This window comes from Dactylosporangium sp. NPDC049742, from assembly GCF_040674675.1.
GTDB lineage: Bacteria > Actinomycetota > Actinomycetes > Mycobacteriales > Micromonosporaceae > Dactylosporangium > Dactylosporangium maewongense.
The window spans coordinates 109,962-167,632 of the sequence record NZ_JBFANF010000018.1; the positions used below are offsets into that span (position 1 = coordinate 109,962).

General features: G+C 71.8%; 32 protein-coding genes and 3 pseudogenes (2 of these 35 cut by a window edge). 25 read left to right on the forward strand and 10 right to left on the reverse strand.

Annotated elements, in window-relative coordinates:
* Positions 1-314 carry the 5' end (the start) of an SDR family oxidoreductase gene (locus AB0J72_RS23245; RefSeq protein ID WP_363401900.1) on the reverse strand. 502 nt of this gene lie to the left of the window's left edge, so the window shows 314 of its 816 coding nt (coding positions 1-314); its start codon is at positions 312-314; its stop codon lies off the left edge, out of view.
* A 200-nt stretch (positions 315-514) separates the two neighbouring features.
* Here AB0J72_RS23245 and AB0J72_RS23250 point away from each other — a divergent pair, with 200 nt between their 5' ends.
* Positions 515-2,131, forward strand: a complete 1,617-nt coding sequence (locus AB0J72_RS23250; protein ID WP_363401901.1) for an AMP-binding protein — start codon at positions 515-517, stop codon at positions 2,129-2,131.
* Positions 2,132-2,183: 52 nt separating this feature from the next.
* On the opposite strand, the gene AB0J72_RS23255 is transcribed toward AB0J72_RS23250, so the two are convergent.
* The gene (locus AB0J72_RS23255) at positions 2,184-3,260 is read right to left on the reverse strand and encodes a phosphotransferase family protein (protein WP_363401903.1); all 1,077 of its coding nucleotides are present in this window, start codon (positions 3,258-3,260) and stop codon (positions 2,184-2,186) included.
* 116 nt (positions 3,261-3,376) lie between these two features.
* Here AB0J72_RS23255 and AB0J72_RS23260 point away from each other — a divergent pair, with 116 nt between their 5' ends.
* Positions 3,377-4,192 carry a sugar phosphate isomerase/epimerase family protein gene (locus tag AB0J72_RS23260; RefSeq protein WP_363401905.1) on the forward strand — a complete coding sequence of 272 codons (816 nt, stop codon included), beginning with the start codon at positions 3,377-3,379 and terminating at the stop codon, positions 4,190-4,192.
* Between the two features lie 4 nt (positions 4,193-4,196).
* Here the strand turns inward: AB0J72_RS23260 and AB0J72_RS23265 are convergent, their stop codons facing one another.
* Positions 4,197-4,958, reverse strand: coding sequence for an enoyl-CoA hydratase-related protein (locus AB0J72_RS23265; protein ID WP_363401907.1), 762 nt, complete (start codon positions 4,956-4,958; stop codon positions 4,197-4,199).
* Between the two features lie 174 nt (positions 4,959-5,132).
* On the opposite strand from AB0J72_RS23265, the gene AB0J72_RS23270 reads away from it, so the two are divergent.
* The 14 genes and pseudogenes from AB0J72_RS23270 (at position 5,133) to AB0J72_RS23335 (ending at position 16,406) form a co-directional block, all read left to right on the forward strand.
* Positions 5,133-5,993, forward strand: a complete 861-nt coding sequence (locus tag AB0J72_RS23270) for a CoA-transferase (protein ID WP_360565132.1) — start codon at positions 5,133-5,135, stop codon at positions 5,991-5,993.
* On the forward strand, positions 5,990-6,817 hold the full coding sequence (locus AB0J72_RS23275; RefSeq protein ID WP_344510826.1) for a CoA-transferase: 828 nt from the start codon (positions 5,990-5,992) through the stop codon (positions 6,815-6,817). The genes AB0J72_RS23270 and AB0J72_RS23275 overlap by 4 nt, the downstream gene beginning before the upstream one ends.
* Positions 6,814-7,923, forward strand: coding sequence for a nitronate monooxygenase (locus tag AB0J72_RS23280; RefSeq protein ID WP_363401910.1), 1,110 nt, complete (start codon positions 6,814-6,816; stop codon positions 7,921-7,923). The genes AB0J72_RS23275 and AB0J72_RS23280 overlap by 4 nt, the downstream gene beginning before the upstream one ends.
* Before the next feature lie 2 nt (positions 7,924-7,925).
* The gene (locus tag AB0J72_RS23285) at positions 7,926-8,801 is read left to right on the forward strand and encodes an SDR family NAD(P)-dependent oxidoreductase (protein WP_363401912.1); all 876 of its coding nucleotides are present in this window, start codon (positions 7,926-7,928) and stop codon (positions 8,799-8,801) included.
* A complete protein-coding gene (locus AB0J72_RS23290) occupies positions 8,794-9,588 on the forward strand; it encodes an SDR family oxidoreductase (RefSeq protein WP_344510820.1) in 795 nt (264 codons plus the stop codon). Before AB0J72_RS23285 ends, AB0J72_RS23290 begins: the two co-directional genes overlap by 8 nt.
* Positions 9,589-9,648: 60 nt before the next feature.
* On the forward strand, positions 9,649-10,122 hold the full coding sequence (locus AB0J72_RS23295) for a MaoC family dehydratase N-terminal domain-containing protein (RefSeq protein WP_344510818.1): 474 nt from the start codon (positions 9,649-9,651) through the stop codon (positions 10,120-10,122).
* The gene (locus AB0J72_RS23300; RefSeq protein ID WP_344510816.1) at positions 10,119-10,574 is read left to right on the forward strand and encodes a MaoC/PaaZ C-terminal domain-containing protein; all 456 of its coding nucleotides are present in this window, start codon (positions 10,119-10,121) and stop codon (positions 10,572-10,574) included. The genes AB0J72_RS23295 and AB0J72_RS23300 overlap by 4 nt, the downstream gene beginning before the upstream one ends.
* Positions 10,575-10,705: 131 nt before the next feature.
* Complete coding sequence (locus AB0J72_RS23305; RefSeq protein ID WP_363401914.1) at positions 10,706-11,494, forward strand: enoyl-CoA hydratase family protein; 789 nt, start codon at positions 10,706-10,708, stop codon at positions 11,492-11,494.
* Between the two features lie 12 nt (positions 11,495-11,506).
* A complete protein-coding gene (locus AB0J72_RS23310) occupies positions 11,507-12,481 on the forward strand; it encodes an NADPH:quinone oxidoreductase family protein (protein WP_344510812.1) in 975 nt (324 codons plus the stop codon).
* Positions 12,482-12,510: 29 nt separating this feature from the next.
* On the forward strand, positions 12,511-13,761 hold the full coding sequence (locus tag AB0J72_RS23315) for an acyl-CoA dehydrogenase family protein (protein WP_363401981.1): 1,251 nt from the start codon (positions 12,511-12,513) through the stop codon (positions 13,759-13,761).
* A 1-nt stretch (position 13,762) separates the two neighbouring features.
* Positions 13,763-14,901, forward strand: a pseudogene (locus AB0J72_RS23320) (acyl-CoA dehydrogenase family protein).
* A 6-nt stretch (positions 14,902-14,907) separates the two neighbouring features.
* Positions 14,908-15,924 carry an acyl-CoA dehydrogenase gene (locus AB0J72_RS23325; protein ID WP_363401916.1) on the forward strand — a complete coding sequence of 339 codons (1,017 nt, stop codon included), beginning with the start codon at positions 14,908-14,910 and terminating at the stop codon, positions 15,922-15,924.
* A 79-nt stretch (positions 15,925-16,003) separates the two neighbouring features.
* Positions 16,004-16,231, forward strand: a pseudogene (locus AB0J72_RS23330) (enoyl-CoA hydratase-related protein); the annotation flags it as partial.
* On the forward strand, positions 16,215-16,406 hold the full coding sequence (locus AB0J72_RS23335) for a hypothetical protein (RefSeq protein ID WP_363401918.1): 192 nt from the start codon (positions 16,215-16,217) through the stop codon (positions 16,404-16,406). The pseudogene AB0J72_RS23330 and the gene AB0J72_RS23335, both read left to right, overlap by 17 nt.
* Here AB0J72_RS23335 and AB0J72_RS23340 read toward each other — a convergent pair.
* The 4 genes from AB0J72_RS23340 to AB0J72_RS23355 form a co-directional block, all read right to left on the reverse strand.
* Positions 16,403-21,361 (reverse strand): carbohydrate-binding protein, encoded by a 4,959-nt coding sequence (locus tag AB0J72_RS23340; protein WP_363401920.1) that lies wholly within the window; start codon positions 21,359-21,361, stop codon positions 16,403-16,405. The two genes, AB0J72_RS23335 and AB0J72_RS23340, sit on opposite strands and share 4 nt — an antisense overlap.
* 10 nt (positions 21,362-21,371) lie before the next feature.
* Positions 21,372-22,136, reverse strand: coding sequence for a sulfite exporter TauE/SafE family protein (locus tag AB0J72_RS23345; RefSeq protein WP_363401922.1), 765 nt, complete (start codon positions 22,134-22,136; stop codon positions 21,372-21,374).
* A gap of 82 nt (positions 22,137-22,218) precedes the next feature.
* Positions 22,219-22,872 (reverse strand): hypothetical protein, encoded by a 654-nt coding sequence (locus tag AB0J72_RS23350; protein WP_354902291.1) that lies wholly within the window; start codon positions 22,870-22,872, stop codon positions 22,219-22,221.
* Positions 22,873-23,029: 157 nt separating this feature from the next.
* Complete coding sequence (locus AB0J72_RS23355) at positions 23,030-23,212, reverse strand: hypothetical protein (protein ID WP_363401924.1); 183 nt, start codon at positions 23,210-23,212, stop codon at positions 23,030-23,032.
* Between the two features lie 551 nt (positions 23,213-23,763).
* On the opposite strand from AB0J72_RS23355, the gene AB0J72_RS23360 reads away from it, so the two are divergent.
* From AB0J72_RS23360 to AB0J72_RS23370, 3 genes are all read left to right on the forward strand, one after another.
* Positions 23,764-26,742: a BTAD domain-containing putative transcriptional regulator gene (locus tag AB0J72_RS23360; RefSeq protein WP_363401926.1), complete on the forward strand. Its 2,979-nt coding sequence runs from the start codon at positions 23,764-23,766 to the stop codon at positions 26,740-26,742.
* A 195-nt stretch (positions 26,743-26,937) separates the two neighbouring features.
* A complete protein-coding gene (locus AB0J72_RS23365) occupies positions 26,938-27,099 on the forward strand; it encodes a hypothetical protein (RefSeq protein WP_363401928.1) in 162 nt (53 codons plus the stop codon).
* Positions 27,100-27,225: 126 nt separating this feature from the next.
* Positions 27,226-27,957, forward strand: a complete 732-nt coding sequence (locus AB0J72_RS23370) for an integrase core domain-containing protein (protein WP_363401930.1) — start codon at positions 27,226-27,228, stop codon at positions 27,955-27,957.
* A gap of 120 nt (positions 27,958-28,077) precedes the next feature.
* Here AB0J72_RS23370 and AB0J72_RS23375 read toward each other — a convergent pair whose 3' ends face one another.
* Both AB0J72_RS23375 and AB0J72_RS23380 read right to left on the reverse strand, forming a co-directional pair.
* Complete coding sequence (locus AB0J72_RS23375; protein ID WP_363401932.1) at positions 28,078-28,692, reverse strand: alpha/beta hydrolase; 615 nt, start codon at positions 28,690-28,692, stop codon at positions 28,078-28,080.
* Positions 28,693-29,020: 328 nt separating this feature from the next.
* Positions 29,021-29,173: a hypothetical protein gene (locus AB0J72_RS23380; protein ID WP_363401934.1), complete on the reverse strand. Its 153-nt coding sequence runs from the start codon at positions 29,171-29,173 to the stop codon at positions 29,021-29,023.
* 99 nt (positions 29,174-29,272) lie between these two features.
* Here AB0J72_RS23380 and AB0J72_RS23385 point away from each other — a divergent pair.
* Positions 29,273-29,447, forward strand: a pseudogene (locus AB0J72_RS23385) (aminotransferase class III-fold pyridoxal phosphate-dependent enzyme); the annotation flags it as partial.
* A 251-nt stretch (positions 29,448-29,698) separates the two neighbouring features.
* On the opposite strand, the gene AB0J72_RS23390 reads toward AB0J72_RS23385, so the two are convergent.
* The gene (locus AB0J72_RS23390; RefSeq protein WP_363401936.1) at positions 29,699-30,862 is read right to left on the reverse strand and encodes a DUF6544 family protein; all 1,164 of its coding nucleotides are present in this window, start codon (positions 30,860-30,862) and stop codon (positions 29,699-29,701) included.
* 896 nt (positions 30,863-31,758) lie between these two features.
* Between AB0J72_RS23390 and AB0J72_RS23395 the strand changes: the two genes are divergently transcribed.
* The 5 genes from AB0J72_RS23395 to AB0J72_RS23415 form a co-directional block, all read left to right on the forward strand.
* Positions 31,759-34,011, forward strand: a complete 2,253-nt coding sequence (locus AB0J72_RS23395) for an MMPL family transporter (protein ID WP_363401938.1) — start codon at positions 31,759-31,761, stop codon at positions 34,009-34,011.
* A 531-nt stretch (positions 34,012-34,542) separates the two neighbouring features.
* Positions 34,543-39,678, forward strand: a complete 5,136-nt coding sequence (locus tag AB0J72_RS23400) for a beta-ketoacyl synthase N-terminal-like domain-containing protein (protein WP_363401940.1) — start codon at positions 34,543-34,545, stop codon at positions 39,676-39,678.
* Positions 39,671-43,045 (forward strand): amino acid adenylation domain-containing protein, encoded by a 3,375-nt coding sequence (locus AB0J72_RS23405; RefSeq protein ID WP_363401942.1) that lies wholly within the window; start codon positions 39,671-39,673, stop codon positions 43,043-43,045. The genes AB0J72_RS23400 and AB0J72_RS23405 overlap by 8 nt, the downstream gene beginning before the upstream one ends.
* Before the next feature lie 8 nt (positions 43,046-43,053).
* Positions 43,054-48,645 carry an SDR family NAD(P)-dependent oxidoreductase gene (locus tag AB0J72_RS23410; RefSeq protein WP_363401943.1) on the forward strand — a complete coding sequence of 1,864 codons (5,592 nt, stop codon included), beginning with the start codon at positions 43,054-43,056 and terminating at the stop codon, positions 48,643-48,645.
* Positions 48,642-57,671, forward strand: the 5' portion of a protein-coding gene (locus tag AB0J72_RS23415) for an amino acid adenylation domain-containing protein (RefSeq protein WP_363401945.1). The gene runs 1,503 nt beyond the window's last position; only the first 9,030 of its 10,533 coding nucleotides appear in the window; it begins with the start codon at positions 48,642-48,644; the stop codon falls past the right edge of the window. Before AB0J72_RS23410 ends, AB0J72_RS23415 begins: the two co-directional genes overlap by 4 nt.

Below are 57,671 nucleotides of genomic sequence, written 5' to 3' on the forward strand. Positions count from 1 at the left end.
TCGGCGCTCGGCGCGCCACCGGCGTTGTTGACCAGGATGTCCAGCCGGCCGAACCGGTCCACCGCCGCGGCGACGAGGGCCTTGGCCTGCTCCGGGTCCCGCACGTCGGACTGGACGAAGACGGGCGTGCGTCCGTCGGCCTCGGGCAGGTGCTCGGGCTCGCTGCGGCCGCACACGAGCACCTGCGCCCCTGCCTTGAGGAAGGCGCGGGTGATCTCGGCACCGATGCCACGGGTGCCTCCGGTGACGATGGCGACCTGGCCGGTCAGGTCGACGCCCCCGTGCGTCGCGGGCATGGTGGGGGACTGGGTCATCGGAGCCTCTCAATGATCGTGACGTTGGCCTGGCCGCCACCCTCACATCGTCTGCGGGCAGGAGCCGGACGTCGGATCGGTCGGGTCTGGGCGCCTTGCCGGCGGCGTGGCCGGCATTGCCGCGATGAGTCTAGCAAGCGCTTGGTTGGTCGGCTACGATCCGTTCCTGACGAGTGCCGGCTCAGCGTGAGGAGATGTGCGTGAGTGGCGTGTTGACCACGATCCCCGTCCTGCTGCGGCAGGCCGCGCAGGACGCCGCGGAGGTCGAGGCCCTTGTCGACGGTGCCGTGCGCATGACGTTCGCCGAGCTCGACGCGGCCGTCACCCGGTTCGCCAGGGCCGCGGTCGCGCACGGTCTCGAGCCCGGGGACCGCATCGTCATCTGGGCCCCGAACAGCGCCGACTGGGTCATCAGCGCCCTCGGCGTACTGGCCGCCGGGGGCGTGCTCTGCCCCGTCAACACCCGCTTCCGCGGGGAGGAGGCGCGGCACGCCATCGCCAAGGTCCGGGCCACGATGGTCATCCTCGACGACACCTTCCTGGACGCCAACTACCTGGCCACGCTGCGTGGCGACGGGCCACCACCGGCCGCCGGGCACCCCGTGCCGTCGCTGCCCTCGGTGCGCACCGTTGTCGACCTGTCCGCCGCCGCCGGCCGCGAGCAGGCCGGTGACGGCGTGTTGTCCCTGGCCGACTTCACCGCGCCGGCCGACCGGATCGACCCCGGCGTCATCGACGGACGGATCGCCGCCATCGACCCCGAGGGCGTGGCCGACATCCTGTTCACCTCAGGCACCACCGGCTACCCCAAGGGTGCGATGGTCTCGCACGCCTCGAACCTGCGCGTCGACCTGCAGTGGGCCCGGCTGGTCGGGCTGCGGCGCGGCGACCGCTATCTCATGGTCAACCCGTTCTTCCACAGCTTCGGATACCGGGCCGGCATCCTCGCCTGCCTCCTGATGCGCGCGACGATCTTCCCGGTCGCCGTGTTCGACGTCGAGACCGTGCTGCGCCTCATCGAGCAGGAACGCGTCACCGTCTTCCCCGGCGCGCCCACCATCTACACCACCCTGCTCGAACACCCGGAGTTCGGCGCCTACGACACCAGCTCGGTGCGGCTGGCCGTCACCGGGGCGACGGTCGTGCCGGTGCCGCTGCTGCACCGGATGCGCGAGGAGCTCGGCTTCCGCGACGTCATCACCGCCTATGGCCTGACCGAGACGTGCGGCACCGCGACCGTGTGCCCGCCCGACGCCGACCTCGAGCGGATCTCGACCAGCTGCGGACGGGCGATCCCGGGCACCGAGCTGCGGATCGCCGGTGCCGACGGGCGGACGCTGCCGGCCGGTGAGGCCGGCGAGGTCCTCGTGCGTGGCTACAACGTGATGCTGGGCTACTTCGAGGACCCGGTCGCCACCGCGGAGGTCATCGACGAGGACGGCTGGCTGCACACCGGTGACGTCGGCTGGGTCGACGAGGACGGTTACCTGCGCATCACCGACCGGATCAAGGACGTCTACATGAACGGGGGCTTCAACGTCTACCCCGCCGAGGTCGAGCGCGTGCTGCGCGAGCACCCCGCGGTCTTCGACGTCGCCGTCGTCGGGGTCCCCGACGCGCGGATGGGCGAGGTCGGCAGGGCCTTCGTGCAGACCGTGACCGACTGGAGCGGGGACGAGTCGGTGCTCGTCGACGAGCTCGGGCAGTGGTGCCGGGACCGGCTGGCCAACTTCAAGCGCCCCCGCAGCTTCAGCATCCTGCCGGCCCTGCCACGAACCCCGAGCGGGAAGATCCAGAAGTTCAAGCTGGTCGGGTGAGCCCTGCGCCCACCCGGACAGGTGCCCGGTCACGAACGCGACCGGGCGAGGGTCAGCGCCGGCGCAGCGCTGCCGCGAGGGTCGCGGCCCGGCCGGCGAGGGCGGCCGCCTGCTCGGCGAACGATGCCGCGGTGCGGTCACCACCGCTCATCGCGCCCTGCGCGACCCTGGTGTGCACGCCCTCGACGATGCACGCGGTCTTCCACCAGTTGTAGGCGACGAAGTAGTCGATCCGGGCCGCGTCGGTGCCGGTGGCGAGGCAGTACCGGGCGAGCAGCTCGTCGCGGGTCGAGAAGCCGGGCAGGACGGTGGCCGGGTCGTGCAGCGCACGCGCCGCGTCGCCGGCCTGCGCCCAGTAGACGAGCAGCTGGCCGACGTCGGCCAAGGGGTCCCCGACCGTGGTCAGCTCCCAGTCGAGCACGCCCTGCACCCGCCACCGGCGGTCGAGCATGCAGTTGTCGAGGCGGAAGTCCCCGTGCACGATCCCCGAGCGGGACTGCTCGGGAGCCGTGGCCACGAGGTGCTCGTGCGCGGTCTGCAGATCGGGCAGGTCGCGGATCCTGGTCCGGTGCCAGTTCTCGTGCCAGCGCCCGAGCTGGCGGGTGACGTAGTCACGGCGATGGGCCAGACCCCCGAGTCCGATGACGTCCGGATCGAGTCCGTGCAGGGCCACGAGGGCGTCGACCAGCGTCGGGCCGATGCGCGCGCGGTCGGCCTCGGTGGTGTGCCGCTCGACGTCAGCGGGGCTGCGCAGGACCGTGCCGTCGAGGTGCTCGAGCACGACGAGAGGGGCGCCGGCCACCTCGCCCGTCTCCTCGACGGCGAGCACGCGCGGCACCGGGAGGTGGCCGTGCAGGCCCCGCAGGATCCGCGCCTCGCGCAGCACGTCGTGCGCGGTGGCCGGGTGGTCCCCGAGCGGCGGGCGTCGCAGCACGACGACGTGGCCGGCCGCGTCGGTGGTCCGGTAGGTGAGGTTGGAGCGTCCCCCGGCGATGAGCTCGTGCCGCAGGTTCCCTTGCAGCTCGGGCACGGCGCGGCTGAGCCAGGCGTCGACCCCCGCCGGGAGCCTGGCGGGCCGGGTGGTGCCGCTCGGGGCCGGACCTGTCTGCGCCTGGCCTGCTGCTGTCATGGGAGCGCCTCCTCGTTGTCGAACGAGCGTAGCAAGCGCTTGGTTGGTTTGGGAGTACCGTGCACCTCGACAGACCCGACACCTGAACGCCTGACACCCGAACCGGTAGGAGCCCGATGTCCACCACGATCAACCCGACCTGTGTCAGCGGCATGGCCGCGATGTCCTGGGCACTGCCCGAGGAGATCGCGATGTACCGGCGCACCGGCACCGACCTCGTCGGCCTGCAGTGCGGCAAGGTCGCCGCCTTCGGCGTGACGGCCCTCGGGGACCTGCTCGCCGAGCACGACGTACGGCTCGGCTACCTCGTTCACGGCTTCACCGCCCACCCGGACGACGAGCCGGGCTGGGCGCGGCAGGTCGCGGCGCTGCAGGCCGGCGTCGTCAACGCCCGGACGCTCGGGGCCGACCTCGTCTACCTCACGTCGGGGCCGTCGGCGCACCTGACCTGGGAGGAGGCGGCCGACCGGTTCGCCGAGCGGATCGCCCCGGTCGTGGCCACCGCCCGCGAGCACGGAGTGCGCCTCGGCGTGGAGAACACCCTGCCGGTCAAAGGTGACCTCAGCTTCACCCACACCGCGCGGGACGCCTTCGCCCTGGCCGACCTCTGCGGCATCGGCATCTGCCTCGACCTCTACTGCTGCTGGCAGGAGCGGGGCCTGACCGACCTGATCCGCGAGCGGGTCGCGCAGATCGAGATCCTGCAGGTGTCCGACTTCCGGGTCGGCACCTCGATCTTCCCGAACCGGTGGGTGCCCGGGGACGCTGACCTGCCGATGGCGAACCTGCTGGGGACCGTCCTGCGGGCCGGCTACCTCGGCATCGTCGACGTCGAGCTGCTCGGCCCGGCCATCGAGGCCGAGGGCGCCGAGCCGGCGGTGACCCGCTCGATCACGTGGATGCGCGAGCAGATCGCGGCGGCGCGTCGCTGAACGTTCAGGGCACGTCCGCCCACCGCGGCGGGCGCTTGGCAACGAACGCGGCCGCGCCTTCGGCGGCGTCCGGGCCGGCGAGCAGCTCGAGGGTCGCGATCCGGTTGGCCGCGGCGAGGTCGTGTTCGCGGGTGTCCAGGCTCAGGTGCATGAGCCGCTTGGTCGCCAGCACCGCCGCTGGGGAGTGGGTCGCGATCCGGGCGCCGAGCGTGAGCGCGCGCGGGAGGACCTCGCCGGCGGGGACCACGGCGTTGACCAGGCCGAGTTCATAGGCCCGGGCCGCCGGAAGCGGCTCGGCCGTCAGCCCGATCTCAAGGGCGACGGCGAGCGGCAGGCGACGCGGCAGGTCGGTGCCGCCCTCGGAGGCGGCGATGCCGCGCCCCACCTCGGGTAGTGCGAAGTAGGCGTGCTCGGCCGCGACGACGAGGTCGCAGGCGAGGGCGAGTTCGAAACCACCGCCGACGGCGGGCCCGTTCACCGCGGCGATGACCGGCTTGCGGTAACCGCCGCGCAGCAGCGTCAGCGGGGAGCGGGCCACGTCGACCAGGCGCCCCTCGGCTGCGGCGCGCAGGTCCATCCCGGCGCTGAAGGACAGCTCGCCGGTGCCGGTCAGCACGACCGTGCGCACGCCCGGGTCCGCGTCGTACCCGAGCAGGGCGTCGGTCATCGCCAGGAGGGTATCGGGGTCGAGGGCGTTGCGCACCCGTGGCCGGTTGATCCTGATGACACCCACCGCGTCGACGCGCTCGCACACGACCGTGTCCATCGTTGCATCCTCCTTCGTCTCAGGGCCTTGACCCTTTCCTGCCGGCTGTTAACCTACCAACCAAGCGCTTGCTTCGCCGGTATCGACTGCGGATGTCCGGCACGTGACTCACCTCTCGCACCGCTCGCCACCGCGCTGGAGCAGTGCCCCGACAGACGGAACGACGAGGGACATATGGCCGACAAGACTCTGACCACCCGCGATGTCGTCTCGCGGCTCGAATCCGGGATGACCGTCGGCATCGGGGGGTGGGGCTCGCGGCGCAAGCCCATGGCCCTCGTCCGCGAGATCTTGCGCTCCGACCTCAAGGATCTGACCGTCGTCAGCTACGGCGGGCCGGACGTCGGCCTGCTCTGCGCCGCAGGCAAGGTCAAGAAGGTCGTCTTCGGCTTCGTCTCGCTCGACAGCATCGCCCTCGACCCGCACTTCCGCGCCGCGCGGCAGCAGGGCGCCGTCGAGGTCGCCGAGTACGACGAGGGCATGCTCCAGTGGGGGCTGTACGCCGCCGGTATCCGCCTGCCCTTCCTGCCGACCCGCGCCGGGCTCGGGTCGGACGTGATGAAGCAGAACCCGACCCTCAAGCTCGTCCAGGACCCCTACGGCACCGAGCAGCTCGTGGCCATGCCGTCGCTGCGCCTCGACGTGGCACTCGTCCACATGAACCGCGCCGACGCCCAGGGCAACGGCCAGTTCCTCGGGCCCGACCCGTACTTCGACGACCTCTACTGCCTCGCCGCCGAACAGGCCTTCATGTCCTGTGAGCGGATCGTGCCCACGGCCGAGCTCAGCGCCACCGTGCACCCGGCGACCATCAAGATCAACCGTCAGCTCGTCACCGGCGTCGTCGAGACCCCCAACGGCGCGCACTTCACCTCCTGCGCCCCCGACTACGAGCGCGACGAGGCCTTCCAGCGTGAGTACGTCAAGGCCGCCGGCGACCGGCAGGCCTGGGCCGCCTTCGAGAAGCGGTACCTGTCCGGTACCGAGGATGACTACCAGGCGGCCGTGACCGCCCGAGCCGAGGAGGCCGCATGAGCAGCACCGTGACCGAATCCGCAGACCAGCCCGCGAGCAGCGCCGCCGCTGCCGGCGCGCCGGTGACTCGCGCCGAGTACTGCGCGGTCGCCGTGGCGGAGGCGTTCGCCGGCGACGGTGAGTTCATCGCCAGTGCCTTCGGCACGATCCCGGCCATCGGCGTCCGCCTCGCCCGGCTCACCGTCGCCCCCGACCTGCTGCTCACCGACGGTGAGGCCCGCTTCGTCTCCGGCAGCTGGCAGATCGGCGCGGACCCGCACGCCACCGAGGGTGTCGTCGTCGAGGGCTGGAGCCCGTTCCGCACGATCTTCGACCTCGTCTGGCACGGCAAGCGGCATGTCATGATGATCCCGAGCCAGATCGACGGGCACGGCAACACCAACATCTCGGCCATCGGCGACTACGCCAAGCCCAAGGCCCAGCTGATCGGCGTGCGCGGCGCCCCTGGCAACAGCGTCTACCACCCGACCAGCTACTGGGTGCCCAACCACTCCACGCGCGTCTTCGTCCCGACCGTCGACATGGTCTCCGGCGTCGGCACCGACAACGCCCGCGCCGCCGGCCCGGCCGCGAGCACGTACCACGACCTGCGCCGTGTCGTCACCAACCTCGCGGTCCTCGACTTCGGCGGCCCAGACGGCGCGATGCGCCTGCTCAGCCTGCACCCCGGTGTCACGCTCGAGGAGTTCCGTGCGGCGACCGGCTGTGACGTGCACGTCGAGGACGAGGTCCCGGCCACCCGCGAGCCGAGCGCCGAGGAGCTGCGCCTCATCCGCGAGGTCATCGACCCCCGCTCGCTGCGCGACCGCGAGATCCGCACATGAGCCAGGGATCGCATCCGACGTTGCGCACCCGGGCGACCGACCTGTTCGGGGTGCGGTATCCGATCGTCCAGACCGGCATGGGCTACGTCTCCGACGTACGCCTGACCACCGCGACGGCCAACGCCGGCGGGCTGGGCATCCTTGCGGCGGGCCTGCTGTCCTACGACGAGCTCGTCGTGGCCGTCAGCCAGATCCAGGCCGGCACGGATGCGCCGTTCGGCGTCAACATCCGCGCCGACCAGCCCGACGTCGTCAAGCGCATCGACCTGCTCATCTCGGCCGGAGTCAAGGTTGCCTCCTTCGCGCTCGCCCCCAAGCAGGAGCTCATCGCCAAGTGCAAGGACGCCGGCCTCGTCGTCGTCCCGTCGATCGGCGCGCGCCGCCACGCCGAGAAGGTCGCCGCGTGGGGCGCCGACGCCGTCATCGTGCAGGGCGGTGAGGGTGGTGGCCACACCGGCGGCGTGCCCACCAGCCTGCTGCTGCCCCAGGTCGTCGACGCCGTCGACATCCCGGTCATCGGCGCTGGTGGCTTCTTCGACGGCCGCGGCCTCGTCGCCGCGCTCGCGTACGGCGCCGAGGGCATCGCCATGGGCACCCGCTTCCTGCTCACCAGCGACTCGCCGGTCCAGCCGTCGGTCAAGGACGTCTACCTGTCCAAGACGGTCAATGACACCGTCCTGACCCTGCAGGTCGACGGCGTGCCGCAGCGCGTGCTGCGGGCCGGCACGGTCGAGGCGCTGGAGCGCACCTCCGCTCCCGGCCGGCTGCTGCGGGCGGTGCGCAACGCCTTCGCCTTCCGGAAGCTGTCCGGCGCGCCGTGGGGCGACATGGTCCGGGAGGGCCTGGCCATGCGCAAGGCCCACGACCTGACGTGGAGCCAGGTCGTCATGGCGGCCAACGCTCCGATGCTCTACCGGTCGGCCCTGCTCGAGGGCAGGACCGACGTCGGTGTCATGGCCACCGGCCAGGTCGTCGGGCTCATCGACGACGTCCCGAGCGTCGCCGAGCTCATCGACCGCATCATCGGCGAGGCCACCCAGATCCTTGACCGGCTCGGCGCGCCCGCGCCGGTCGCGTCGATCCCGGCCGCACACGAGGAGGACTAGTCATGGGAGCACTGCAGGGACGGGTCGTCGTCATCACCGGCGCCGGCCGGGGCCTCGGCCGTGAGCACGCGCTGCTCGCCGCCGCCGAGGGTGCCTCGGTCGTCGTCGCCGACACCGGCGCCGCCGCCGACGGCACCGGCAGCGACCCCTCGGTCGTCGAGGCCGTCGCCGCCGAGATCACGGCCGCCGGCGGGCAGGTGCTGGCCAGCACCGCGGACGTCTCCACCACCGAGGGCGCCCGCGAGCTGCTCGCGCTCGCCCGCGACACCTACGGGCGCGTCGACGGCCTCGTCAACAACGCCGGCATCCTGCGGGACCGGATGTTCGTCAACATGAGCGAGGACGACTGGGACGCCGTGATCCGTGGGCAACTACGCTCGACGTTCGCGCCGTGCCGGGTGTTCGCCGACCACTGGCGCACCGAGTCCAAGGCCGGCAACCAGCCGGTCGCCTCGATCGTCAACGTCTCCTCGACCTCAGGACTCATCGGCGCCGTCGGGCAGACGAACTACGGCGCGGGCAAGGCCGCCATCGCTGCCCTCACCGTCATCCTCGCCCAGGAGATCGGCCGCTACGGCGTACGCGTCAACGCGATCGTCCCGGTCGCGCGCACCCGGATGACCCAGGACCTGCCCGGCATCGGGGAAATGGTCGCCGCCCCGGCCGACGCGGGCGCGTTCGACGTCTACCACCCGGGCAACGTCTCCCCGCTCGTCGCCTGGCTGCTCACCGCCGCCGCGCCGGTGACCGGCGAGGTGTACTACGCCAAGGGTGGCGAGATCCGCCGTTTCGCGCCATGGAGCTACGACTGGACCGTCGACAAGGGCGCCCGCTGGAGCGTCGAGGAGATCGCAAAGGAGATGGCCACCCGTGGCTGACACCGGTCACACCACCGCCGACTGGGCCGGCCCCGCCCACAGGCTGCTCTCCGGGCGCTCGGTGCTCGTCACCGCCGCGGCTGGCACCGGCATCGGCTTCTCGACGGCCCGCCGCGCCGCCGAGGAAGGCGCGCGGGTCGCCGTCAGCGACCGTCACGAGCGCCGCCTCACCGAGTCGGCCGACGAGATCGAGCGTCTCACCGGGCACCGGCCGCTCGCGGTGCCCTGCGACGTCACCGACCAGGCCCAGCTCGACCACCTCATGGACACCGTCGCCGCCGAGTTCGGCGGCATCGACGTGCTGGTCAACAACGCCGGCCTCGGCGGCACCGCGGCCGTGCAGGACATGACCGACGAGCAGTGGGACTCCGTCCTGTCGGTGACCCTGACCTCGACGTTCAAGGCGACCCGGTCGGTGCTGCGGCACATGATCCCGGCGGGCAAGGGGGTCATCGTCAACAACGCATCCGTCATCGGCTGGCGCGCGCAGAAGGGGCAGGCGCACTATGCCGCGGCGAAGGCCGGCGTCATGGCGCTGACCCGGTGCTCGGCCCTCGACGTCGCCGAGCACGGCATCCGGGTCAACGCGGTGTCCCCGAGTATCGCGATGCACGCCCACCTGGCCAAGGTGACCAGTGACGAGCTGCTCGCCCAGCTCTCGGCCCAGGAGGCCTTCGGCCGGGCGGCGACGCCGTGGGAGATCGCCAACGTCATCGTCTTCCTCGCCAGTGACTACTCGTCGTACATGACCGGCGAGGTCGTGTCCGTCTCGAGCCAGCACCCGTGACGACCCGGCGCGCGCCGGCGGTGCCGCCAGCGCGCACCTGACCAACGAAAGGAGCTCGTCGTGGCCAATCCCGACGCGCAGGGCGTCACCGGCGCCCCCTTCCGGCTCGACGTCGAGCGCGGCAAGATCCGCGAATTCGCGCTTGCCACCGGGGCGGCCGACGCGGCCTACCTGCAGGAGGAGCACCCGGTCGTGCAGCCGACGTTCCTCACGACGACCTTCTTCTGGCAGGACGAGGACTCCAACCCGTGGTCCGCGGTTGACCTCGACCAGCAGCGCGGCCTGCACGCCGAGCAGCAGTACACCTTCTTCGGCGAGCCGCCTCGCGCCGGGACCAGGCTCACCTGCCAGTCGCGCATCGGCGAGATCTACACCAAGGTGGGTCGCCGCGGCGGTGAGATGACCTTCGCCGTGATGTACACCGACTTCCGCGACGAGACCGGGCGTCTCGTCGCCCAGGCCAAGCTCACCGGTGTCGAGACGGCCCGCCCGCCGGACACCGAGGGCACGACACAGGACGGAGCCTCCGCGTGAGCGACACGACCTCCACCGCCCGGCCCGGCCCGCCCGAGGCCGGCCTGCCCGTCCCGGCGACCCCTCCGGCGCGCACCTACGGCCCGGTGACCCGCACCGACTTCGTCCGCTACCAGGGCGCCTCGGGCGACATGAACCCGATCCACCACGACGAGGTCTTCGCCACGGCCGCCGGGTTCCCGAGCCCCTTCTCGGTGGGCATGTGGCAGGCGAGCCTGCTCGGCACCTTCGCCACCGACTGGCTCGGCGGCCCCAACGTGCGGGACTTCCGCATCCGGTTCCTGGCCCAGGTGTGGCCGGGCGACACCCTCACGCTCGAGGGTGCTCCACTGCGCACCTACGTGCTCGACGGCGAGGACGGTCGTGAGGGCCGCGTCGACGTCGAGCTGACCTGCCGGCGTCAGACCGGCGACACGGCCGTCACCGTATGGGCGACGTTCGTGCTGCCCTAGGACCTTTTCCATCAGGGATGGCCGGCTGCGGCGGCCCCCTTGTGCAACAGGCCGCCCTAGGCATTGACGCCACCCTTCGCGGGCGCGACACCCGAGACCAGCGAGCAGCCCGGGACTACCGAGGAGCAGGGATGACCCCCACCACCCACCCGTCCGTGACGACGACCATCCACACCGACGGCATCGCCGAGATCGTCGTGGACAACCCACCGGTGAACGCGCTGCCCGTGGCCGGCTGGTTCGCACTCGCCTCCGCCCTCGACGCCGCCGGCGCCGACGAGTCGGTGCGGGTCGTCGTGCTGCGCGCCGAGGGCCGCGGCTTCAACGCCGGCGTCGACATCAAGGAGATGCAGCACACCGACGGATTCACCGCGCTGCTCGGCGCCAACCGCGGCTGTTACGCCGCGTTCAAGGCCGTCTACGAGTGCCCCGTCCCGGTCGTCACCGCCGTCAACGGCTTCTGCCTCGGGGGCGGCATCGGGCTGGTCGGCAACTCCGATGTCATCGTCGCCTCCGACGACGCCACCTTCGGCCTGCCCGAGGTCGACCGCGGCGCCCTCGGTGCCGCGACCCACCTGTCCCGGATAGTGCCGCAACACCGGATGCGCGCCATGGTCTACACCTCGGCCACGGCCACCGCCCAGGAGTTGCACGCGTACGGCACGGTCCACAGCATCGTACCCCGCGAGCAGTTGCGCGAGGCGGCGCTCGCGGTCGCGACCCAGATCGCCGCGAAGAACCCCACCGTCATCCGGGCCGCGAAGGCCTCGCTCAACGGCATCGACCTGTGGGACGTCAACCGCAGCTACCGCTTCGAGCAGGGCTTCACGTTCGAGCTGAACCTCACCGGGGTCGCCGACCGGATCCGCGACGAGTTCGCCGGCACCGACAAGGCGGCGCGCTCGGGCAGCGAGGGCTGAGCCGTGCGTTCGATGGTGGTCCGTAAGCTCGGGGATCCCGAGGTGCTCACGGTGACGGACGGGCCGCAGCCGCAGCCCGGCCCCGGGCAGGTGCTCGTCGACGTCGTCGGCGCCGGGGTGAACTTTCCCGACGGCCTTATCGTCGCCGGCACCTACCAGACCAAGCCGGAGCTGCCGTTCGTGCCCGGCTGTGAGGTCGCCGGCACGGTCGCGGCGCTCGGCGACGGGGTGACCGGCCCGCCCGTCGGCACCCGCGTCATCGGCTTCTGTGGCATCGGCGGCTACGCCGCGCAGGCGCTCGTCGACGCCCGTATGGTCCACCGGTTGCCCGAGGGCATCGACCTCGTCGAGGCAAGCACGATCCCCGTCGTCTACGGCACGTCCTATCACGGGCTCGTCGACCGGGCCGGCCTCGCAACCGGCGAGACACTGCTTGTGCTCGGCGCCTCCGGCGGCGTCGGCCTCACCGCCGTGCAGATCGGCAAGGCCCTCGGCGCGACCGTGATCGCGGCCGCCTCGAGCGAGGACAAGCGTGAGCTGTGCCTGGCGCACGGGGCCGACCACGCCATCGGCTACGACGACATGACGGCGATGGTGCGCGAGCTGACCAGCGGCGCCGGTGCCGACGTCGTCTACGACCCCGTCGGTGGCGACGCCGCCACCGCGGCGCTGCGTACCCTCTCGTGGGCTGGGAGGTTCCTCACCGTCGGCTACGCGGCGGGCGAGATCCCGCAGGTCAAGTTCAACCGGCTGTTGCTCACCGAGGGTGCGGTGCTGGGGGTCCTTTGGGGCGCCTGGGCCAAGCGCAACCCGGAGGCGAACGCCGCGAACATGACGACGCTGCTCGAGTGGGTCGCCGCTGGCCGGCTGAGGCCACACGTCAGCGAAGTCTTCCCGCTCGAGGAGGCTGCCCGCGCGCTCGCCACGGTGATGAACCGTGGCGCTCGCGGCAAGATCGCCCTCCGTGTGAACTCAGGCAAGGAGTGACGGTGGCTGACGCGACCGACCTGACCCAGATGGACCTCGGCCCCGGCCCGCGCTCGAGCGAGTTGCTCGCGACGTTGCGCACGTTCATGGCCGAGCATGTCTACCCAGCCGAGAAGGTGTACGCCGCCGAGCTCGGTGCCGCGGCCCGCGTGAACGGGGGCGTGTCCCACGTCCTGCCGCCGGTCGTCGAAGCGCTGAAGGACACGGCGCGCAGGCTAGGTCTGTGGAACCTCTTCCTGCCTGATCTGTCGGGCCTCACGAACGTCGAGTACGCATACCTCGCCGAGGAGACCGGACGCTCGCCCTACCTCGCCCCCGAGGCGCTCAACTGTGCCGCGCCGGACACGGGCAATATGGAGCTGTTGCACATGTTCGGCACGCCCGAGCAGAAGCAGCAGTGGCTCACACCGCTGCTCGAGGGCACGATGCGCTCCGGCTTTGCGATGACCGAGCCGGACGTGGCCTCCTCCGACGCACGGAACATCTCCACCTCGATCGTGCGCGACGGAGACGAGTACGTCATCAACGGACGCAAGTGGTGGACGACCGGCGCGGCGGACCCGCGCTGCGACATCCTCGTGCTGATGGGCAAGACGGACCCGGAGACGGCCGTCTACCGGCAGCAGTCCATGGTGCTCGTGCCGGTCGCCACCCCCGGGGTGACGATCGTGCGTTCGCTGCCGATCTTCGGCTACCACGACCAGCACGGTCACTGCGAGATCCGGTTCGACGACGTGCGGGTGCCGGTGACGAGCCTGCTCGGCGCTGAGGGCGACGGTTTCGCGATCGCCCAGGCCCGCCTCGGCCCGGGCCGCATCCACCACGCGATGCGCTGCCTCGGCATGGCCGAGCGGGGCCTCGAGCTCATGGTGCGCCGGACGATGGCCCGCGAGGCGTTCGGCGGCCCGCTCTCCGAGCAGGGCGTGATCCGCAATTGGATCGCCGAGTCCCGCATGGAGATCGAGCAGGCCCGCCTGCTCGTGCTGAAGACGGCGTGGCTCATTGATCGGGGCGGGGCCAAGGACGCCGCGACCGAGATCGCCGCGATCAAGGTCGTCGCGCCGCGGGTCGCCCGCAACGTGCTGGACCGTTCGATCCAGGCACATGGCGGCGGCGGGGTCACCGACGACTTCCCGATCGCCCGGATGTGGGCCAGCGCCCGGATCCTCGGCATCGCCGACGGCCCGGATGAGGTGCACCTGCGCACGGTGGCCCGCACGCAACTACGCTACTACCGTGACACGGCGCCAGCGGGCGCCGCCGAGACGGGGCAGGGCTGAGATGGACCTGACCTGGTCGGCGCAGGACGAGCAGTTCCGGGCGGAGGCCCGGAACTGGCTGGCGGCGAACGTGCCGCGGCAGCCGCTGCCCTCGGGGGACACCGCGGAGGGCTTCGCCGCGCACCTGGCGTGGGAGCGGGCGCTGCACGCGGACCGGTGGTCGGTCGTGTCGTGGCCCAAGGAGTACGGCGGCCGCGAGGCGTCGATATGGCAGTGGCTCATCTTCGAGGAGGAGTACTACCGGGCCGGTGCGCCGCAGCGGGTGACGCAGAACGGCATCTTCCTGCTGGCCCCGACGATCTTCGAGTTCGGCACCAAGCAGTAGCAGGACGAGCTGCTGCCGCGGATGGCGGCGGCGCAGGACCTGTGGGCCCAGGGCTGGTCGGAGCCAGGCGCGGGCAGCGACCTGGCGGGGATCCGATCCCGGGCGGTGCGCGACGAGCAGGCCGGCGGGTGGCGCCTGAGCGGGCAGAAACCTGGTCGACCCGGGGCGCGTTCTGCACCCACCTGTTCGGGTTGTTCCGCACCGACCCGCAGGCCGAGCGGCATCGGGGGCTGACGTACTTCCTTGTGCCGCTGGATGCCCCGGGGGTGACGGTGCGCGGGTTCGACCGGCTCGACGGTGATGAGGGCTTCGCCGACGTGTTCTTCGAGGACGCGTTCGTACCGGACTCGGCACTTCTTGGCGGCGTCCACCAGGGCTGGTCGGTCGCGATGGCGACGACCGGGTCGGAGCGGGGCCTGACGCTGCGCTCACCGGGGCGTTTCCTCAAGGCGGCCGACGCGCTCGTGGCGCTCGCGGGCGAGCGGGCCGGGGCGGCGACCGATCTGCTCCGCGACCGTGTGGCACGCTCGTGGATGCAGGCGCACGCCCACCAGCAGTTCACGCTCGCGCAGGTCACCGACATCGTCGAGGGTCGCCAGGTCGGTGCGCGTTCGAGCCTCAACAAGGTCTTCTGGTCCGAGCTGGACATCGCGTTGCACGAGACGGCGCTGGAACTGCTCGGTCCAGACGCGCTCATCGACGGATCCTGGACCCGCGGCTACCAGTTCTCGCTGTCGGGCCCGATCTATGCGGGCACCAACGAGATCCAGCGCAACATCATCGCCGAGCGCCTGCTCGGTCTGCCGAGGAGGTGACCAGGCTTGCGTTTCGCGCCGAGTGACGAGCAGCGTGAGCTCGAGGCGGTCGTCCGTGAGGTGCTCACCGACCAGTGCCCGCCGGAGACAGTGCGCGCCGGAGCCGGGTCGGCGCAGGTGGTCTCGCTCGCCGAGGGCCTGGCCGGCCTCGGTGTGGCGGGGCTGCTCGTGTCCGAGGACGACGGCGGGCTGGGCCTGGACGAGAACTATCTCGTGTCGGTCTTCGAGCAGATCGGGTATGCCGTTGCCCCGCTGCCGCTCCAGGCGGCCCTGGCGGTCGCTCCGGCGGTGCTCGCCGCGGGCGCCCCGGACCTGCTGGCGAGGCTTGTTGAGGGGTCCCTTGAGGTCGGTGCCGACCCTGCGGTGACCGGGCGGGTCGCGTTCGGTTCCGGTGTCGACCTCGTGCTGAGCGGCGGCTTCGGCGGTACCGGACGCATCGAGGTCTTCGACCTGTCCGAGGCGACGGCCTCGGCGGTGCCATCGGTGGACTTCGAGCTGGACCTGACCGAGCACGCGGACGCGCGGCTCGTGGCGACCGTGGACGACCCGCAGGTTGTGAGGCTGGCATGGGAGCGGGGAGTGCTGGCGGCCTCGGCCAAGCTCATCGGGCTGTCTCGACGGATGCTCGCCCTTTCGGTCGAGCACCTGCGCACCAGAGAGCAATTCGGGGTGCCGATCGGCAGTTTCCAAGCGGTCAAGCACCAGCTTGCTACGGCGCTGCTGCAGATGGAGTTCGCCGCGCCGGTGGTGGCGAGGGCGGGGTACGAGCTGGCCGCGGGCGTCCCGGGCCAGCTGCGCTCACTGGCGACGGCCAAGGCGTTGGCGTCTGAGGCGGCGCACGTCGTGGGCCGGGCCGCTTTGCAGTGTCACGGCGCAATCGGGTACACGACCGAGTACGACCTGCAGCTGTTCCTCAAGCGGTCGTGGGCTCTGGAGTCGTCGTGGGGCAGCTCCGCCTGGCATCGGGCGGCTCTGCCGGAGGACCTCGGTGTCGGACTGACAGGCGTGCGCCCCGCGTCCTGACCATTTGCCCCGCAGGCACTCGACAGTGCCTCACCGGCGGCCCATGACCCTCACGATGTACACCCGACCCCGGGGCGAGATGGAGATCCAGACGAGCGAGACCAACGGCGTGGCCCCGCACGACGAAGCCGTGGAGGTCGTCCGATACGAGACGCGGGGGCCGGTGGCCGTCGTGACGATGAACCGGCCGGAGTACCGCAACGCGCAGAACTCGGCGATGACCTATGCCCTCGACGACGCGTTCTACCGTGCAGCCGCCGACGACGAGGTGAAGGTCATCGTCCTGGCAGGTGCGGGGACGCACTTTCCGCCTCAACGACATCACCCTGCCCGCCGGTCCGAAGAGCCAGTCCGCGACGTGGCACAAGGCGGCCTTCAACAACGTCACGTTCGACACCACGCAGCCGAATACAACGGGTCCTGCTGCTGGTGCGCCCGGCATCAGGGACGGCACCAGCAGCAGGACTGCCTGGCTGATCTAGCTGACCAGCTTCCAGGGGCCGTTCTTGTCGCCCGGCTTCTGGTTGCGGGTGTACCACTTCGCCTCGTACACGTGGTTCTGGTACGTCACCCGGTCACCGGCGTTGTAGACCCGCGTCGGTGCCCACGCCGCCGGGCCGCCACCCGGCGGCGGCGGGGCGATCTCCTCCCACGGGCCGTTCGGGTCGCCCGGTGCCTGGTTGCGGGTCCACCACATGGCACGCCACTGCTTGCCCTGGTACGTGGCGTACTCGCCGTTGTTGAAGATCCGCGACGCCGTCCACAGCGCGGCGCCGTCCTCGGCCATGGCGATCTCCTGCCACGGGCCGTTCGGGTCGCCGGGCTTCTGGTTCTGCGTCGCCCAGGCCGCCTGGTACACCTTGCCCTGGTAGGTGACCCGGGCGTTGAACTTGTACTGCGTGGTCGCGACCCAGGCCGGCGGCAGGTTCACCGTCACCGCGACGCCGGCCTCGGCCGGCTCGTAGCCGTCGGTGCCGAGGTAGGCCGCGGTCAGGTTGTGGACGCCGCCGGGCAGGCCGGCCGGCAGGGTGAAGCTCGCCTTGCCCGCGGCGAGTTCCGCGGTACCGCGCGGCGTCGTGCCCTCGCGCAGCTCGACCTTGCCGGTGACCGGCAGGCCGCCGGCGGCCACGGTGACGTCCACCTTCGCCGCGGTGCCCCAGTCGACCGGCGCGGCCGTCGCCGTCACCTGCGGCTTGGCCTTGACCGTGCGGAAGACCGCCGGCTGGGCCACCGCCGCGCCGCCGTCGGCGCTCGTCGCCGAGACGATCCAGCCGTACGACGTGGCCGGCGCGAGCCCGGACCAGGCGACCGTCGCGGTCCCGTTCGCCGTGACCTCCTGCTGCGCGATCGTGCCGCCCGGCACGTACAGCGCGAGGGAGTCGGTGGCGAACGACGTCTTGCGGGTGGTGAGGTCGACCGGCAGGGTCAGGTTGTCCTCGGCCCCGTTGTACCGCGGCTTCGTCTGGCTGCCGTCGGCCCGGATGTCGTACTCGGTCGCCCCGAAGTTGTTCAGGAACGGCGAGTACGTGTCGATGTGCACCTCGGCCCGGTCGACGTCGAACTGCAGCAGGCGCAGGAAGCTCGCGCCGAACTGGAGGCGGTCGGTGGCCTTGTGGTCCACCGTGCCGTCGCCGTTGACGTCGATGTTGCCGTTCGCGTCGACCCGTCCGGGCCACAGGTCACCGGCGGACACCGTGTAGAACTGGTAGTCCGCCAGCAGCTCCACGACGTCGTGGGTGACCGTGACGCCGACCTTCGACTTCACGTTGGTGCCGACGCCGTGCTCGTGGCCGGCCAGCACCAGGAAGACGTTCGGGTTGGCCTCGACGACCTGCTTGTAGAGCGGCGAGCCGTCCGGCGCCGAGAAGTCCGCGCCGCGGCCGTCCGGGTTGACCGACGGCTTCAGGTAGTCGTGCGACAGCAGGATGCCGTTGCGGTCCTTGTACCGCTTGAACACCGAGTCGGCCCACCTGGCCTCCTGCGGCGTCACGCCGTAGGACAGGCCGACCGCGACGAAGTCCAGGCCGCCGGCGGAGAACAGCACGTAGTTGTTCTGGTTGTCCTTGCCGGGGATGACGCTGCCGTCGGCCGCGACCTGCTCGTCCCAGGCGTGGTACTCGGTGCCCGCCGGCCAGCTCTTGGCGACACCGTAGTAGCGCCCGGCGCTGAACGTCTTGCTGAACCGCGAGTCCGGACCGGTCTCGGCGCCCAGCTGGTCGTCGTGGTTGCCGGCGATGACCTGGTTGACCACGCCGTTGTCGTCGAGCACCTTCTGGTACTCCGACGCCGCCGCGAGCTCCCGCTCGACCTGCTCGTTGAGGCCGGGCCGCAGCAGCGTGCCGTCCGGGTTCTTGGCGAGCGGGTCGTAGTAGTCGTTCTCGATGATGTCGCCGGTGTGCGCGGTGTACGCGATCTTGCGTCCCTCGCGGTTGTCGGCGATCCACTGGGTGGTGTTGCGGTACGCCGCAGCCCAGATCGCCTGCTCCTCGGCGGCCATCACGTCGGAGGGCTCGGCGCGGCCGTCCCAGTCGTCGTAGGTGCCGCCGGCCGCGCCCTCACTGAGGTACTGCGTGTCGGTGAAGTGCGCGAGCGCGAAGTCGTACGTGCCCGGGTCCTCGAAGCGGTCCTTGTCCTGCTGCGCCGTCGCGTCGCGGGGCGACAGGTCGTCGGCGAAGGGGTCCTCGCCGGTGACCAGGACGTGGACGGTCCCGCCGTCGCGGTGCTCGGCGCCGACCGGCGCGGCCAGCACCGTGGTGTGGCCGGCCTGCCCGCGGGAGCTGGTGAGCACCGTCCAGCGCTTGGCCGCCGGGTCCCACACGCGCAGCGCCACGACCCGCTCGGGGTCGATGCTGCCCTCCCACCGCAGGATGGGGTCCTGCGCGGTGCCGACGCTCAGGTCGTAGCGCTGGAACACCACGTCACGCCCGGACGGCGTGTCGATCGTCCGGCCGTCGAGCGGCTGGAGCGACGCCAGCTGTACCGCGGCGTCGTGGGCCACGTCGAGCGTGGTCGGCACCGACGTCGCCGTGCCCTGGTAGCCGCCGTTCGGCAGGACCTGGTCGGCCTTGGTGAAGGTCGCCGTGAGCGGCACGCCGGCCGGTCCGGGGATCTTCGCCGACAGCGTGGCGCCGGGCGCGTTGGGGTCCCCGACGGTCGCGGTCAGCTCGGACGGCACGTCCGGGATGCTCGCGCTGGTGAAGTGGATCTCCCGGGTGGCCGTATTGCCGAGCACGTCGGCCACGGTGACCGCGATCGTGTGCGCGCCGGCGGCCAGGCCTCGGCCGATCAGGGCGCCCTGCGCGACGGCCTTGCCGTCGAGCGTGATCACCGGCGTGCCGGCGACCCCGGAGGCGTCCTTGACCTGCACCACGAGCGCGACGGTCGAAGTGAGCCGCTGGCCCTCGGCCGGCACGCTGTCGGCCACCTCCGGCGCGGTGTTGTCGACGGTGAACCGCCGGGTCGAGGTCTTGTCGCCGACGACGGCCGTGATGCTGTGCCCGCCGTCGCCGAGCTTGGTGGTGTCGACGTCGGCGCGCCGGCCGAGCGCGGGCAGCGCACCGCCGTTCTCGGCGGTGACGTCGAACAGGACGGTCTTGGTGAGCACGCCGTTGCTGCTGCTGCCGCAGGTGCCGTCGCCGATGTACACGGTCACCGGCTGGCCGGCCGGGTAGCTCGCCGAGCCGATCGTGACGGTGTTCCCGGCGATCTCGCGGCTCAGCAGCGTCGCCTTCGCGCCCGCCGGGACGAGCTGGAAGTCGCGCAGCGTGAAGTCGTCGTAGTTGTCGCAGCCGCCGGCCTTGGCGCTGCCGTGGTCGCTACCGGCGACGAACTCGACGACGTTGACGCCGGGGACGAGCCACTCGTTCGGGAACGCGAGGTCGGCGACCTCCTTCTCCCAGATGCCGAGGTTCAGCGGGACGCCGTTGATCCGTACGACGTTGTCGAAGCCGCTGTCGGCGCCGTTGCCGCCGACGAACACCCGCAGGTGGGCGTCGTTGCCCGCGCCGAGCGTGTCGACCGTGTGGGTGGTGGAGGCGTCGGCCACGTCGAAGTGGAACTCGGCCTCCTTGTTGGCGCCGCAGGTGCCGTCGCCCAGGGCGAGGGAGGCGGCGGTCGTCGCCTCCCTCGTCACCGCGCCGCTCGTGGCGGTGGTGACCAGGTACGTCGGGCCGGCGGTGACCGTCCCGGACGTGCCCAGCGTGAGGCTCACCGACGCCCGGGTGACCCGGAAGTCGTCGTGGTTGGCGCAGGTGGCGCCGCTGAGGGTGCCGTTGTAGTCGCCGGTCTTGAGCAGGATGGTGTTGTCGCCGGACTTGAGGTACCGGTGCGGCACCTTGAGCGTCGCGGTCTCGGCGCCGGCGACGCCGTAGTCGCCGCCGAGGTCGACCCGGTTGCCGTTGACGAGCAGGTGGTTGTGGTACTTCGCCTCGGCCGAGTTGCCGGCCTCGACGGTCAGCGCGAGCGTCGCGGTGCCGGCCGCGAGGGACTCCGCGTTCTCGGCCGGGCTGCCGTCGATGGCCAGCGACTGCACGCTGCCGACGCCGGGCGCGCCGGCGAGCGCGGCGATGACCGGCCGGGTGCCGCGCACGAGCGAGCCGTCGGCCGGGGAGATCTTCGGCGCACCGGCGGGCGCGTTGTTCACGGCGACGAGCGCCTGCGCGGTGGCGCCGGACCTTGTAGTCGCGACGACCGCGTGGGCGCCGTTGTCCAGCGTGCTGGTGTCGAGGTCGACGCCCAGGCCGGCGGTCGAGCCGGGCTCGCCGGAGACGACGAACGTCAGGTCCTTCACCAGCAGGTTCTTGGAGCTGCCGCAGGTGCCGTCGCCGAAGCTGTAACTGAACGCGTTCTGCTCGCCGTCGGCGACCACGCCGAGCAGGCTGAGGGCGAGGCTGCTCAGCGGGAAGTCGTCGTAGTTCGGGCAGCGCAGGCCCTCGCCGAACGGCAGCGTCTCCACGCCCACCGCGTTGGCGTTGGTGGTGTCGACCCAGTTCGCGCCGGCGTGCACAGTGACCGTGTTGACGCCCGCGTGCAGCCAGGCGCCGGGGAACTCCAGGGAGCCGCTGCGGCCGCCGGGGATGTCCGGGAAGTAGACCCGGTCCGCCTCGGCGGTGTGGTCGTTGACGGTGATGTAGTTGTGGTAGCGGGCCTCGGTACCGTTGCCGCCCATGTCGAACGCGAAGCGCGCGGTGCCCTTCGTCGGCGCGGCCCCGACGGCCTTGCCGTCGACGGTCAGCGCGACGACGGAGTCGTTCTCCACGGTCGGCTCGGCCTCGACCCGGACCCGCCGTTCGAGGGTCTGCCCGTCGCTCAGGTTGAGCACGGGCGCGCCGCCGGTCAGCGGCGGTGCGTTCTCGGCGACGGCGTCCGTGGGCACGGACCCGCCGGCGAGGACGACGGCGAGCGCGATCGGGAGCGCGCGCCGTAGTCGGTGCCTCATGGTTCTCCTTTTATGTGACAGTGACGAGGTGCATCGCGGCGAACGCGACGATGCCGGCGCCGAAGACGGTGATGCCGCCGGCGGCGAGGACGGGGGCCACGCGGGCGGCGGCGTGGAGGCGCGGTGTCCGGCTGAGAACGGTGCGGCCGGCGATCGCGAGGACGCCGACGCCGAAGAGGACGACGGCCATGCCGGCGCCGAAGGTGAGCACGAGCAGCAGCGCGAACCCGGCGCGACCGACGAACAGGCCGGTGGCGAGGACGAGGAACGCGGCCGGTGAGGGGGTGAGCCCGCCGGACATCCCGAGCAGCACCAGCCCGGGCCTCTTCACCTCGCCGTGCCCGTGGTCGTGCTCATGGCCGTGCCCGTGCTCGTGGTCGTGCGCGTCGTGATGATGGTGATGATCGTCGCCGTGATGATGGTGATGACCGTGCATGTTGCGGCGGATCAGCCAGATGCCGGTGCCGATGACGAGCAGGCCCGCGACCAGCTGGAGCCAGCCGGTCAGCTGCTCCATCCGGACCAGGTCGGACAGCGAGAAGAACGTCCAGGCGACGCCGATGGCGAGCACCGACACGGTGTGCATCGCGGCGACCGTGCCGCCGAGCCAGGCGGCGTCGCGGACCCGGCCGCGGGAGCCCGCGAGGTACGCCGCCGCGAGGCTCTTGCCGTGCCCGGGCCCCAGCGCGTGCCCGGCGCCGGCCAGGAACGCGAACAGGAACGCGAGCGGCGCGATGCCCGGAGCGCTGACGAACTCCTGCAACCGGTCGCTCATGCCGCCACCTGCGCTGCGCTCCGGTGTCGGCCTGAGCCAAACCTGTCACATGCTGAGCGGCCCGAGCCGCTTCGCTGGCCGCTCATGCCGGTGCCCTCCTGCGCCGCATCCGACGGCCCACCAGCCAAACGACAGCGATCGCGACCAGCACGCCGGCGACGACCGCGCCGAGCTGGATCGCGGCACTGCTGCCGGACGCGGGCACGGTGGCCGGCGAGTCGCCGAGGGGCCAGTCGTGGGAGTCGGCGCCCTGGCGGTACACCGTCCGCTGCCCGTCGGGCCCGGTGGCCAGGGTCTGGTAGGCCGGGTGCAGGTCGGTCAGCGTCCGCACAGCGACCGACGCGGTCCCGACCGGCCCCGGGCAGGTGTAGTCGATCGTCACGCCCCGCTTGGCGAGGTCGTCGATCGGCTGCAGCACCCCTGGACAGGCCTGACGGTTGGTCTGGACCGTGATCCGTTCGAGGAGGTACTTCGCGAACGCCGGAGCGGGCGCGATCGCCGCCGCGTCCGTGTCGCGGTAGAAGACGGCGCCGTCGAGCATGACCCGGTCCTGCGGCAGGATGCCGAGCGACACCCCGAGCAGCGTCAGGTCGTCGGACCCGCCGACCCGCCACCGCACCCGCACGACGTCGGGCCGGTCGTCGCCGAGGCCGACGGCGACGGTCTGCGGGTCGCCGAACGGGTGCGCCGCCGCCGTCCCGGGAACGGCGAACCCGGCGAGGACCGCGAGCGCCACCAGGCACACCGCTCCCCGCCACTTCCGTCTTCCGCGCGTGCCCAAGGCAGTACTCCGAATAGAGGATCTTGGTTCGCGCTGAGTCTTGCCGATCGTTGGCCAGCAGGAGGGAACACCCGGATGAACATTCGGGTCCGGCAGTTTCGTCACACAACTGTCATGATTCAACGGCAATTCGGCCATCGGGGTCGCCGAGGCACGTGTAGCCGTATGCGGTGCACGTCTCCGGCTCGTACTCGCAGATCCACCAGTCGCAGCTACCGATGAAGCAGTGCACGGCGACGACCTTGTCCGGTGCGGCGATGTGCTCGGTGGCCGTCGACCAGCACGGCCAGGTCATCGACGTACTCGTCTCCGCCCACCGCGACGCCGCCGCAGCACGGCCGGACACGCGTTCATGCAGTACCTCCGCTGCGGCCACTACGAACTCGGCATCGACGCCTCCGCGTCGCCGCCGCGTTCACCGAACTCGCCACCGCCATCTGAAGACCGAGCCGGGCCTCGCTCGAATGCGCCCGCCGATCGGCAACGCACAGCGCCCCCAACCGCGACATGCAGACCGGCGGCGCGGCTGGACAAGCCGTCCAGCCGCTCGCCGGCATCCATCGGGAGACATGAGCGTCGACCCCGATTCCCGTCGAGTTCGCTCCGCTTGGCTTCCTGCCTCGCGCCCCGAGAACCTGCCTCAGTTCGCCGGGTCTCGCCGGTGAACTGAGCCCCCGTTAACTGCGGCTTCGGTGCGCGTCGCAAAGTCATGCCGGGTATGGCGTGGAGTTCGCTCGCACGTGCCATGGTGACCGATGCCGTCACCGTTTCGTCCTCGATCGGTCTCCTCACAGTCGGACTGCTCCTCGTACACTCGCCAGGAGCTTGACGAGGGTGGGAGGCGGCATGGAGTTCGGCATCCTGGGGCCGCTCGAGGTCCGGCACGGCGACGGTCAAGTCACGATTGGCGGGACGAAGCAGCGGCGTGTTGTTGCGACCCTGGCGCTCAACGCCGGCCGGGTAGTTACGTTGGGCCAACTCGTGGACGCCGTGTGGGATGGTGAGCCTCCGGTTACGGCTCGTAAGCAGGTCCAGAATGCGGTGTCCGCGTTGCGGCGTACACCTGTGGGCGCAGCGCTGGCGGCGGCGGTCGGCCCCGGGTACGTGTTACGGGTCTCGGTCGAACAGGTGGACGCCGGGAGATTTGAACGATGCCTGGCCGAGGCGCATGCGGCTTGGGCCCGCCACGATCTGATGCGCGCAGCCGAGACATTGCGGGCAGGGTTGGCGATCTGGCGCGGGCCCGCGCTCGCGGGTGTCGGGGGCAGGACCGCATTGACTGCCGCGGGACAGCTCGAGGAAAGGCGCTTGTCGGCAGTCATCGCCTGGGCCGAGATCTCTCTGGAGCTGGGATCGCATGGTGTCGTCGCCGACGAGCTGAGCGCGGAGCTTGATCGATATCCGTTGTGTGAGCCTCTGGCCAGCCTGCTGATGCTGGCGCTGTACCGTGCTGGGAGGGCCGCGGAGTCGCTGGTGTGCTACCAGCGGATTCGCCACACGATTGCGGAGGACTTGGGCGTGGACCCAGGTCCTGAGCTGCAAAGCCAGTATCATCGGATCCTCGCCGCTGATCCGGCGCTGAATCACCGGTCCGAGGCGCTCCAGCGCAACTATCTGCCCCGAGACATCGGGCATTTTACCGGCCGCCTCGCCGAACTGGACCGACTGATGTCCATTGTGGACAGTGGTGGCGTGACTGTGATCCAGGCTATCGACGGGATGTCGGGGGTAGGCAAGACGGCCATCGCGGTGCACGCGGCACACCGGTTCGCGGGCCGCTTCGCTGATGGCCAACTGTTCATAGACCTGCATGGGCACACCGCCGGCCGTGATCCGTTGACGGCTGAGGAAGCCCTGGATGTGCTGCTGCGCGCCGTCGGGGTTCCCGACGCTCGAATCCCGAAGAGCCTGGATGAGAGGGCCGCTGTGTGGCGGGGGGAGCTCGTCGGAAGGCGTGTCCTGCTCGTCCTCGACAATGCGTTGAATTCCGCCCAGGTCAGGCCACTGTTGCCGGGTTCAGCCAGCTGTGCCGTCATGATTACCAGCAGACGCCGATTGACCGGGCTGAACAGTGCGGAAGTGTTGTCGCTGGACACTCTGCCCCCGGATGATGCCGTTGCCCTGTTCCGAGCAGTCGTCGGGCCGGACCGCTGCGAGGCCGAGCCAACCACAGTCGTCGAAGCGGTCAAGCTCTGCGGCCATTTGCCGCTCGCGATATCCATCGCCGCAGCCCGCTTGCGTACTCGTCCACAATGGACAGTGTTTGATCTGGTCGAGCGGCTTGCCGATGACCATCGCAGGACGAGGTTGCTGCAGTCGGAAGACAGGGGCGTCACCGCTGCCTTTTCCCTGTCATATCAACATCTTGTCGATGCCGAGCAGCGCATGTTCCGCCTGCTCGGTGTGCACCCGGGCTCAGACATCGACGTCTTCGCCGCGGCGGCGCTGGCCGGCCTGACCGTGGACGAGGCCGAGAACCTGCTCGACGCCCTGTGCGACATGCATCTGCTGATACCGCACCTCCCAGGCCGGTACCGTCTGCATGACCTGGTGCGCGACTTCGCCCGGGCCAGCGTCGAAGCTGAGGAGCCCGCATCGGAACGATCGGCCGCACTCGACCGACTCCTGGACTACTACCTGCATGTCACTCAGATCGCCACCGAACTGGACGCACCCGGGCGGCCCAGCCTCGGCGCAAGCCCTCGATATCGGCCAACTGCCGTCCCTCGACTCACGAAGACTTCAGAAATTCGGTCGTGGGTCAACGCTGAATATGCCAATCTCCTTGCCGTCGCCCGGCTCGCGGCGCAGCACCGGGCCAGCGAAGCCGGCTGGCAGCTCCCGCGCAATGTGGGGTCACTCCTGTACGAGAACGGTCAGCTCTCGGCGAGCCTCGAGGTGTTCAGGATTGCGCTGGCCGCATGCGGGCCCGAGACCCCGCCTGTAGTGAAGTCCGCCTGCCTGTTGGACGTCTCCATGATGCACAAGGTGCTGGGCCAATACCGGCTCGCGCTCGACTTCCTCAACCAGGGCACAGCCAATGCCGCTCATTCGGGCGATCGCGACGGCATCGCGCGATCACTGATTCACAAGGCTGACCTGAGCTACCTGATCGGCTCGTTCACCGATGCCGTCACATACGCCACCCGCGGTTTCGAGATTTACCATGACCAGGCCGACCTGTGGCGTGAAGCAGCAGCCTTGACGGTGATCATGGATGCCCTGAGTCGGCTGGGACGCCACCGTGAGGCGATCGACGCCGCGGATCGCGCGGCGCTCCCCCTCGACGGATTCGCGAACCTGCGGCAGGCTAGCGCTGTTCTGAGTCGACGGGGCACCGCCCACAGCGGACTGGGCGAGCACGACAGCGCGATCCGGCTGCTTCACCAGAGCGTAGACCTTGCCCGGCAGGGTGAGGACCGGCGCTTTGAAGCTGACTATCTGCACCGGCTCGCAGAGGCGACTCGAAGATCCGGGCAGCCTTATGAGGCGCTGAACCACGCGCGTGAGGCACTCGCCATCCTCAACGACATCGCCGATCCGGTGGATCTGGCCGAGACACACAACGTTCTGGGCGCGATCCACAGCGACATCCATGACTACGAGGTTTCGCTTGCCCACTACCGTCAATCACTTGAGATCACGGCAACCGTTGAATACCGCGTGGCGAAGGCACACGCTCACAGCGGAATCAGTCGGTGCCTGACTGCGCTGGGGCACCCCGGCGCACAGATGCACCGGCAACAAGCGCTGGCGATCTACGCCGAAATCGGCGTCCCGGAGGCCGATTCGCTGCCTGATGAAGTGGCAGAGCGAACGATGTGAATGCACCAGATTTCAGGTTTCAGGCGAAGTCGGAGTCGGAGTCGTTCCAGTGGAACACCGACGCGCAGCTGGCGAAGTAAATTCGGTTCGGTGGCTGTGACGTGCGGATTCGTCTGTGGCTCAGCTACCGGGTAGCGGGATGATTCAGGGCGTGGCAGCCTCGCTGGTGTACCGCTCCTACGTCAGATCTTGCAGATGCTCACGCAACTCGCCGGCGACGGCGGCGCGAAGGACGTCGAATTGCTCGTGTTGCGACATCAGGTGGCGGTACTGCGTCGGCAGGTGCGTCGACCCGACCTGCAGCCCGCGGATCGGGTGGTGCTGGCGGCGTTGTCCCGGTTCCTGCTCCGACCGTAGTGGTCGGCGTTCTTCGTCACTCCGGCCACGCTGTTGCGCTGGTATCGGCAGCTGATCGCCCGGCACTGGACGTATCCGCATGCGCGTCCCGGCCGGCCGCCAGTCGACTGGGAGCTCCGTGAGCTGGTGCTGCGTCTGGCCGCGGAGAACCGGACCTGGGGTCATCGCCGCGTGCAGGGTGGGCTGGCGCGTCTGGGTTACCGGGTCGCGGCCAGCACGGTCTGGAGGATCCTGCACCGGGCCGGCGTCGACCCGGCACCGCGCCGGACCGGACCGACCTGGCAGCAGTTCCTGACCGCCCAGGCCCACACGATGCTGGCGTGCGGCTTCTTCACCGTCGACACCGTGCTGCTGCAACGGATCTATGTACTGTCCTTCGTCGAACTCGCCACCCGGCAGGTCCACATCGCCGGGGTCACCGCCCACCCGGCCGGCGACTGGGTCACGCAACAGGTCCGGAATCTGCTCATGAACTTCGACCAGCACGCCAGCAGGCTGCGCTTCCTGCTACGAGCCCGAGACACGAAGTTCACCGCCGCGTTCGACGTGGTCTTCACCGCCGCGGGTGTCGACGTGCTGCGCACACCGCCACAGGCACCGAAGGCGAACGCCTTCGTAGAGCGCTGGGTCGGCACCGTCTGCCGGGAATGCACCGACCGGATGCTGATCGCTGGCGAACGGCATCTCTTGAGGGTGCTGACCGAGTACACCGAGCACTGCAACCGCCGCCGCCCACACCAGTCACTGGAGCAGCAACCGCCGAATCCACCACCGCCGGTCGCCGATCTCGGCGCTGCGCGGGTCCGACGACGCCCGGTCCTGGGCGGGCTGATCAACGAATACTCGCAGGCGGCGTAAGCCAAACCCAATTTACGTGCCGCACAGGTCCCTTCCGATGAGTGGGTGACGAACGGACTCACGCGAGCACGTTCGCGGCGGTGAGCATGAGGTCCACGACCGCCGTCGGCTGCGACACGGCTACCGCGTGCGAGCTGCGGTCTGCGAGGTGTGCGCACCGGCCCGGTGGGCCATGTAGCGCTGTGCCTGCGGGTGGACGAGGCGATCGTCGGCGGCGATCAGGTACCAGGACGGAAGAGCGCGCCACGCGGCCCCGGCCACCCGGCCGGTGAGGCCCTCGGGTGCGATGCCGCGCTGTGACGCCGCCATCGAGGCGGCGACGGGTGCGGGAAGATCCGCGGCGAAGGCGTCGGCGAACGCCTCCGGGTCGATGCTCAACGGCGCGCCCCGTCCATCGACGCCGAGTGCGGCGGGCATCGCGGTCTGCGGGAAGCGCCGGTTCATGTCGTACACCGACTCGCCGGCGTCCAGGGCGTAGCCGGTGACGTACACCAGGCCGACGGCGTTGTCGGCCTGCGTGGCGGCACTGGTGATGACCGCACCGCCGTAGCCGTGGCCGGCGAGCAGGACCGGGCCGACGATGCCGCGCATCGCGTCGGCGACGTGTGCGGCGTCCACGTCCAGCCGGCGCAGCGGATTCTCCGCGGCCCGGACCGCAACGCCGGCCTCGCGGAGCTGGGCGACGACGGCCGACCACAGCGAGGCGTCGGCGAACGCACCGTGCACCAGCAGCATCGTCGGACCCACTCGGGACCTCACGGGCATGACGCCCTCCCAACGGTTGCGACCGCGACGCGGACGTCGACTGGCGACACCGTAGGCCGACCGCAGTGGACATTTTGTGGACGCGAGCTGGCGTGCGAATTGTCCGATGCGGGGCGAGATCGCGTGGGCACGGCGGCGGGCCGTGCGATCGCCGCGTCCCGGCCGGTGAAGGCGTCCGGCCCGGTCGGTCAGCGGCGGGTCGCCGCAGCGCCGCGCATGTCGGCGGCGCAGGTGCCGCAGCAGCTCGGCGCGGTCGCGACGACCGCCGCGCTGTCACTGTCCACGATGGACGGCGCGGTCAGTTCTGCCAGGGTGGGTCCACCTCCATCAGGCGGTAGTTGGAGATCTCCGGCGGCTCCCGGTGCACATCCGACGCTGCCGGCTGGAGCACCGCGACCGCGCCGAGTAGCAGGCCGACGACAACAAAAAGTATGGATCTGCGTGCCGACACCTTGACTCCCTACGGGATCAGCATGTTGAGGCCGCAGGTTATCAACTCGCCACCAGTCACTGGGCAAGGTGGATGTCTCCCCGTCGAGCCGGTCGTGCAGGCGCCGGCGGGATGCGCTTCCACTCGCCGGAGTACCTGCGGGTGCTGCGCGACGCGACCCGCGGACGTTCTGCTCGTGTCCGACGAGATCGCGACAGGGTTCAGCCGCACCGGCGCCCTGCTCGCCGTCGACCACGCCGGTGTCAGCCCCGACGTCATGTGCCTGGACAAGGCGGCTGGGTCGAACCGGACCCGCTGCCCGTCGAGCTGGACCGCACATGAGCGATCTGGAGCGCCGCCGGCTCGGTCAGCACGGCTCTGAAGTAACCGTCCTCGGATTCGGTGCCATGGAACTGCGCGGCCGCTGGTGTGGGGGCGCCGCGTAGGGCGATGTCCGCCGGGACGGCTCCGTGGTGTCCCATCACGTCCTCCTCGCTGTTCGACCCGAGGAGTCGGTGGGGGTCAGTCCCGGGACTGATCATCGCGTCAGGTGGCGGCGACCTGTTGCCCGCGCGGGGACCGGTGCATGCCGGTGTTGTAGGTGATGTCGTCGAGGTGGTATTCGAGGTAGGGGAATTCGTTTTCCGGTTCGGGGGCGTGCCAGTGGGCTTCGCCGTCCGTGCAGGTGCGCCATGGGCCGAGGTTGCGGTGGGTGTGTATGGGTGTGGACCAGCGTTGCCGGGTGAAGCTGCGCCCGTCCGGGCTGGCGCGCAGCCGGTCGTTGGAGATGAAGTCGACCAGGTCGTGGGCGTCGTTGAACACCAGCACGGCAGACACGGTCTGCCCGTCTTGGGTGAAGGTGCCGCGGACGTGGTGCTCGTCCAGGACCTGCCACCTGATCGGGGCGTCGACGAGGGCGGCGGGGGCGAGCACGCAGAGGTCGTTGAACACGGTGACGGTCTCGCCGCGATCCATGTCGGGTCCCGCGGCATTGATGATCGGGAGCAGGGAGCATACGTTGACGCGCATGGTGGCTGTGTTGTCGGCGTAGACGTGTAGGACGTCGGCGGGTAGCCCGGACATGCTGGCCTGGATGTGGAACAGCCGTCGGGGGTGGGGGCCGTAGGTGTTGAACTGTTCGCCGGCGAACGGCATCCACGGCTTGCTCGGGCCGCTGCGGATGCGGCCGTGGATGGTGGCGCGGAAGTTGGCCACGCGGGGTTGTCCGACAGCGCCGCAGCGGCGTACGTGGTCGGCCACGGGTGGCGGCAGGTGGGTGAGGTCCGCGGCGGTGACGACGCCGTTCTTGGCCGGTTGTTCGGCGAGTGCTGCGTGCATGCGGCGGGTGTATTCGGCCTGGAAGCTGCGCGGTCCGTGCGCGGCGTACCCGTAGCCGGCGGCCAGCAGCATGATGGCGTTGGCGGCGGTGCCGGCCTTCGCGTCAGCCCACGAGGTGGCGATGGCCGACTGCGAGGCCACGGCGGCCACGGTGGTGATGAGCCACCACGTTCGGGCGCGCAGCGCGATCGTGCCGGCGGCGGTGAGCACGAGCGCGGCGGCTGCCAGCCAGGCCACGCCCCCGGCGGTGCCGATCGGCTCGGTGAGCTGGTTGATCCGTGCCCAGCCGAAGCCCTTGGCCGCGCCCATCAGATGGATGAGCCCGTGGATCGTCACCACGGTGACGACGGCCCACCGCAGCACGGTGCTCATCGGGTCCCCCCTTCCCGAGCTTGGATGTAGAACGCCGGGCAGCGGAGGCGCGGCGTACAGCCCGGGTTCGGGATGACCCCAGGTCATACCGAACGCCTCCCCATCGCAGTGGCCCGCCACACCACCCACAGCAGACGCTAACGATCGCCAACACCCGCGGGCAGGGTCGAAGGACCCCCTACCTCCGGGGCCGCGCTCGGGACGCTTCGTGCGCAAACGGCGATTGACCCGATTGCGGTGTCTCGAATGCGTGGGGTGTCGTCAAGCGGCATGTCGCGCGCTCAGACCGGAATCATGTGCTGCGACACGGCCCATTCGGTGTTGTTTCCCTTGAGTGCGCCAGAGCACGGTGGCCAGCACGACGACCCAGAGGAGGAAGGCGCTGACGTTACGCTATGGCCGATGACGCGATACCGCAGATGAGCAAGACATTCGGGAACCACGTCGGTGAGTGTTTCGCCGGAACCTCACGGCGCATCCCGTCCGGCGACCGATCAATGGTGCTTGACATCACCAACCTCTTTCAACGTTCGTCCACGTTCAGGTTGGCCCGTGAGGGACCGCAGCCCCAGAGCCGCTCGGACCGCCATACCGCGCCGTTCGGCCCGCCCGGACACCATGCGCCGCCGATGCGCGCCAGCCGGTGCGGTGGCGCGCAGACAGGCCACTGCGCTTCACCGGTGTTGGCCACGACCCGCCCCGCGCTCGGGCAGCTTTCGCGTCGAAGGCCGGTTGGGTCGCCATGAGCTCCGGGACGAACGTGACGGATCCGGCCTCACGGCGAGGCGGGGCCGAACGTCCTGGCCCGCCGGGACCTTATCCTCGTGTGCGTCGATGCCTCGCGGGTAAAGGGTTGAGCGTATCCGCACGCTCACGCCGTCGAGGGGAAACGGGCGATGATCGCAGGACGGAACCTTGCCGCCGTGCTGGGCGGTTGGAGCGTGCGGCATCGCGTCGCCGCGATCGGTGGCTGGCTCCTCGTCGTGGTCGTCACCACGCTGTTGGGCTCGGCGGCCGGGCAACGGCAGATGACGGTGGACGAGTACGCGGCCGGCGAGTCCGCGCAGGCGATCCGCATCCTGCAGCAGGCCGGTATCAGCCAGCCCGCCGGTGAAATGATCATGGTGCGCAGCGATGCCTTGACCGCCGACGACGCCGCGTTCCGCGACGCGGTCGGCGCGCTCACGGCGGCGGTCCAGGCCACCGGTCAGGTGACCGAACTGGTGGATCCGTACGTGTCGGGCCTGGTGTCGGCCGACCGGCACAGCGTGCTGGTCCGCTTCGCGATGGCAGGCCCGTCCGACACCGCCTGGGAACGGGTCCAACCCGTCCTGGACGCCGTCGCCGCGGTCCGGGCGGCGCACCCCGACATGACCGTCGGGCAGTTCGGCGCGGCGAGCGCCAACAAGTGGTTCAACGACACCGTCCTCAGGGACTTCCACCGGGCGGAGTGGACCGCCATCCCGCTCGCGCTGGGCATTCTCGTGGTGGCGTTCGGCGCGCTGCTGGCCGCGGTGCTCCCCGTGGGGCTGGCGATGACCGCCTTCTTCGCCGCCAACGGGCTGCTCGCCGTCATCAGCCACCGCATGCACGTCGACAGCACCGCCAGTTCGGTGATGCTGCTTGTCGGGCTGGCCGTCGGCGTCGACTACTGCCTGTTCTACCTGCGCCGCGAACGCGAGGAGCGCGAAGCCGGCCGGGACCCGCAGGCGGCACTGCAGGTCGCCGCGGCCACGTCCGGGCGGGCGGTGCTCGTCTCCGGCGCGACCGTCGTGGTGGCGATGTCCGGCATGTTCCTGTCAGGCATGCTGCTGTTCAACGGTTTCGCCGTCGCGACGATCAGCGTCGTGCTCATCGCCATGCTCGGCTCCGTCACCGTCCTGCCGGCGCTGCTGTCAATCCTCGGCGCCAAGGTGGACCTGGGCCGTATCCCCGGACTCGGCCGGCGCGGCGACGACCGGCGGCGTGCCCGCGGCTCGCGGATCTGGGGCGCCGTGCTGGCCCGGCCATGGGTCTCGGCCGTCGCCGCGACGCTGTTCCTGCTGGTGCTCGCCGCGCCGGTGGTCGGGATGCGGACCGAGAAGCTGACGTTCGACAAGCAGCTTCCGGCCGACACGCCAATCGTGCGCACGTATCACGACATCGCCCGGACCTTCCCGGGTGGTCCGGCGCCGGCGCGGGTCGTCGTGCAGGCCGGCAGCCTCGAGACGCCGCAGGTGCGCCAGGCGATGGCGGACTTCACGGCGGCGGCGCTAGCCACCGGCCTGGTCCGTGAGCCGGTCCGCGTCGTGGCCACCAGCCCCTCAGGCGTCGCCGAGATCGAGGTCCCGCTGGCCGGCGACGGCTCGGACGACGTGTCGGTCCGGGCGCTGCACGCGCTGCGCGAGGACGTCGTTCCCTCGACGCTCACGAAGGTGCCCGGCGTCCGCGTGTACGTGACCGGTGACCTGGCCTTCTCCTCTGACTTCAACGACCAGCTGGGCCGCAGCATCGTGCCGGTGCTCGCGTTCGTCATGGGCATCGCGTTCATGGTCATGCTCTTCGCCTTCCGCTCGCTCACCATCGCCGTCGTGTCGATCGTGCTCAACCTGATCTCGGTCGGCGCGGCGTTCGGGGTGATGGTGGCGGTCTTCCAGCACGGCTGGGGTGCCGGCCTGGTGGGGACGGTCGGCGTCGGGGCGATCGAGTCGTGGATCCCGCTCTTCGCGTTCGTCATCCTCTTCGGGCTGTCGATGGACTATCACGTTTTCGTGGTCTCCCGGATCCGCGAGGCGCACGACGCCGGCATGCCCATCCGCGCCGCGGTCCTCGACGGTGTGCGCAGCACCGCCGGCGTCGTGACCAGCGCCGCAATCATCATGGTCGGCGTGTTCGCCGTCCTCGGGTCGCTGTCCATGCAGGACTTCAAGCAGCTCGGTGTCGGTCTGGCCGTCGCCATCCTGCTCGACGCGACCGTCGTGCGCGTGGTGCTCCTGCCGTCCGTCCTCGCGCTGCTGGGCGACCGCACCTGGTACCTCCCGCGGTGGATCGACCGGCTCGCCGGCCGTCGCCGCCACCGGGACGCTCCGGCGACCGAGCCGGCATCGTCGGAAACGCGGGACGAGGACCTCGCCGCCGTGCCGGATCGAAGTTCCGCCGCGGAGGCATGAGCATCGTCCCACTGTATTGCAACGGTTCTGCATCGCGTCGCATGAATGATATGGATCGGCGTGGGCCGAGACCCGGACGGAATGCTTTCCGGCCCGGTCTCGGCCATTCTTTGTTCGCCCATTCTGCCCCGGCTCGATCTGTCAAGGGTCGTGTGGCATCAGTGTTTCGGCAAAGGTAACGCGCGGCAGTGGGGCGAGGTGCCCGGGAGATTCGGCGAACCGTTTAGGAATGCATCGTACGAACGGCTGATATTCGCCGAACATCGATCTTGTCGTGCACGTTCCAGCAGGTAGATCTGATGTTGGCGAACCTCGTCCGTGGGCAGGGATGATGGCCTGGCTTTCCGATCAATGATCCGCGAGAAACCTCAAGAAATTGACAAACAGTCATGGTTGACATGTGTTGACGCCGATGTGCAGCATGAATCTCGACTAGAGTTGACCGTATTCGTGAAGCGCCGGATGATTGCATGCTCCGGATTCCGATACGTACTTTTCTCCGCACGGCGGGAATGTCAGGAGGAACAGCTCATGAGCAGTTCGGCTGCGGCGGCGGGGGATACCTCCGGACGCTCGACCCTGATCGATCACTTCCAGGCGGTGCTCGGCGCCTCGCCGGATGCGCAAACCTACCGGTTCCTGGCCGACGGCGAGGGGACGCCGGTCGGCGTCGCCAACCGCGACCTCGATGCGCGTGCCCGGGCCCTCGCGGTCCGCCTCCGCCAGTGCGTGGACGCCGGTGACCGGGCGCTGATCGTCTGCCCACCCGGCATCGACTACCTGGCCTCGTTCCTCGCGTGCCTGTACGCGCGCGTCGTCGCCGTGCCGGTGTACCCGCCGAACCCGGTCCTGCTCAAGCGGACCCTGCCGCGCCTCATCGGCGTGATCGAGGACTCCCGGCCGGCGATCGTGCTCGCCCCGGCCGCGGTCACCGCCATGGCCACCGAGATCGCCCGACAGGCGCCCGGCCTGGCCGCGCTGCGCTGGGAGGCCGTCGACCGGATCGACCCGGCCCTGGCCGGTGACTGGCGGCGACCGGCGTTCGAGCCGGGCGACATCGCGTTCCTGCAGTACACCTCGGGCTCGACCGGCAGCCCGAAGGGCGTGATGCTCACGCACGCCAACCTCGCGGCGAACCTGCAGGTCACCAACCGGCGCTTCGTCCGCGGCGCGGACGACACCCACCTGGTCAGCTGGCTGCCGCCGTATCACGACATGGGCCTCATCGGCGGCATGCTGCAGCCCTTGTACGGGGGGTTCCCGGTGACCTTCATGGCGCCGGTGTCGTTCCTCAAACGGCCGCTGCGGTGGTTGAAGGCCATCTCCGAGCACGGTGCCACCCTCAGCGGCGGACCGAACTTCGCCTACGACCTGTGCGTCGCGAAGACCACCGAGGACCAGCGCGCCGAGCTGGACCTCAGCACGTGGCGGCAGGCGTTCTGCGGGGCCGAGCCGGTCCGCGCCGACACCGTCCAGCGCTTCGTCGAGGCGTTCGCGCCGGCGGGGTTCCGCCGCAGCGCGTTCTACCCCTGCTACGGGCTGGCCGAGGCGACGCTGTTCGTCACCGGCAACGCCGGGCTGACCGGCCCCACCGTCCGGCATCTCGAGGCGGCCGCGCTGGCCCGGCACCTCGCCGTCGATGCCGCCGCGGGCGAGGGCACCCGCCCCGTCGTCGGCTCCGGCCAGCCCGCCGACGGCCATGACGTCGCCGTCGTCGACCCGCAGACCGCCGAGCGGCTGCCGGACGGGGGAGTCGGCGAGATCTGGGTGTCGGGGCCGAGCGTTGCGCAGGGCTACTGGGGCAAGCCGGACGAGTCCGCAGCGACGTTCCGCGCCCGGCTCGCCGGCGAGACCGACCGCACGTACCTGCGCACCGGAGACCTCGGCTGCATGTCGGGCGACGAGCTGTTCGTTACCGGCCGGAGCAAGGACGTGATCATCATCGCCGGGCGGAACCACTACCCCCAGGACATCGAAGGGACTGTGGAGCAGAGCGACGCCGCGCTGCGGCCGGGCTCGGGCGTGGCGTGCTCCGTGGACCGCGACGGAGAGGAACAGCTCGTGGTCGTGCAGGAGGTGGCCGGTAACCGCGCCCGTCTCGACGCGGGCCGGGCGGTCGCCGCGATCCGTGCGGCCGTGGCCGCCCAACACGGGCTGGCCGTGCACGACATCGTGCTCGTCAAGCAGGGCAGCATCCCGAAGACCTCGAGCGGAAAGCTTCAGCGGGGTGCGTGCCGCGAGGCGTTCCTGGGCGGCGCGCTGGACGTCGTGGCGGCGTGGAGCGCGGCCGGGGAATCCACGCGGCCGGCACCGGGGGGCGCCGGGTCCGAGCCCGTCACGGCCTCACCGCCGGCGGCACCGTCACCGCAGGCGGACACGATGCGCCGGGCCTACGCGACCATCGAGCGGCTCCAGCAGCGCGTCACCGACGCCGAACGGGCCCGGTCGGAGCCGATCGCGATCGTCGGCGTCGGCGCCCGGTTCCCCGGCGGCGTGGTGGACACCGAATCGTTCTGGGACCTGCTCAGCAACGGCCGCGACGCCGTCGGGGAGATCCCGGCCGACCGGTGGGACGTGGACGCCTACTACGACCCGGAGCCGTTGCGGGCCGGCAAGTCCATCAGCCGGTGGGGCGGCTACCTGGAGCACGTGGACCGTTTCGACCACGACTTCTTCGGCATCTCCCGCCGCGAGGCGGTGATGATGGATCCGCAGCAGCGGCTGATCCTGGAGGTGACCTGGGAGGCGCTGGAGGATGCCGGCCTGCCCCCGCGTGACCTCGCCGGCAGTGCCACCGGCGTCTACATGGGACTGTGCAGCAGCGACTACTCCGGCCAGGTGTTCCGGACCGCGGAGGGCATCCAGGCCCACGCGAGCACCGGCAACTCCCACGGCATCGCGACCGGCCGGGTGTCGTACCTGCTGGATCTCAAAGGCCCGAGTGTGTCGATCGACACCGCCTGCTCCTCGTCGCTGGTCGCGGTCCACCAGGCGGGGCAGGCGCTGCGGCTCGGCGACATCGACATGGCGATCTGCGGCGCGGTCAACGTGGTGCTGCAGCCGCACCTGAGCATCTCGTTCTCGCAGTTCCCGGAGATGCTCGCCGCGGACGGGCGGTGCAAGACGTTCGACGCCGCCGCCGACGGCTTCGTGCGCAGCGAGGGCTGCGGTGTCGTGGTGCTGAAGCGGCTGTCCGACGCCGTGCGCGACGGCGACCGCATCCATGCCCTCATCCGCGGCTCCGCCGTCAACCAGGACGGACGCAGCTCCGGCCTGACCGCGCCGAACGGTGCCGCGCAGCGCGCGGTGCTGCGCCGGGCATTGCAGGTCAGCGGTGTCGCACCGGAGCAGCTCGGATACATCGAGACGCACGGTGCGGGCACGAAACTCGGCGATCCGATCGAGGTGGAGGCCCTCGCCGAGGTGTACGGCCGGCCCGAGGGCGCCGCGCTGTACCTGGGCGCGGTGAAGACGAGCCTCGGCCACACGGAGGCGGCCTCCGGCATCGCCGGGCTGATCAAGGCCGTGCTGTGCCTCGAACACGGTGAGATCCCGCCGAACCTGCACTTCCAGCGGCTCAACCCGCACATCTCCTTCGACGGCACCACCTTCGCCGTGCCGACCGCCCGTACTCCGTGGCCGACCCCGGGACCGCGCTACGCGGGCCTGAGCAGCTTCGGCTTCAGCGGCACGAACACCCACCTGATCCTGCAGCAGGCACCCGAGGCCGTCGCCGCGACGCCCGACGACCGGCGCCCGGCCTCCGTGCTCGCCCTGTCGGCGAAGACCGAGACCGCGCTGGTCAAGCTCGCCCGCCGCTACCAGCGCAGGCTCGCGGCGGCCGGCACCCGGGCCGACGCCGCCGACGTGTGCTTCTCCGCCAACACCGGCCGCGGTCACCTCCCGCACCGCCTCGCCGCCGTCGGCGCGTCCGCCGGCGACCTCGCGGCGCGGCTGGCCGACTACGCCCGTGGCGAGCCGGCACCCGGCCTGCTGTCCGGCCGGGCCGCCGACGCCGCGGCGTCCGACGTGGTGTTCCTGTTCACCGGGCAGGGGCCGCAACGGGCCGGCATGGCACGCGAGCTGTACGAGACCCAGCCGACGTTCCGCCGGGTGCTCGATCACTGCGACGCGGTGCTGCGGCCCGTGCTGGACCAGCCGCTGCTGTCGGCCATCTACCCGCAGGACCCGGCCGACGACCTGATCAACGACATGGCGTACGCACAGCCCGGCCTGTTCGCCGTCGAGTACGCGCTGGCCGAACTGTGGCGGTCCTGGGGAGTGGAGCCGGCCGCGGTGCTCGGGCACAGCCTCGGCGAGTACACCGCGGCCTGCTTCGCGGGGGCGATGGCCCTCGACGACGCCCTGCGCGTCGTCGCGGAACGCGGACGACTGCTGCACCGGCTCGCCGACACCGGCGCGATGGCCGCCGTCTTCGCCTCCGCCGACGAGGTCGGCCGCGAGGTGGCCCGGCACGACCCGGACCTCGTCTCCGTCGCCGCCGCGAACGGCCCCGCCAACACCACCATCTCCGGCACCCGCGCGGCGGTGGAGGCCGTCTGCGCGGCGTTCACCGCCCGCGGCGTCGACGTTCGGCGGCTGCGCATCTCCACGTCGTCGCACTCACCGCTGATCGAACCGGTGCTGGAGCCGCTGCGAGATCTGCTGTCGTCGGTGCGTTTCACCGCGCCCCGCATCCCGCTGGTGTCGAACCTGACCGGCCGGCTGTGGCCGTGGGACCAGGTCGTCGACGCCGGCTACTGGTGCCGGCACGCCCGCCGGCCGGTGCTGTTCGCCGACGGTGTCGCCACGCTGCGGGACCTCGGCTACCGGACCTTCCTGGAGGTCGGGCCGGCGCCGACCCTGCTCGGCCTGCTCGGCGACATCGTGCCGCCCGGCGCGGACGTGCTGATGCTGCCCAGCCTGCGCCCGAAGGCGGGCGACTGGAGCGTGCTGCTGGACAGCGTGAGCCGCCTGTACGTCCAGGGTGCCGACCTCGACTGGGCCGGCTTCGACCGGGACTACACCCGGGCCCGGGTGCGGCTGCCGCACTACCCGTTCGACAAGGTCCGGTGCTGGCACGACCTCGCAGGAGCCGCGACGCCGTTCGCCGCCTCGGGTGCCTCGCCCGCGCCGGGCGGGTCCGCTGCGGCCGCGGCCGGCGCCTCGGGTGCCTCGCCCGCGCCGGCTGGCCGGGCGGGTCCGGCGCCGGTGCGGGGCTGGGCGAGCTCGCTGCCGGCCGCCGAGGACCTCCTGTCGGCACCTGCCGGCGAGCGGGTCGACGTCCTGATCGCCGAGCTGCTGCGCAGCGTCCAGCGGGCGCTGGGCGCCGGGTCGTCCACAGTGGACCCCGATGTGCCGCTGTCCGGTCTCGGGCTGGACTCGCTGATGGCGGTGGAGCTGCGCAACGAGATCCAGTCCCGGCTCGGGGTGTCGATCGCGATCGCGGGGCTGCTCGGCGGGGCAACCATCCGCACCGTCTCCGAGCAGATCATCGCCCAGATCGAGCAACGGCAGCGATCGGGTCCCGGGGCCCCGGACAGCACCGCGGCGATCCGCCGCGTGGCCCGCGTCGAGGACCTGGCCGAGCAGCTGCTCGCCGTCGTGGAACAGACCCCCGAGGCGATGGTGGGCGCGACCAGTGGGACGGAGCACGGCGATGTCTGACCTCGCAGAGCGGTTGGCGTCGCTGTCGCCGCAGCAGCGGGCGCGATTCGAACAGCTCATGCTGGAGTCGGACCAGCGATCGGAACCGGCCGCACTGCAGGAGAACCTCTTCCCGCTGTCGGTGCTGCAGCAGGGCATGTGGTTCCTCGAACAGCTGCGACCGAACAACCCCGCCTACGTCGTGCCGGGCGCCCTGCGTATCCGGGGCCCCCTGGACCGGGCCGCGCTGCTCGACGCCGCGAATGCGGTGGTCAGCCGGCACGAGGCGCTGCGCACCACGTTCGAACTGCGCGACGGCCGGCCCACGCAGGTGGTGCACGCCAGCATGCCGCTGGAGGTGCCGGAGATCGACCTGCGCCCGGCCGGGCTCACCGGCGTGGCGCTGGAGGCCCGCATCGTGACCGAGGCGCTCGGCGAGCCGATGCACGTCGAACGAGGCCCGTTGCTGCGACTCAAACTGCTGCGGACCGGCCCGGACGAGGCCGTCCTCGTGCTCGCGCTGCACCACCTGGTCTCCGACCGCTGGTCGATCGCGATCCTCATGTCCGAGATCGCCGAGCTGTACGAGGCGGCCGGGACGGGCCGCCCGTCCCGGCTCGCGGCACCAGCGGTGCAGTACGGCGACTTCGCCGTCTGGCAACAGGAACAGCTGCGCGACGGGCGATGGGACGCGGACCTCGCCTACTGGCGGCAACGCCTGGCCGGCGCGCCGTCGGCGTTGGAACTGCCGACCGACCGGCCACGACCGGCCGTGCAGGGCTTCAACGGCGCCTTCGTGCCGATCCACGTCGCGGAGCCGCTGCTGCGCAGCCTCGGCGAGCTCGCCCACCGGCACGGCGCGACCACCTACATGGCCCTGCTCGCCGCCTTCACCGTCCTGCTGCACCGCTACAGCAACCAGGACGACGTGGTGGTGGGGATGCCGACCGCGATGCGCGGGCGGCCGGAGATCGAGTCGCTGATCGGGTACTTCGTCAACGCCCTGCCCATCCGCACCGACGTCGGCGGGAACCCTCCCTTCACCGAGGTCCTCGACCGGGTCCGGCTCGCCACCCTCGCCGCCTACACGCACGAGGAGGTCCCGTTCGACGTGATCGTGGCCGGTCTGCAGACCGCCCGGGACCTGAGCCGGCCACCCGTCTTCCAGGTCAGTTTCTCCCACGGCCGGGAACCCGCGCCCACATTCGCGCTCGGCGACACCGAACTCACCCGAATCTGGGTGCAGAGCGGCGGCGCCCGGTTCGACCTCGAGCTGCAGACGTTCGAGCGCGACGGCGCGCTCGGCGGCTGGTTCGAGTACGACCGCGACCTGTTCGACGAGGCCACGATCGCGCGCATGGCCGGGCACCTTCAGCGCCTGATCGGTGAGATCGTCGCGGACCCGCAGCGCCCGATCGACCTGCTGGACCTCGTCGGCGACGAGGAGCGCCGCGGGCTGCTGGCGATGTCCCAGGGGTCGGTGAGGGTGTGGCCGGACACCGACGGCTGGGTCCACGAGTGTTTCGAGCGCCGTGCCGCCGAGCGGCCCGACGCCGAGGCGGTGCGTTTCGCCGGCCGCGGCATGACCTACGCGGCGTTGAACCGCCGGGCGAACCAGCTCGCCCGCCGCCTGATCCGTGCTGGTGTGGGCCGGGACGTGCTCGTCGGGGTCAGCATGGAACGCTCGCCGGAGCTGGTGGTCGCGCTGCTCGCCGTCCTCAAGGCCGGCGGCGCCTACGTCCCCCTGGACCCGGAGTACCCACCGGCCCGCCTGGAGCACATGCTGGCCGCCGCCCGGGTGCCGGTCGTGCTCACCCAGCGGCGGATCCTGGCGGACCTGCCGGCGCTCGACGCGGAGATCCTGTGCCTGGACGAGCTCGGCGACGCGTTGGACGGTGAGCCGGACGGCAATCCGTGCGTCGCGGTCGGCGGCGAGGACCTCGCCTACGTCATCTTCACCTCCGGGTCCACCGGCACCCCGAAAGGGGTCATGAACGTCCACGCGGGCATCCGCAACCGGCTGCTGTGGATGCAGGAGGAGTTCGGGCTGCAACCCGCCGACCGTGTCCTGCAGAAGACACCGTTCTCGTTCGACGTGTCCGTCTGGGAGTTCTTCTGGCCGCTGATGACCGGCGCGACGCTCGTCGTCGCCCGCCCGGGCGGGCACCGCGACGGCGCCTACCTCGCCGACATCATCAGGACGGAACGGGTGACCACCATGCACTTCGTGCCGTCGATGCTGCAGGTGTTCCTGCAGGAGCCGGTGGAGCGGTGCACCAGCCTGCGACGGGTCATCTGCAGCGGCGAGGCGCTGCCCCGGGACCTGCGGGACCGGTTCATGGCCAGGTCACCGGCTCAGCTCAGCAACCTGTACGGCCCGACGGAGGCGGCCGTCGACGTCACCCACTGGACGTGCCACGCGGACGAACCCGACGGGCCGGTGCCGATCGGCAGGCCGATCGCCAACACCGAGATCTACGTCCTGGACCGGTTGCGGCAGCTCGTTCCCACCGGCGTGGCGGGCGAGCTGTACATCGGCGGCCGGAACCTCGCCCGCGGCTACCTGGACCGGCCCGACCTGACCGCGGAGTGGTTCGTCGAGCACCCGTTCGACCATTCGATTGAGGGGCCGGCGGCCGGCGCCCGCCTGTACCGGACCGGAGACCTGGCCCGGTTCCGCGCCGACGGCGCGGTGGAGTTCCTCGGCCGCCTCGACCATCAGGTGAAGCTGCGCGGCCTGCGGATCGAGCTGGGCGAGATCGAGGCGGCGCTGACCGGGCACCCGCAGGTGCACGAGGCCGTCGTCGTCGCCCGCGAACACCGCCCCGGCGACCTGCGGCTGGTCGCCTACCTGACGCCGGACGGCGACACCCCGCCGAGCATCGCCGACCTGGTCGGCACGCTGCGGCTGCGGCTGCCGGAGTACATGGTCCCGGCGTGCTTCGAAATCCTCGCCGCCTTCCCCCTCACCGCCAGCGGCAAGGTCGATCGCAACGCCCTGCCCGAGCCCACCGGGCTGCGCCCGGACCTCGGCGCGCAGTACGTGGCACCGCGCGACGACCTGGAGGACACCATCGCCGGGCTGTGGCGCGAGATCCTCGGCGTCGAACGCGTCGGCATGCACGACAGCTTCTTCGACCTCGGCGGCCACTCGCTGCTGATGGCGAGGCTCCGCACCGAACTCGCGGCCCGCACCGGACACGACGTGTCGATGGTCGAACTGTTCCAGCACCCCACGGTCGGCTCACTCGCCGGACATCTCCGGCGGGCGGCGGACGAACCCGAGACCGCCCTGGACGACGTGCGGGAACGCGCCGAGCACCGCCGCCGGTCGCACCACCGGCGCCGCCAACTGGCGGACGCCCGAACCCGACTGCAGGAACGGTAGGTGACCTGATGTCCGAGCTGCGTGAGAGCACCGAGCAGGTGGCGATCGTCGGCATGGCCGGCCGGTTCCCCGGCGCACCCGACATCGACACGTTCTGGGCGAACCTGCGCGACGGCGTCGAGGGCATCGCCGCGTTCTCCGACGAGGAACTGTCAGCCGCGGGCGTCGACGACGTGACGCTCGCCGCCGAGCATTACGTCAAGGCCAAGGGCGCGCTCGACGACGCCGACGAGTTCGACGCCGCCTTCTTCGGCTACAACCCGCGGGAGGCGCAGCTGCTGGACCCGCAGCACCGGGTGTTCCTGGAGTGCTGCTGGGAGGCGCTGGAGTCGGCCGGGTGCGTGCCGGGCACGTTCGACGGCAGGATCGGGGTGTTCGGCGGCACTGGGCTCAACAGCTACCTGCTGCACAACATCATGGCCAACCCGGCCCTCGTCGACTCCGCCGGCCGATACCAGACGATGCTGGCCAGCGACAAGGACTTCCTCGCCACCCGGGTCTCCTACAAGCTCGGCCTCACCGGCCCGTCGCTGACGGTGCAGACGGCCTGCTCCACGTCGCTGACCGCGGTGCACCTCGCCTGCCAGAGCCTGCTCAACGGCGAGTGCGACGTGGCCCTCGCCGGTGGCGTGGCGGTCAGCTCCCCGCTGCGGCACGGCTACACCTTCGAAGCCGGCGGCATCCTGTCGCCGGACGGGCACTGCCGGCCCTTCGACGCCGACGCCGGCGGCACGGTGCCCGGCAACGGCGCAGGCGTCGTCGTGCTGCGCCGGCTGGAGGACGCCACCGCCGACGGCGATCCGGTGGTCGCGGTCATCCTCGGCACCGCGATCAACAACGACGGCTCGCTCAAGGCCGGCTATACCGCGCCCAGCGTCGACGGGCAGGCCACGGTCATCTCCGAGGCGCTCGCCGTCGCCGGTGTACCGGCCGGCAGCATCGGCTACGTCGAGGCGCACGGCACCGGCACCGTGCTCGGCGACCCGATCGAGCTCACCGCGCTGACCCGGGCGTTCCGCCAGGACACCGCCGGCACGGGCTTCTGCGCGATCGGCTCGGTGAAGAGCAACGTCGGTCACCTCGACGCGGCCGCCGGCGTCACCGCGCTCATCAAAGCCGCGCTCATGCTCGACCGGGAGGCCATGCCGCCGTCGCTGCACTACCGGCGGCCCAACCCGGAACTGAGGCTGCCGACGAGCCCGTTCTACGTCAACGACGAACTGCGCCCGTGGCCCCGCGGTCCCGAACCGCGACGCGCCGGTGTCAGCTCGTTCGGCATCGGCGGCACCAACGTGCACGTCGTGCTGCAAGAGGCGCCCGCGCCCTCGCCCGGGCCCTCGCTTCGGTCCGCCGTCCCGAAGGCGCTGGTGCTGCCGCTGTCGGCGAAGACCCCCGCGGCGCTGGCCGGCAACGCCCAGCGGCTCGCGGCGCACCTCGACGCGCACCCGGATCTGGCACTCGGCGACGTGGTGCACACCCTCACCCACCGGCGCACGGTCTTCGGCCAGCGCAAGGCGATTGTGTGCTGTGACCGCGACGAGGCCGTCGCCGCGCTGCGGCGCATCGGGCCGGCCGACGCGGTGACCGCCGCCGACCGGGACGCCCGGGTCGCGTTCCTGTTCCCCGGGCAGGGTGCCCAGTACGTGTCGATGACCCGCGACCTGTACCTGCACGAACCGGTCTTCACGGCCGAGGTCGACCGGTGCGCGGCGCTGTTCGCCCCGCATCTCGGCGTCGACCTGCGTGACCCGCTGTTCGCCGCGTCCACCGACACGGCCGCCGCCGCCGCGCTGGAGCAGACCCGCCTCACCCAGCCGGCCCTGTTCCTGGTCGAGTACGCGCTGGCCCGCCTCTGGTCGTCGTGGGGCGTGCGGCCGGCCGCCATGGCCGGGCACAGCGTCGGCGAGTACGTGGCCGCCTGCCTGGCGGGTGTCTTCACGGTGCCGGACGCCGTCCGGGTCGTGGCGGCCCGCGGCCGGCTGGTCCAGGCGATGCCGCCGGGCGCGATGCTGTCCGTGCTGCTCCCGGAGGCCGACGTCCAGCGGCTGCTGGAGCAGCGACGAGGTGACGGCCTCGGGCTCGCCGCCGTCAACGCGACCGAGTTGAGCGTCGTGTCCGGCCCGACCGCAGCGATCGACGACCTGCAGGCCCACCTGCGGGCGACCGGTGTCGGCTGCCGCCGGCTGCACACGTCGCACGCGTTCCACTCCGAGAGCATGGACGACGCCGTCGGGCCGCTCGTCGAGGAGCTGCGCGCCGTCACCCTGCACGCGCCGGCGATCCCGTTCATCTCCGGTGTCACCGGGACCTGGATCACCGACGAGCAGGCCACGAGCCCCGAGTACTGGGGAAGCCACCTGCGTCGGCCGGTCCGGTTCGCGGACGCGGCCGGCCGGCTGCTCGACGACGGCGACCTCGTCTTCGCGGAGGTCGGACCGGGCACCACGCTCGGCGGCCTGCTGCGCCAGCACGCCGCATGGACCGGCGCGCGGACCGTCGTCGCGTCGCTGCGCCACCCCCGCGAGACGACCGACGACCGCGTGGTCATGGCCCGGGCCGCGGCCGCGTTGTGGCAGGCCGGTGCCCCGGTCGACTGGCACACGATCGCGCCCGGACCGGGCCGGGTCGTGCCGCTGCCCTCCTACGCCTTCCAGCGGCAGCGTTTCTGGGTCGACCGGCAGGCACCGGAGCCCTCCGCCGCACCGGCAGGGCCGGGTGCCGAACGGTGCCACACGCCCGGCTGGAAGCGGCTGCCGGATGTCACCGGCGCCGCCGTGGACGTGACCGGTCAGGCATGGTTGCTGCTCGGCGGTTCCGGCCTCGCCGCCGCGCTGGCCGAGCGGCTGCGCGACGGCGGCGCCACGGCCGTGCGGGTCGCGGCGGACGCCGGCGCGGACGTGCTCGCGTCGCTGGTCACTGACACCGTGCAGCGCCTGCACGTCGTGCACCTGCTCAGCCTCGACGTGCCGGCCCGTGACGCGGCAGCGCCACTGGACGCCCGGCGGGTCCGCGAGGCGCGCAGGCTCGGCTTCGACAGCCTGCGGACCCTGGTGGCGACGCTCGCCGGCGCGCGCACCGGCCTTCCCGTCTCGGTGGACGTGCTCTGCCACGGCGTCCACACGGTCACCGGCGAGGAGCCACGGCAACCGGAACACGCCACCCTCACCGGGATCGCCACCGTGCTCGCCCAGGAACTGCCCGACGCAGTGTGCCGGCTGCTCGACGTGTCCGGCACCGACCCACAGACCCCCGACGACACGCAAATCCGGGCGGTGCACGCGATGCTCACCCGCGACACCGACGAACGCACCCTCGCCCTGCGCGGCCGGCGCTGGTGGCGGCGCGAATTCGACCACGCCCCGCTCGGGGCATTGCCGGACGGGGCGACCCGGCTGCGCGACGGCGGCGTCTACCTCATCACCGGCGGCCTCGGAGGTGTCGGCCTGGCCCTCGCCGAACACATCGCCGCCCACAGCAGCGCATCGGTGCTGGCGTTGCTCAGCCGTTCGGCGTTCCCGGCCGAGCCGGACTGGCCGGGCTGGCTCGACACCCACGGCGCGCAGGACCGGACGAGCATCCGGATCCGGCGGCTGCAACAGGTGGCTCGGCTCGGCGCGCGCGTCGTCGTGCTGCAGGGCGACGTTGCCGACGAGCCACGCACGGCCGAGCACGTGCGGCACCTGCGGGAGCACTTCGGCGCGGTCCACGGCGTCGTCCACGCGGCGGGACTGCCGGCGTCGGGTCTCATCGCGACCGGGCCGGTGGGCGCCACCGACGCCGTGTTCGCGGCCAAGGTCGACGGGACGCTGGTGCTCGACCGGGTGTGTCCCGCGGAGGATCTGGACTTCCTGCTGCTGTGCTCGTCCGCGACCGCCGTGCTCGGCGGGCCGGGCCAGAGCGACTACGCAGCGGCCAACGCGTTCCTGGACGCGTACGCCCAGGCCCGCAACGACCAGGGCGCGCCGGTGACCGCCGTCGCCTGGGGCACCTGGGAGGGGATCGGCATGGCCGCCGACGGCGCGCTGCCGGGCACCGGCCGGGCGGGCACACCCACCCGGCACCCGCTGCTGCGCCGGCTGGAGGCGGCGGAGGACCGCTGGACCTACGTCTCGTCGTTCAACACCGCCGAGCACTGGATCGTCGACGACCACCGGCTGATGGGCCACGGTCTCGTGCCCGGCACCGCCTACCTGGACCTGGTGTACGCGGCCCTGTGCGAACAGGCCGGCGGTGAGGTCGTGGAACTGCACGACGTCATGTTCACCTCGCCGGTCATCGTCCCCGACGGCCAGACCCGCACCGTGTACACGACGGTCGAGCGCCATGACGGGCGGCTGGGCTTCACGGTGCGCAGCCGCACCGCCGACGGATCCGGCTGGCAGGAGCACGCCAGCGGCTCGGCGACCTTGACCGCCCGCGGCGAGGACGCCGTGCACGACCTCGCTGGCGTGCTGGCCCGGTGCGCGGTCACCGAGGTCGTCGACACCGAGGATGAGCTGCGCCGCCGGTTCCGCACGGACCGGTTCGCCAAGGGCGCCGGCCCGCTCGAATTCGGGTTCGGGCCGCGTTGGCAACTGCTGCGCAAGGTACAGACCGGCCGCCGGATGTTCGCCACCCTGCGCCTCGACGACGCGTTCCGCGACGATCTGGACAGCTACCAGCTGCATCCCGCGATCCTCGACATGGCCGGCGGCGTGTTCCGTATGCACGCCGAGGACCTGTACTACCTGCCGCTGACCTACCGCAGGCTGCGGGTGCTGCACCCGCTCACCGCGACCGTGCACTGCGCGGTGCAGATCAAACACGCGCCGGACTCCACCGGGGAGACGCTGACCTGCGACATCGACCTGCTCGACGACGACGGCCGGCTCCTGGTGGAGATCACCGACTTCAGCGTGAAGCGGATCAACGACATCCCGGCGCTGCTGGAGCAGATCGAACGCCTCACCGAGGAGCCGCTGCCGGAGCGGCCGGCCACGGCCGGCGGTGCGCTCGCGGCGCTCAGCGCCGGCATGAGCGAGCAGGAGGGCCAGGCGGCGTTCGGCCGGATCCTGGCCGCGGCGCAGCTGCCCGCGCAGCTGATCGTCGCGCCCGGTGACTTCACCGCGCTGCACCGGCTGGCCGTGTCGATCACGCCCGCGTCGCTGGCGCGGGAGATCGCGCAGCTCCCGCCGCCGGTCGGCACGCACCCGCGGCCGGACCTCGCCACCGCGTACGTCGCGCCGGCGTCCGACGCCGAGCGGGCCGTCGCGGCGATCTGGCAGGAGATCCTCGGTGTCGAGCCGATCGGCACCGACGACGACTTCTTCGCCCTCGGCGGACACTCGCTCGCCGCGGTGCAGATCGGCACCAGGATCCACAGCCGGTTCGGTGTGGAACTTGACCTGCGCGCCTTCTTCGACGCGCCGACCGTCGCGCACACCGCCGCCCTGCTGGCGGCGCGGCAGCGCGACGCGGACGACGTCATCGAAGTGGTGCGCCGCGACGAACCCGGCGAGGGCCTGTCCGAGCTGGACGCACAGCTGGACGCCCTGACCGACGACGAGGTGGACGCACGGCTGCAGCAGCTGCTGGCCGAGGACGAGGGGATGCCACGATGAACGTCGAGGACACGCAACGCCTGTCAGCGCAGCAGAAGCGGGCGCTGCTGGCCGAACGCCTGCGCCGGCGGGAGCTTGAGCGGTGCTTCCCCGCGTCGTTCCCGCAGCAGCGGATGTGGTTCCTCGACCAGTTGACACCGGGGAATACCGCCTACAACGTGCCGGGTGCCGCACGAGTCCGCGGGCGGCTGGACCTCGACCTGGTGCGGCGCGCCGTCGCGGAGATCACCCGGCGGCACGAGGCGCTGCGCACGACGTTCCGTGCCGTCGACGGTCAGCCGACGCAGGTCGTCGGTGCGGCCGCCGAGCCGGAGATCACGGTCGTCGGCTGCGAGCATCTGCGCGGACCGCAGGAGGACCAGGCGGTCCGCGAGCTGTCCCGCGTGGAGTTCAGCCGCCCGTTCGACCTGCGGACCGGCCCGCTGATGCGGATGCAGTTCCTCCGGCTCGCACCCGACGAGCACATCCTGCTGCTGACGATCCACCACATCGCGGGCGACCTGTGGTCCACGTCGGTCTTCCTCAACGAGCTCGTCACCCTCTACGGCGCCTACGTCGACGGCACCGAGGCCGTCCTGCCGGACCTGCCCATCCAGTACCCTGACTACGCCGTCTGGCAGCGCAACCGGCTGGAGGGCGACGCCGTCGCCGCGGACCTCAAGCACTGGACGCAGGCGCTCGCCGGCGCCCCGGCCGCGCTGGAGCTGCCGACCGACCGGCCCCGCCCGCCGGTGCAGAGCACCCGCGGCGCTTCCGTGCCGTTCCGCGTGCCGGAGCGGACGATGGACGAGCTGCGCGCACTGAGCCAGCGCGAGGGCGTGACGCCGTTCATGACGCTGCTCGCGGCCTTCCAGGTGCTGCTGCACCGCTACAGCCGCGCCGACGACGTGGTCGTGGGCGTCCCGGTCGCCAACCGGGGCCGGCCGGAGATCGAGCACCTGATCGGCTACTTCGTCAACATGCTGGCGCTGCGCACCGACCTGTCGGGCGCGCCGTCGTTCCGTGACCTCCTGGCGCGAGTGCGGCAGATGTGCCTGGCCGCGTTCGCGCACCAGCAGCTGCCGTTCGAACGGCTCGTCGAGGTTCTGCAACCGCGTCGGGACGTGTCGCGGACCCCGATCTTCCAGGTCTCGTTCATCTTCCAGAACATCGACATGCCCACCTTCGCCGCCGGTGGCCTGGCACTGCAGCCACTGGAGGTGGAGGCGTCCTCGGCCAGGTTCGACCTGGAGCTGCAGGTCTTCGACGGACCCGCGCTCACCGGCCGGTTCGAGTACAACACCGACCTGTTCGACGCGGCCACGGTGCAGCGGATGGCGGCGCACCTCGGCCGGCTCGTGGAGGAACTCGTCGCGGACCCCGACGGGTGCGTCGACGACGCGCCGATGCTGAGCGGCGAGGAGGAGGCGCGCCTGCGCCACGCGTACAACGACACCGAGCGGAACTGGCCGGCGCCGTCGTTCGCGCACCGCCGCTTCGCCGAGCAGGCGCGGCGGACCCCGGACGCCGAGGCGGTGCGCTGCGGCACGGACGCGGTGACCTACGGCGACCTCGACCAGCGGGCGAGCCGGCTGGCGCACCGGCTGCGTCGGCACGGGGCCGCCCGCGGCGTCCTCGTCGGCATCTGCCTGGACCGGTCGGTCGACATGCTCGTCGCGCTGCTCGCCGTGCTCAAGACGGGCGCCGCCTACGTGCCGCTGGACCCCGGTTTCCCCGCCGACCGCATCGCCTACATGCTCGCCGACTCCGGGCTGCCGGTCCTGATCAGCACGCGCCCGGTGCTGCAGCGCCTCACCGGCGTCGGTGCCACCGTGCTGTGCCTCGAGGAACTGCGCGACGAGCTGGCCGGCGAACCGTCCGGACCGGTCGAGGAGGCGGTCGAGGGCCACGACCCCGCCTACGTCATCTACACCTCCGGCTCCACCGGCCGGCCGAAGGGCGTCGAGGTCCCGCACCGGGCGCTGGACAACTTCCTGTACGCGATGCGGGAACGTCCGGGCCTGGACGCCGCCGACACCCTCGTCGCCGTCACCACCCTGTCGTTCGACATCGCGATGCTGGAACTGCTGCTGCCGCTGGTCGTCGGGGCCCGGGTCGTCGTCGCGCCGCGGGACGTCGCCGCGGACGGCACCCGCCTCGCGGAACTGCTCGACGACGCCGCCGCGACGGTGATGCAGGCGACCCCGTCGACGTGGCGGATCCTGCTGGAGGCCGGCTGGGAGGGCCGGCCGGGCCTACGGGCCTTCGCCGGCGGCGAGGCACTGCCCGCCGGTCTGGCCCGCCGGCTGCGGGCCGTCGGCCTGCCGCTGTGGAACATGTACGGGCCGACCGAGACCACGATCTGGTCGGCGGTGGCCGAGGTCGGCGACGGGCCGATCTCCATCGGCGAGCCGATCGCCAACACGCAGCTGTACGTCCTCGACGAGGCCGGCCGGCTGGTCCCGCAGGGCGTGCCGGGGGAGCTGTACATCGGCGGCGCCGGCCTGGCCAACGGCTACCTGGGCCAGCCGGAGCTGACCGCGCAACGGTTCGTGCCGACCCCCTTCGAGCCGGGGCGCAGCGAGCGGCTGTACCGCACGGGTGACCTGGTGCGCCGCCGCAACGACGGCAGCATCGAGTTCCTCGGCCGGCTCGACCACCAGATCAAGCTCCGCGGGTTCCGTATCGAACTCGGTGAGGTCGAGTCCGAGCTCGTACGCCACGACGCCGTCAAGGACGCCGTGGCGATGGTCCGCGAGGACTTCCCCGGCGACCAACGGCTGGTCGCCTATGTGGTGCCCGGCGAGCAGGAGGAGCCCGGCGCCGCGGCGGACCGGCCATCTGCGCAGTGGCCGGAGCGGGTCGAGCAGTGGCGGCACATCTGGGACACCGCCTACGACCCCGCCGCCGTGCCAGGCGACCCGGCCGAGGACTTCCGCGGCTGGAACAGCAGCTACACCGGGGAGCCGATCCCGGCCGAGGAGATGCGCGAGTGGGCCGCCCAGACGGCGGACCGGGTGCTCGCCGCCCAGCCCCGCTCGGTGCTGGAGCTCGGCTGCGGCACCGGCCTCATCCTGAGCCGGGTGGCGCCGCACTGCGAACGGTACTGGGCCACCGACATCTCCGCGGTCGCCCTGGGCCGGCTCCAGGCGCATCTGGACGCGCACGGCCCCGCGAACGTCACGCTGTTCGACTGCCCCGCCGATGACATCGGCCGGCTGCCCGAGCAGCGGTTCGACGTGATCGTGCTCAACTCCGTGGTGCAGTACTTCCCGGACGAGCGGTACCTGCTGCGGGTCGTCGAGGCGGCCGTGGCCCGGCTCGCGCCGGGCGGGTCGCTGTTCATCGGTGACGTGCGCAGCCTGCCGCTGCTGGAGGCGTTCCACCTGTCCGTGCAGTCGCGGCACGCCGAGCCTGACCTGCCGGCGGAGCAGCTGCGGGCCCGGGTCCGCCGGCACCTCGGCGAGGACGAGGAGCTCGTGCTCGACCCGCGGTTCTTCACCGCGCTGCGGCACCGCTTCCCGCGGCTCACCGAGGTGCTGGTGATGCCGAAGCCGGCCGCCGCCGACACCGAGATGACGCGCTTCCGCTACGACGTGGTGCTCACCGCCGGCGGCCCGATCGCGCCCGCCGCCGACTGCGCCTGGCTGGACTGGCGGGCAGACGGGCTGAGCGTCGACGCCATCCGCGCCCGGCTGGAGGCCGAGCGGCCCGACGTGCTCGCCGTCCGTGGCGTGCCCAACGCCCGGGTCCAGCGGTTCGCCGACGCGGTCCGCCGCCTCGCCTGCGGCGCCGACGCGGGTCCCGGCACGGCCGGCGGCCCGCCGGAGCGCGGCGCGGTCGACCCGGCCGAGCTGTGGGCGCTGGCGGAGCGGACCGGCTACCGGATCGACCTGGACTGGGCCCGGCACGGTGAGGACGGCGCGGTCGACCTCATCGCCCGCCGCCGCTGGGCGGACGGCACGCCGGTCTGCGCGCTGCCCCGCGCCGATGCCGACGAGCCGCCGGTGGAACTGCGGCACCTGGTCAACGGCGGCGCCCTGCGGCTGGCCCGGCGCCTTACACCGGCGCTGCGGGCCGCGCTCGGCGAGCGGCTGCCGGACTACATGGTGCCGACCGCGTTCGTCTTCCTCGACGCGTTCCCACTGACCCCGAACGGCAAGATCGACCGTGCGGCGCTGCCGTCCGCGGAACTGGACCGTCGCGAGCTGCGCAGCGCCTACGCCGCGCCGCGCGACCCGGCCGAGGAGGCGCTGTGCGGCCTGTTCAGCAAGGTGCTCGGGGTGCCCCGCGTCGGCGTGCACGACAGCTTCTTCGACCTCGGTGGGCACTCGCTGCTGGCGACCCGGCTGATCGCGCACGTGCGCGCCGCCCTGGATGTCCAGTTGCCGGTCCGCGCCGTCTTCGAGACGCCGACGCCGGCCGGTCTGGCCGAACGGGTCCGCCGGTGCAGAGGTGCCGCGCACGCGCCGCTGGTGCCGGCAGCCCGGCCGGAGCGGGTGCCGCTGTCCTTCGCCCAGCAGCGGCTGTGGTTCCTGTACCACCTGGAGGGCCCGTCGCCGACGTACAACATCCCGATGGCGGTGCGGCTGCGGGGGCCGCTCGACGTCGACGCCCTGCGCGCCGCCGTCGGTGACCTCACCGACCGGCACGAGGTGCTGCGCACGGTGTTCCCCGACCGCGACGGCGTGCCGTACCAGCGGATCCTCGACCCGGCCGCCGGCCGGCCGGAGCTGACGGTCTCCCGGATCGCCGCCGGCGACGTGGCCGCCCGGGTCGACGAGGTCGCCCGGCACGGCTTCGACCTCGCCCGCGAGACCCCGGTGCGGGCGCACCTGTTCGTCATCGACCCCGACGATCACGTGCTGGTGCTGGTGGTGCACCACATCGCCGCCGACGGTTGGTCGCTGGCGCCGTTGCAGCGGGACCTCGCCGCCGCGTACACCGCGCGGTGCGCCGGGCGTCCCGCGGACTGGCCGCGGCTGCCGGTGCAGTACGCCGACTACGCCGTGTGGCAGCGGCAGCTGCTCGGCGAGCACACCGACCCGGGCAGCCTGGCGGCGACCCAGCTCGCATACTGGCGGACCGCACTGCAGGACCTGCCCGAGCGTATCGCGCTGCCCGCCGACCGGCCCCACCCGCCGGAGGCGTCCAAACGCGGCGCGAGCATCGGTTTCCGCTGGGGCGGCGACCTGCCGGCGCGGCTGGCCGCGCTCGCGCGTGAGTGCGGCGTCACCGAGTCGATGATCGTCAACGCCACCCTCGCCGTGCTGCTGAGCAGGCTCGGCGGCGGCGACGACATCCCGATCGGGACCGCCGTCGCCGGGCGTACCGACGTGGCGGTCGACGACCTGGTGGGATCGTTCGTCAACACGCTGGTGCTGCGGGTCGACACCGCCGGCCGTCCGGCGTTCCGTGAGGTTCTGTCCCGGGTGCGCGGCCGCAGCCTGGACGCCTTCGAGCACCAGGACCTGCCGTTCGAGGTGCTCGTCGACGCGCTGCACCCGACCCGGTCGATGGCGCACCACCCGCTGACCCAGGTGCTCGTGGCGTGGCAGAACTTCGCCGACGTCGCCCTGGGAATGTCCGGCCTGGGCGAGGAGATCGTCCCGGTCGCCGTCGGTGCCGCCCGGATGGACCTCGTGTTCACCCTGACCCGCCGGGCCGAGGCGGACGGCGACGGCGCCCGCGTCGACGGGATCGCCGAGTTCAACACCGACGTCTTCGACCCGGCCACCGTCGCCACGCTCGTCGAGCGCTGGCAGCGGATCCTCGACGCGGTGCTGACGGACCCGGACGTGCCGATCTCGCGCCTCGATCTGCTGGCCCCGGCGGAGCGGACGCGGATCCTCGAGGAGTTCAACGCGGGCGGGGCGGCCACCACGCCGACGACGGTGCCGGAGCTGTTCGCCGCGCGGGTCGCGGCGGACCCGGCCGCGCCGGCGATCACGTACGGCACCCGGACCCTGTCCTACGCCGAGCTCGACGCGGCGTCGAACCGGCTCGCCCGGCTGCTGATCGGGCGCGGCGTCGGCCCGGAGGACCTCGTGGCGCTGCTGCTGCCGCGCTCCGCGGACATGATCGTGGCGATGCTCGCCGTGCTCAAGACCGGCGGTGCCTACCTGCCGATCGACCCCGAGTACCCGGCGGAGCGGATCGCGTACACCGTCGGCGACGCGCGCCCGGTGGTGCTGCTGAGCACCGAGTCGCACGCCGGCCGGTGCGACGGCCTCGACACCGAGACGCTGCTGCTGGACGTGGCACCGGTCCGCGCCGGGATCGCCGGGCAGGACCCCGGCCCGCTGCGCGACGCCGACCGCCGCGAACCGCTGCGGCCGCGCAACGCCGCCTACGTCATCTACACCTCCGGCTCCACCGGCCGCCCCAAGGGCGTGATCGTCACGCACGCGAACGTCACCCGCCTGTTCGAGGCGCTCACGCCGGAGGTCGACCCGGGACCGGACCAGGTGTGGACGTTCTTCCACTCGTACGCCTTCGACTTCTCCGTCTGGGAGATCTGGGGCGCGTTGGTCAGCGGCGGCCGGGTCGTGGTCGTGTCCAAGGAGGTGTCCCGTTCGCCGGTCGACTTCCTGCGGCTGCTCGCCGACGAGGGGGTCACGATGCTGAGCCAGACCCCGTCGGCGTTCCAGGCGCTCGTCCAGGCCGACGAGCAGCATCCGGACCTCGGCGCGCGGCTGGCATTGCGATACGTCGTCTTCGGCGGCGAGGCGCTCGATCCGTCGCGGTTGCGCGGCTGGTACGAGCGGCACGACGACCGGGCACCGCTGCTGGTCAACATGTACGGCATCACCGAGACCACCGTGCACACGACGGTGCGGGCGCTGTCGCGCGAGGACGCCGGCAGCAGCGTGAGCGTGATCGGGCGTGGCCTGTCGGATCTGCGGCTGTACGTCCTGGACGGTTGCCTGCAGCCGGTCCCGGTCGGCACGCCGGGCGAACTGTACGTGTCCGGCAAGGGGGTCGCCCGGGGCTACCTGGGTCGTCCCGGGCTGACCGCGACACGGTTCGTCGCCGACCCGTTCACCGGCGACGGCGCGCGGATGTACCGCACGGGCGACGTGGTGCGCTGGACCGCCGGCGGGGAACTGGTGTTCATCGGCCGGGCCGACGACCAGGTGAAGATCCGCGGGTTCCGGGTGGAGCTCGGCGAGATCGAGGCGGTCGTCGCCGGGTGCGCGGGCGTGGGCAAGGCGGTCGTCGTCGCCCGCGAGGACACGCCCGGCAACCGGCAGCTCGTCGCCTACGTGACCCCGGCCCGCTCCGCCGCGGGCGCCGCCGGGCCGCTGGATCCCGCCGGGGTGCGGCGTGCGGCCGGCAAGCTGCTGCCCGACTACATGGTGCCGGCCGCGGTGGTGGTCCTCGACGAACTGCCGCTGACCGTCAACGGCAAGGTCGAACGCCGGCAGCTGCCGGCACCGGACTTCACCGCCGCCGTCGGCGCCCGCCGGCCCGAGACGGCGGCCGAGCGGGTCCTGTGCGACCTGTTCGCGCAGGTGCTCGGGCTGCCCGACGTCGGCGCCGACGACCGCTTCTTCGACCTCGGCGGGGACAGCATCCAGGCGATCCAGCTCGTCTCGCGGGCCCAGGCCGCGGGCGTGGTGATCAGCACGCGGGACGTGTTCGTGCATCAGAGCGCCGCCGGGCTCGCGGCCGCCGCCTCGACGGCCGGGACCGGGACCGTCCACGACCCCGGCGACGGCGAGATGCCGGCGACCCCCGTCATGGAGTGGCTGCGCGAGCTCGGCGGGACGGTGCACCGGTTCAGCCAGTCGGCGGTGGTGGTCGTGCCGGCGACGGCCGACGCGACGTCACTGGCGGCGGCGCTGGACGCGGTGACGGAGCACCACGCCGTGCTGCGCGCGCGGCTCGTGGCCGGCGCCGACGGTCGCTGGACGTTGCGGATCCCGGCGCCGGGCGCCGAACGAGCCGGTGCGCGGCTGCGCCGGGTCGACGTCTCCGGCCTGCCCGAGGACCGGCTGCGTGCGCTGGTGACGAGCGAGACGGCCGACGCATCGGGCCGGCTCGACCCGTACGCGGGCGTGATGCTTGACGCGGTGTGGTTCGACGCCGGAGTGGACCGGCAGGGACGGCTGCTGCTGGTCGTCCACCATCTCGTCGTCGACGGGGTCTCCTGGCGGATCCTGCTGCCGGATCTGGCTGAGGCATGGACGGCGGCGGACGCCGGGCGGCCGGTCGTGCTGCCGCCGGTCGGCACGTCGATGCGTCGCTGGGCCGGCCTGTTGGCCGCCGACGCGACCTCGCCCGTCCGGCTTGCCGAACTCGCCACCTGGTCCGCGGCGCTGCGCGACGTGCGGCCGCTGACGACCGGGCGCCACGACCCCGACGGCGAGCGCGGACGGCTGACACTGACCCTGCCCACCGCCGACACGGCGTCGCTGCTGACCCGGGTCCCCGCGAACCTCGGCGCGGGCGTCAACGACGTGCTGCTGGCCGCGTTCGGCATCGCCCTTGCCGGTTGGCAGCGCGACCACCGCGGCTGCGACGGCACCCTGGCGGTGAACGTCGAGCGGCACGGGCGCCGCGAGGAACTCGCCGCGGGCACCGACCTCACCCGCACCGTCGGCTGGCTGACCAGCATCGCACCGGTGCGGCTGGACCCGGGGCCGCTGACGTGGTCCCAGGTCGGCGACGCCGGTGCCGACCTGCGCGACGCGGTCGCCCGCCTCACGGAGCAGTTGCGTGCCCTGCCGGCCGACGGGCTCGGCTGGGGACTGCTGCGCTACCTCAACCCCGGCACCGGTCCGCAGCTCGCGGCGCTGCCGGCGGCGCAGGTCGCGTTCAACTACCTCGGCCGGTTCTCCGGCACCGGCACCGCGACCTGGGAGCCGATGGCGAGCGCGGCGGCGGACCAGGCCGGTGCCGGCACGGGCATGCTGCTGACCCACCCGCTGGAGCTCAACGCGGTCATGTACGACGACGGCGCCGGCCCGCGGCTGGTGGCGCACTGGACCTGGGCGGCCGAACTGCTGACGGACCTGGACGTGGCGGCCCTCGCCGAGCGCTGG

Excerpts from the sequence above, each read along its gene's own strand:
- AB0J72_RS23360 (WP_363401926.1), top strand. The coding sequence starts at position 23,764 with ATGGAGTTCGGCATCCTGGGGCCGCTCGAGGTCCGGCACGGCGACGGT.
- AB0J72_RS23285 (WP_363401912.1), top strand. The coding sequence starts at position 7,926 with ATGGGAGCACTGCAGGGACGGGTCGTCGTCATCACCGGCGCCGGCCGG.
- AB0J72_RS23410 (WP_363401943.1), top strand. The coding sequence starts at position 43,054 with ATGTCCGAGCTGCGTGAGAGCACCGAGCAGGTGGCGATCGTCGGCATG.
- AB0J72_RS23305 (WP_363401914.1), top strand. The coding sequence starts at position 10,706 with ATGACCCCCACCACCCACCCGTCCGTGACGACGACCATCCACACCGAC.
- AB0J72_RS23310 (WP_344510812.1), top strand. The coding sequence starts at position 11,507 with ATGGTGGTCCGTAAGCTCGGGGATCCCGAGGTGCTCACGGTGACGGAC.
- AB0J72_RS23365 (WP_363401928.1), top strand. The coding sequence starts at position 26,938 with ATGCTCACGCAACTCGCCGGCGACGGCGGCGCGAAGGACGTCGAATTG.
- AB0J72_RS23355 (WP_363401924.1), bottom strand. The coding sequence starts at position 23,212 with ATGACCTGGCCGTGCTGGTCGACGGCCACCGAGCACATCGCCGCACCG.
- AB0J72_RS23375 (WP_363401932.1), bottom strand. The coding sequence starts at position 28,692 with ATGCTGCTGGTGCACGGTGCGTTCGCCGACGCCTCGCTGTGGTCGGCC.
- AB0J72_RS23345 (WP_363401922.1), bottom strand. The coding sequence starts at position 22,136 with ATGAGCGACCGGTTGCAGGAGTTCGTCAGCGCTCCGGGCATCGCGCCG.
- AB0J72_RS23400 (WP_363401940.1), top strand. The coding sequence starts at position 34,543 with ATGAGCAGTTCGGCTGCGGCGGCGGGGGATACCTCCGGACGCTCGACC.
- AB0J72_RS23315 (WP_363401981.1), top strand. The coding sequence starts at position 12,511 with ATGGACCTCGGCCCCGGCCCGCGCTCGAGCGAGTTGCTCGCGACGTTG.
- AB0J72_RS23270 (WP_360565132.1), top strand. The coding sequence starts at position 5,133 with ATGGCCGACAAGACTCTGACCACCCGCGATGTCGTCTCGCGGCTCGAA.
- AB0J72_RS23275 (WP_344510826.1), top strand. The coding sequence starts at position 5,990 with ATGAGCAGCACCGTGACCGAATCCGCAGACCAGCCCGCGAGCAGCGCC.
- AB0J72_RS23395 (WP_363401938.1), top strand. The coding sequence starts at position 31,759 with ATGATCGCAGGACGGAACCTTGCCGCCGTGCTGGGCGGTTGGAGCGTG.
- AB0J72_RS23255 (WP_363401903.1), bottom strand. The coding sequence starts at position 3,260 with ATGACAGCAGCAGGCCAGGCGCAGACAGGTCCGGCCCCGAGCGGCACC.
- AB0J72_RS23280 (WP_363401910.1), top strand. The coding sequence starts at position 6,814 with ATGAGCCAGGGATCGCATCCGACGTTGCGCACCCGGGCGACCGACCTG.
- AB0J72_RS23340 (WP_363401920.1), bottom strand. The coding sequence starts at position 21,361 with ATGAGGCACCGACTACGGCGCGCGCTCCCGATCGCGCTCGCCGTCGTC.
- AB0J72_RS23405 (WP_363401942.1), top strand. The coding sequence starts at position 39,671 with ATGTCTGACCTCGCAGAGCGGTTGGCGTCGCTGTCGCCGCAGCAGCGG.
- AB0J72_RS23260 (WP_363401905.1), top strand. The coding sequence starts at position 3,377 with ATGTCCACCACGATCAACCCGACCTGTGTCAGCGGCATGGCCGCGATG.
- AB0J72_RS23265 (WP_363401907.1), bottom strand. The coding sequence starts at position 4,958 with ATGGACACGGTCGTGTGCGAGCGCGTCGACGCGGTGGGTGTCATCAGG.
- AB0J72_RS23390 (WP_363401936.1), bottom strand. The coding sequence starts at position 30,862 with ATGAGCACCGTGCTGCGGTGGGCCGTCGTCACCGTGGTGACGATCCAC.